At 69.4% G+C, this 57,426-nt stretch carries 51 protein-coding genes and 3 pseudogenes (1 of these 54 only partly in view); 27 read left to right on the top strand and 27 right to left on the bottom strand.

Annotation, left to right across the window (positions count from 1 at the left end; genetic code table 11):
• Positions 1-943, bottom strand: the 5' portion of a protein-coding gene (locus tag AC5L30_RS09855; RefSeq protein WP_494866642.1) for a DUF808 domain-containing protein. It extends 86 nt beyond the left edge of the window; 943 of the gene's 1,029 nt are visible here — the first part of the coding sequence; the start codon lies at positions 941-943; its stop codon lies beyond the left edge, outside the window.
• Between the two features lie 328 nt (positions 944-1,271).
• Between AC5L30_RS09855 and AC5L30_RS09850 the strand changes: the two genes are divergently transcribed.
• Together AC5L30_RS09850 and AC5L30_RS09845 are read left to right on the top strand one after the other, a co-directional pair.
• On the top strand, positions 1,272-1,442 hold the full coding sequence (locus AC5L30_RS09850; protein WP_494866641.1) for a transposase: 171 nt from the start codon (positions 1,272-1,274) through the stop codon (positions 1,440-1,442).
• Positions 1,439-1,795, top strand: coding sequence for an IS3 family transposase (locus AC5L30_RS09845; protein ID WP_494866640.1), 357 nt, complete (start codon positions 1,439-1,441; stop codon positions 1,793-1,795). The genes AC5L30_RS09850 and AC5L30_RS09845 overlap by 4 nt, the downstream gene beginning before the upstream one ends.
• Positions 1,796-1,983: 188 nt before the next feature.
• Here the strand turns inward: AC5L30_RS09845 and AC5L30_RS09840 are convergent, their stop codons facing one another.
• Both AC5L30_RS09840 and AC5L30_RS09835 read right to left on the bottom strand, forming a co-directional pair.
• Complete coding sequence (locus tag AC5L30_RS09840) at positions 1,984-2,229, bottom strand: hypothetical protein (protein ID WP_494866638.1); 246 nt, start codon at positions 2,227-2,229, stop codon at positions 1,984-1,986.
• 55 nt (positions 2,230-2,284) lie between these two features.
• On the bottom strand, positions 2,285-2,506 hold the full coding sequence (locus AC5L30_RS09835) for a hypothetical protein (protein WP_494866637.1): 222 nt from the start codon (positions 2,504-2,506) through the stop codon (positions 2,285-2,287).
• 271 nt (positions 2,507-2,777) lie between these two features.
• Between AC5L30_RS09835 and AC5L30_RS09830 the strand changes: the two genes are divergently transcribed.
• The 5 genes from AC5L30_RS09830 to AC5L30_RS09810 are packed head-to-tail and all read left to right on the top strand — an operon-like array spanning position 2,778 to position 13,889.
• Entirely contained in the window at positions 2,778-4,172 is a 1,395-nt protein-coding gene (locus tag AC5L30_RS09830) for an acyltransferase domain-containing protein (RefSeq protein WP_494866636.1), read from the top strand.
• Complete coding sequence (locus tag AC5L30_RS09825; RefSeq protein WP_494866635.1) at positions 4,169-7,258, top strand: SDR family oxidoreductase; 3,090 nt, start codon at positions 4,169-4,171, stop codon at positions 7,256-7,258. Before AC5L30_RS09830 ends, AC5L30_RS09825 begins: the two co-directional genes overlap by 4 nt.
• Positions 7,255-10,074 carry an SDR family NAD(P)-dependent oxidoreductase gene (locus tag AC5L30_RS09820; protein ID WP_494866634.1) on the top strand — a complete coding sequence of 940 codons (2,820 nt, stop codon included), beginning with the start codon at positions 7,255-7,257 and terminating at the stop codon, positions 10,072-10,074. The genes AC5L30_RS09825 and AC5L30_RS09820 overlap by 4 nt, the downstream gene beginning before the upstream one ends.
• 27 nt (positions 10,075-10,101) lie before the next feature.
• Positions 10,102-11,499: a cytochrome P450 gene (locus AC5L30_RS09815; protein WP_494866633.1), complete on the top strand. Its 1,398-nt coding sequence runs from the start codon at positions 10,102-10,104 to the stop codon at positions 11,497-11,499.
• Positions 11,496-13,889, top strand: coding sequence for an SDR family NAD(P)-dependent oxidoreductase (locus AC5L30_RS09810; protein ID WP_494866632.1), 2,394 nt, complete (start codon positions 11,496-11,498; stop codon positions 13,887-13,889). Before AC5L30_RS09815 ends, AC5L30_RS09810 begins: the two co-directional genes overlap by 4 nt.
• A gap of 110 nt (positions 13,890-13,999) precedes the next feature.
• On the opposite strand, the pseudogene AC5L30_RS09805 reads toward AC5L30_RS09810, so the two are convergent.
• From AC5L30_RS09805 to AC5L30_RS09785, 5 genes and pseudogenes are all read right to left on the bottom strand, one after another.
• A pseudogene (locus AC5L30_RS09805) lies at positions 14,000-14,164 on the bottom strand (PadR family transcriptional regulator); the annotation flags it as partial.
• A gap of 72 nt (positions 14,165-14,236) precedes the next feature.
• Positions 14,237-14,635 carry a hypothetical protein gene (locus AC5L30_RS09800; RefSeq protein WP_494866631.1) on the bottom strand — a complete coding sequence of 133 codons (399 nt, stop codon included), beginning with the start codon at positions 14,633-14,635 and terminating at the stop codon, positions 14,237-14,239.
• Positions 14,636-15,179: 544 nt separating this feature from the next.
• Positions 15,180-15,752 (bottom strand): sigma-70 family RNA polymerase sigma factor, encoded by a 573-nt coding sequence (locus AC5L30_RS09795; protein WP_494866630.1) that lies wholly within the window; start codon positions 15,750-15,752, stop codon positions 15,180-15,182.
• A gap of 458 nt (positions 15,753-16,210) precedes the next feature.
• Positions 16,211-16,993 (bottom strand): alpha/beta fold hydrolase, encoded by a 783-nt coding sequence (locus AC5L30_RS09790; RefSeq protein WP_494866629.1) that lies wholly within the window; start codon positions 16,991-16,993, stop codon positions 16,211-16,213.
• Positions 16,990-19,230 (bottom strand): AAA family ATPase, encoded by a 2,241-nt coding sequence (locus tag AC5L30_RS09785; protein ID WP_494866628.1) that lies wholly within the window; start codon positions 19,228-19,230, stop codon positions 16,990-16,992. Before AC5L30_RS09785 ends, AC5L30_RS09790 begins: the two co-directional genes overlap by 4 nt.
• 159 nt (positions 19,231-19,389) lie before the next feature.
• On the opposite strand from AC5L30_RS09785, the gene AC5L30_RS09780 reads away from it, so the two are divergent.
• The 3 genes from AC5L30_RS09780 to AC5L30_RS09770 all read left to right on the top strand — a co-directional run bounded on the left by AC5L30_RS09780 (position 19,390) and on the right by AC5L30_RS09770 (position 21,849).
• Positions 19,390-20,247 (top strand): GntR family transcriptional regulator, encoded by an 858-nt coding sequence (locus AC5L30_RS09780; RefSeq protein WP_494866627.1) that lies wholly within the window; start codon positions 19,390-19,392, stop codon positions 20,245-20,247.
• A 363-nt stretch (positions 20,248-20,610) separates the two neighbouring features.
• Complete coding sequence (locus tag AC5L30_RS09775; RefSeq protein WP_494866626.1) at positions 20,611-20,820, top strand: hypothetical protein; 210 nt, start codon at positions 20,611-20,613, stop codon at positions 20,818-20,820.
• Positions 20,821-20,886: 66 nt separating this feature from the next.
• The gene (locus AC5L30_RS09770) at positions 20,887-21,849 is read left to right on the top strand and encodes a DUF1996 domain-containing protein (RefSeq protein WP_494866624.1); all 963 of its coding nucleotides are present in this window, start codon (positions 20,887-20,889) and stop codon (positions 21,847-21,849) included.
• Positions 21,850-21,873: 24 nt separating this feature from the next.
• Here the strand turns inward: AC5L30_RS09770 and AC5L30_RS09765 are convergent, their stop codons facing one another.
• Both AC5L30_RS09765 and AC5L30_RS09760 read right to left on the bottom strand, forming a co-directional pair.
• Positions 21,874-22,173 (bottom strand): DUF4333 domain-containing protein, encoded by a 300-nt coding sequence (locus tag AC5L30_RS09765; protein WP_494866622.1) that lies wholly within the window; start codon positions 22,171-22,173, stop codon positions 21,874-21,876.
• Positions 22,174-22,333: 160 nt separating this feature from the next.
• The gene (locus AC5L30_RS09760) at positions 22,334-23,053 is read right to left on the bottom strand and encodes a COG4315 family predicted lipoprotein (RefSeq protein WP_494866620.1); all 720 of its coding nucleotides are present in this window, start codon (positions 23,051-23,053) and stop codon (positions 22,334-22,336) included.
• Between the two features lie 236 nt (positions 23,054-23,289).
• Here AC5L30_RS09760 and AC5L30_RS09755 point away from each other — a divergent pair, with 236 nt between their 5' ends.
• On the top strand, positions 23,290-23,586 hold the full coding sequence (locus tag AC5L30_RS09755) for a WXG100 family type VII secretion target (protein WP_281580755.1): 297 nt from the start codon (positions 23,290-23,292) through the stop codon (positions 23,584-23,586).
• Positions 23,587-23,677: 91 nt separating this feature from the next.
• Positions 23,678-28,054 (top strand): FtsK/SpoIIIE domain-containing protein, encoded by a 4,377-nt coding sequence (locus tag AC5L30_RS09750; RefSeq protein ID WP_494866618.1) that lies wholly within the window; start codon positions 23,678-23,680, stop codon positions 28,052-28,054.
• 148 nt (positions 28,055-28,202) lie between these two features.
• Here the strand turns inward: AC5L30_RS09750 and AC5L30_RS09745 are convergent, their stop codons facing one another.
• Complete coding sequence (locus tag AC5L30_RS09745) at positions 28,203-28,856, bottom strand: hypothetical protein (RefSeq protein WP_494866617.1); 654 nt, start codon at positions 28,854-28,856, stop codon at positions 28,203-28,205.
• 20 nt (positions 28,857-28,876) lie between these two features.
• Positions 28,877-29,176: a hypothetical protein gene (locus tag AC5L30_RS09740; RefSeq protein ID WP_494866616.1), complete on the bottom strand. Its 300-nt coding sequence runs from the start codon at positions 29,174-29,176 to the stop codon at positions 28,877-28,879.
• A 196-nt stretch (positions 29,177-29,372) separates the two neighbouring features.
• Here AC5L30_RS09740 and AC5L30_RS09735 point away from each other — a divergent pair, with 196 nt between their 5' ends.
• From AC5L30_RS09735 to AC5L30_RS09710, 6 genes are all read left to right on the top strand, one after another.
• Positions 29,373-31,226: a hypothetical protein gene (locus AC5L30_RS09735; protein WP_494866614.1), complete on the top strand. Its 1,854-nt coding sequence runs from the start codon at positions 29,373-29,375 to the stop codon at positions 31,224-31,226.
• A gap of 15 nt (positions 31,227-31,241) precedes the next feature.
• A complete protein-coding gene (locus AC5L30_RS09730) occupies positions 31,242-31,793 on the top strand; it encodes a type VII secretion system-associated protein (protein WP_494866613.1) in 552 nt (183 codons plus the stop codon).
• A 1-nt stretch (position 31,794) separates the two neighbouring features.
• Positions 31,795-33,147, top strand: a complete 1,353-nt coding sequence (locus tag AC5L30_RS09725) for a LysM peptidoglycan-binding domain-containing protein (protein ID WP_494866612.1) — start codon at positions 31,795-31,797, stop codon at positions 33,145-33,147.
• A 42-nt stretch (positions 33,148-33,189) separates the two neighbouring features.
• Positions 33,190-33,792 (top strand): COG4315 family predicted lipoprotein, encoded by a 603-nt coding sequence (locus AC5L30_RS09720; RefSeq protein WP_494866611.1) that lies wholly within the window; start codon positions 33,190-33,192, stop codon positions 33,790-33,792.
• 103 nt (positions 33,793-33,895) lie between these two features.
• Positions 33,896-34,426: a sigma-70 family RNA polymerase sigma factor gene (locus AC5L30_RS09715; RefSeq protein ID WP_494866610.1), complete on the top strand. Its 531-nt coding sequence runs from the start codon at positions 33,896-33,898 to the stop codon at positions 34,424-34,426.
• A gap of 23 nt (positions 34,427-34,449) precedes the next feature.
• Positions 34,450-35,175: an anti-sigma factor gene (locus AC5L30_RS09710; RefSeq protein ID WP_494866609.1), complete on the top strand. Its 726-nt coding sequence runs from the start codon at positions 34,450-34,452 to the stop codon at positions 35,173-35,175.
• Between the two features lie 70 nt (positions 35,176-35,245).
• Here the strand turns inward: AC5L30_RS09710 and AC5L30_RS09705 are convergent, their stop codons facing one another.
• From AC5L30_RS09705 to AC5L30_RS09685, 5 genes and pseudogenes are all read right to left on the bottom strand, one after another.
• The gene (locus AC5L30_RS09705) at positions 35,246-36,706 is read right to left on the bottom strand and encodes a neutral zinc metallopeptidase (RefSeq protein ID WP_494866607.1); all 1,461 of its coding nucleotides are present in this window, start codon (positions 36,704-36,706) and stop codon (positions 35,246-35,248) included.
• Between the two features lie 157 nt (positions 36,707-36,863).
• A complete protein-coding gene (locus AC5L30_RS09700) occupies positions 36,864-37,760 on the bottom strand; it encodes a hypothetical protein (protein ID WP_494866606.1) in 897 nt (298 codons plus the stop codon).
• A 188-nt stretch (positions 37,761-37,948) separates the two neighbouring features.
• Positions 37,949-38,251 (bottom strand): annotated as a pseudogene (locus tag AC5L30_RS09695) (MarR family winged helix-turn-helix transcriptional regulator); the annotation flags it as partial.
• A gap of 120 nt (positions 38,252-38,371) precedes the next feature.
• Positions 38,372-38,989, bottom strand: a complete 618-nt coding sequence (locus AC5L30_RS09690; protein ID WP_494866604.1) for a DUF1345 domain-containing protein — start codon at positions 38,987-38,989, stop codon at positions 38,372-38,374.
• Between the two features lie 159 nt (positions 38,990-39,148).
• On the bottom strand, positions 39,149-39,988 hold the full coding sequence (locus AC5L30_RS09685) for an alpha/beta fold hydrolase (protein ID WP_494866603.1): 840 nt from the start codon (positions 39,986-39,988) through the stop codon (positions 39,149-39,151).
• A 580-nt stretch (positions 39,989-40,568) separates the two neighbouring features.
• On the opposite strand from AC5L30_RS09685, the gene AC5L30_RS09680 reads away from it, so the two are divergent.
• Both AC5L30_RS09680 and AC5L30_RS09675 read left to right on the top strand, forming a co-directional pair.
• Positions 40,569-42,002, top strand: coding sequence for an alpha/beta hydrolase (locus AC5L30_RS09680; protein WP_494866602.1), 1,434 nt, complete (start codon positions 40,569-40,571; stop codon positions 42,000-42,002).
• A 534-nt stretch (positions 42,003-42,536) separates the two neighbouring features.
• Complete coding sequence (locus tag AC5L30_RS09675; protein ID WP_494866600.1) at positions 42,537-43,043, top strand: sigma-70 family RNA polymerase sigma factor; 507 nt, start codon at positions 42,537-42,539, stop codon at positions 43,041-43,043.
• 1,234 nt (positions 43,044-44,277) lie between these two features.
• Here AC5L30_RS09675 and poxB read toward each other — a convergent pair.
• Both poxB and AC5L30_RS09665 read right to left on the bottom strand, forming a co-directional pair.
• On the bottom strand, positions 44,278-46,008 hold the full coding sequence (poxB, locus tag AC5L30_RS09670; RefSeq protein WP_494866599.1) for a ubiquinone-dependent pyruvate dehydrogenase: 1,731 nt from the start codon (positions 46,006-46,008) through the stop codon (positions 44,278-44,280).
• Positions 46,009-46,081: 73 nt separating this feature from the next.
• Positions 46,082-46,996 carry an acetoacetate decarboxylase family protein gene (locus AC5L30_RS09665; RefSeq protein WP_494866598.1) on the bottom strand — a complete coding sequence of 305 codons (915 nt, stop codon included), beginning with the start codon at positions 46,994-46,996 and terminating at the stop codon, positions 46,082-46,084.
• 270 nt (positions 46,997-47,266) lie between these two features.
• On the opposite strand from AC5L30_RS09665, the gene AC5L30_RS09660 reads away from it, so the two are divergent.
• A complete protein-coding gene (locus AC5L30_RS09660) occupies positions 47,267-47,605 on the top strand; it encodes a hypothetical protein (protein WP_494866597.1) in 339 nt (112 codons plus the stop codon).
• A 271-nt stretch (positions 47,606-47,876) separates the two neighbouring features.
• A complete protein-coding gene (locus AC5L30_RS09655) occupies positions 47,877-48,146 on the top strand; it encodes a ricin-type beta-trefoil lectin domain protein (RefSeq protein WP_494866596.1) in 270 nt (89 codons plus the stop codon).
• 5 nt (positions 48,147-48,151) lie between these two features.
• Here the strand turns inward: AC5L30_RS09655 and AC5L30_RS09650 are convergent, their stop codons facing one another.
• Positions 48,152-49,042, bottom strand: a complete 891-nt coding sequence (locus AC5L30_RS09650) for a pirin family protein (protein WP_494866594.1) — start codon at positions 49,040-49,042, stop codon at positions 48,152-48,154.
• Between the two features lie 86 nt (positions 49,043-49,128).
• Here AC5L30_RS09650 and AC5L30_RS09645 point away from each other — a divergent pair, with 86 nt between their 5' ends.
• Positions 49,129-49,476, top strand: a complete 348-nt coding sequence (locus AC5L30_RS09645) for a winged helix-turn-helix transcriptional regulator (RefSeq protein WP_494866593.1) — start codon at positions 49,129-49,131, stop codon at positions 49,474-49,476.
• Here AC5L30_RS09645 and AC5L30_RS09640 read toward each other — a convergent pair.
• Complete coding sequence (locus AC5L30_RS09640) at positions 49,449-49,703, bottom strand: hypothetical protein (protein ID WP_494866592.1); 255 nt, start codon at positions 49,701-49,703, stop codon at positions 49,449-49,451. The genes AC5L30_RS09645 and AC5L30_RS09640 overlap by 28 nt on opposite strands.
• A gap of 168 nt (positions 49,704-49,871) precedes the next feature.
• On the opposite strand from AC5L30_RS09640, the gene AC5L30_RS09635 reads away from it, so the two are divergent.
• The 4 genes from AC5L30_RS09635 (at position 49,872) to AC5L30_RS09620 (ending at position 52,244) form a co-directional block, all read left to right on the top strand.
• Positions 49,872-50,750: a threonine/serine exporter family protein gene (locus AC5L30_RS09635; protein WP_494866591.1), complete on the top strand. Its 879-nt coding sequence runs from the start codon at positions 49,872-49,874 to the stop codon at positions 50,748-50,750.
• A 167-nt stretch (positions 50,751-50,917) separates the two neighbouring features.
• Positions 50,918-51,328, top strand: coding sequence for an SDR family NAD(P)-dependent oxidoreductase (locus tag AC5L30_RS09630; protein ID WP_494867179.1), 411 nt, complete (start codon positions 50,918-50,920; stop codon positions 51,326-51,328).
• Between the two features lies 1 nt (position 51,329).
• A complete protein-coding gene (locus AC5L30_RS09625; protein ID WP_494866590.1) occupies positions 51,330-51,479 on the top strand; it encodes a hypothetical protein in 150 nt (49 codons plus the stop codon).
• Between the two features lie 255 nt (positions 51,480-51,734).
• Positions 51,735-52,244: a cupin domain-containing protein gene (locus AC5L30_RS09620; RefSeq protein ID WP_494866588.1), complete on the top strand. Its 510-nt coding sequence runs from the start codon at positions 51,735-51,737 to the stop codon at positions 52,242-52,244.
• Positions 52,245-52,526: 282 nt separating this feature from the next.
• Here the strand turns inward: AC5L30_RS09620 and AC5L30_RS09615 are convergent, their stop codons facing one another.
• The 6 genes and pseudogenes from AC5L30_RS09615 to AC5L30_RS09590 all read right to left on the bottom strand — a co-directional run bounded on the left by AC5L30_RS09615 (position 52,527) and on the right by AC5L30_RS09590 (position 56,688).
• Positions 52,527-53,222: a trimeric intracellular cation channel family protein gene (locus tag AC5L30_RS09615; protein ID WP_494866587.1), complete on the bottom strand. Its 696-nt coding sequence runs from the start codon at positions 53,220-53,222 to the stop codon at positions 52,527-52,529.
• A 75-nt stretch (positions 53,223-53,297) separates the two neighbouring features.
• On the bottom strand, positions 53,298-54,008 hold the full coding sequence (locus tag AC5L30_RS09610; RefSeq protein ID WP_494866586.1) for an alpha/beta fold hydrolase: 711 nt from the start codon (positions 54,006-54,008) through the stop codon (positions 53,298-53,300).
• Between the two features lie 137 nt (positions 54,009-54,145).
• Entirely contained in the window at positions 54,146-54,319 is a 174-nt protein-coding gene (locus tag AC5L30_RS09605; RefSeq protein WP_494867211.1) for a hypothetical protein, read from the bottom strand.
• Positions 54,320-54,333: 14 nt separating this feature from the next.
• A pseudogene (locus AC5L30_RS09600) lies at positions 54,334-54,867 on the bottom strand (IS5 family transposase); the annotation flags it as partial.
• 233 nt (positions 54,868-55,100) lie between these two features.
• Entirely contained in the window at positions 55,101-55,493 is a 393-nt protein-coding gene (locus tag AC5L30_RS09595) for a hypothetical protein (RefSeq protein ID WP_494866585.1), read from the bottom strand.
• Positions 55,494-55,938: 445 nt separating this feature from the next.
• Positions 55,939-56,688 carry an SDR family NAD(P)-dependent oxidoreductase gene (locus tag AC5L30_RS09590; RefSeq protein ID WP_494866584.1) on the bottom strand — a complete coding sequence of 250 codons (750 nt, stop codon included), beginning with the start codon at positions 56,686-56,688 and terminating at the stop codon, positions 55,939-55,941.
• Between the last annotated feature and the right edge of the window lie 738 nt (positions 56,689-57,426).

Below are 57,426 nucleotides of genomic sequence, written 5' to 3'. Positions count from 1 at the left end.
TGCCCGCCGTAGCGACAGCCTTGGACTTGCGACGGTGGAGGGTGAAAGTCAAGGCCAGTACGACCAGCGCACCGACGATCAACCCGAGGATCGCGCTGGCCACCGTGTTGACGAGCCAGCCGACAAGCCCGCCGAGGACACCAGAGGCGTCGTGCGCGGCTTCCTCCACGTGGTGCACGGCCTGGTACAGAAGGTGCAGGCCCAGCTCGTCCGCGCCCACCAGCAGGATGTGTCCGCCCACCCACAGCATCGCGGCGGTGCCGACCACCGTCAGCACGGTGAGAACCACCGGCATCGCCCTCACCAGACCGCGACCGAACGTCGCGACGGCGCCGGAACGTTGCGACAGGCGCAGCCCGGCGTCGTCCATCTTTACGATCAGGGCCACCACGCCGTACACCAGGACGGTTATGACGACGGCGACGACAGCCAGAATCGCCAGGCGGGACCAGAACGCCTCATCGATCACCTCATTAAGGGTGATGACCATGATCTCCGCCGAGAGGATCAAATCGGTTCGTACCGCCCCGGACACCAGTGTCGTCTCGTCCTGCACCGTTTCCTCGCCCGCGCCGGAGGCATCGTGATGGGCGAACTTGGCCCACACCTTCTCCGCGCCTTCGTAACAGAGGTAGGCGCCGCCAAGCATGAGGATCGGAGTGAGCAGCCAGGGCACGAACTGACTGAGCAGCAGCACCGCCGGCAGGATGATGAAGAACTTGTTGCGCAGCGACCCCACGGCAATGCGCTTGATAATCGGCAACTCGCGCTCTGCCGCCAGGCTCCGCACGTACTGCGGCGTGACGGCAGCATCGTCGACGACGACGCCCGCAGCCTTGGCGCCGGCCTTCGCGGCGGCCGCCCCGATGTCATCGACCGACGCTGCAGCGGCACGGGCCAGCACCGCCACGTCATCCAGCAGGGCTACGAGTCCACCGGCCAAGGGAGGGTCCTTCCAGGGTTGCGCAGAGTTCGAACTGGCCCATTCTCGCTCAGGTCCCTGCGCGCGGCACGCCACCGCCCGGCCGTATATCGGGCGAGAGCTCGAGGTGAGCGACTATCGCGCTCGGCCGACGACCCGCCACCACCGCGCCCGGGTCATCACCTGGCGCCAGCTCAGGCCGAACCCGTCCGCCGCAGTCACGGAAGAAGCGGCCGCGGCCTCGGCGTTCGTTCACGCCGGAATTCAAGGCCAAGATCGTCGAGTTGTGTCAGCGCGGTGACCATACGCTTCGGCAGGTCAGCCGGGATTCGACCTGACCGAGACCGCGGTGCGTGACTGGGTCAAGCAGGCCGATCTCGACGCTGGCACCCGCACCGACGGGCTGACCAGTAGTGAACGAGACGAGCTCGCGCAGTTGGGGCGGGAGAACCGCCGGTTGCGCGAGGACGTGGACATCCTCAAGCGGGCGACGGCTTTCTTCGCGAAGGAGACCCGGTGAACGTGCATCCGTTCATCGAGGCGGAGCAAGCCGGCAAGCACAATGTCAAGCGTGCGTGTGAGCTGCTCGAGGTCTCCAGGTCCGCCTACTACCAGCGCAAATCCGGTGTCCAGTCCGTCCGCTGGCGCGTTGATGCCCAGCTCACCGAGAAGATCATCCAGGTTAATGCGGTGTCGAAGGGCACCTACGGGGCGCCGCGGATCCACGCCGACCTCGCCGACGCCGGTATGCGGCACGGCCGTAAACGCGTGGCCCGGCTGATGCGCGGCGCTAGCGGTGACAGCGCGGCTCGGCCTCGTCGACAAGCCGGACGCCACCACGGCAGCCTGGCCCTCTCGGCCAGCCGGCCGTGACATGGCCGACCCACTCGTCATGCTCGACCTCTACGCGTTCGCCCTGGCGTACCACGCCCACCCGGAGCTGGCGTGACGCGCAGGCCCCATGGCTCCAGCGGCCTCACGCGGATCAAGGGCGCTGGACCTGATCACGTCCGCCGGACCTGCGGCTCGACGGAATGCGCCGAAGGCCGTCGACGCCCTCGCTAGTCGCCGGCCAGCGGGTGAGGTTGACCAGTGAGGGCAGCCAGCGCGGCGGCGACGGCGTGCAGGTCGGCCTTGATGTAGGTGGTGGTAGCGGGTCCGCGGCGATCGGTGTGCCCGGCGTAGGCGCGGGCCACACCGTAGCCGAAGTGCCGTTCGACCCAGGTGAGGGTGGTGTGGCGCAGCCAATGGGTGGAGATGCCTTGGACGGCGACCCACGGCAACTGTCGGCCGATGCGTCTCCACATCAGGTCGTAGCGCCGATAGGTGGCGGGTTGGCCGTTGCGGTAGCGCAGCAGCGCATCAGTCGGTGCGACGGCGCCGCGGGCTCGGGCGTGGTCGTTCAGTCGCCCGGCGAACCGGGAACTCGGTCAGACATCGGTACATCAGCCCGCCGGTCGGCTGCGGGACGGCGGGGTGCAGCAACGTCCGGGCGTGCACGATGGTGGCGTTGATCGGCACCGGGTGCGTCGGCGCCGAGTACGGCTCGTGCAGGGCGAGAAAGTACACGTCCGGGGTGGGCACTCGACTCCTTCGTAGTTGGGCTACGGCCGCTGGCGAGAGGTCGCGGACCTGATGTATCCCAGTCGATGACCTAACGTGCATCCCAGTCGATGACCTAACGTGCATCCCACGGGCCGACCGTCCCTTGTGTATTGACCAAGGGGTCGGGAGCGGGCCTCGGCACGGCCGAGGAGCGGTGGACAGGAGGACAAGGCCGGCTCGCCAGACCTCCGGCCGGTGGCGGCGCTTCAGCGTCGGCGACACCACACGAGGGGATAGCGGAGGAGATCTGATGTTCGATCAACCAGAGATTGCTGTCGGTGTTTTCCCCGGACAGGGTGCCTACTTCCCCGGCTGCCTGGACTTCATCGGTGCCGACCGGGAACTGGAAAAGCTCGTCGAGCAGGTCGATCGGGTCAGCGCGGCCATGCTCGGCCACCATCCGATCGCCGGCCTACGCGCTGGTGAGCCGCCGAGCACCCAACAGTTGTTCGCCGACTCGCCCGACACCATGCAGCTCGCGATCTTCACCACCACCGTCGCGACACACGACGCGCTACGCCGCCGTGGCGGCGCGTTCGGCGCGCTGATCGGCCACAGCATGGGCGAGATCGCCGCGCTGGTGGCCGGAGGTGCCCTCAGCGTCGAGCAGGGCGCGTCCGTGCTCTGCCACCGGATCGCCGTACTGCGGGAGCACGCCACGGCCGAAGGCGGGCTCGTCGCTGTCGGTTGCGGCCGGAACCGGATGGACGCCGTGCTCGCGCTACTCGACCACGCCGGCCCGGTGATCGCGTCCGACAACGGGCCGGGACAGGTGGTGGTCTCCGGGTCCGCCGACGCGCTGCGCCGGGTCAAGGCGATCGCCGCCGCGATCGGAGTGCCGGCCACACCGCTGCTCTCGGCGTACCCGTTTCATCACACCATGTTGACGACCGCCCGACAGGCGCTCGCGGAGCGGCTCACGGGGCTGCGTGCCGCGCCCATGCACACCCCGGTCTTCTCCCCGATCCTGGGCCGGTTCTATCGGGCGGACGACGACCTGGCCGCGATGCTCTCCGCGCAGCTTGTGCTGCCCGTGGACCTTGCCGGCACCGTTGGCCGGCTGTACCGGGCGGGCGCTCGGGTCTGGGTGGAACTCGGCGCGGGTCGGGCGCTGACCAACGTGGTCCGTTCGCTCCACCCCGACGTCACGGTGTTGACGCCGGTGACCGAGACCGCGACGACCATCGCGGAGGCCGCTGCCTTCCTCGTACCGTCGTCGACCGTCGCCGTCCCGCCGGCCGCCACCGTGCGCGCTACGCCCGTCCCGCCGAACCTGACGCCCGCTCCGCCGACCGCGACGCCCACTGCGCCGCCCGCTCCGCCAGCCCCCACGCCTGCCGCGGCGACCCCGGAGGTACGGGAAGCGGCCGGTCGGTCGGCGCTACCCCGGTCCGAGATCGCCGCGCAACTGCGCGCCATGTACGCCCAGGCTCTCGAATACCCGGAGGAGGTCTTCGAGGACGCCGCGCAACTGGAGGCGGACCTCGGTGTGGACTCGGTCAAGCAGACCGAACTGCTCAACCGCATCGGCCAGACGTTCGCGCTGGGTATGCGCCCCGAGGGGATGCGCATCGGCGAGTACCGCACCTTCGGCAACGTGGTCGACCTCGTGCACGGGAACCTCGCGAGCGGGCAGGTCCGATGACGGGCGGACGGGTGGTCCTGGTCACCGGCGGGGCCGGCAGCGTCGGCCGGGAGATCGTCCGAGGTTTCGCGGCGACCGGTGCCACCGTCCTGATCAATTGCTTCCATTCCTGGCCAGCGGCGAAGGAACTGGCCGCTGAGGTGGTCGCAGCGGGCGGACGGGCGAAGCCGCTGCGCGCATCAGTGGCCCGACCGGCGCAGCTCGAGCAGATGTTCGACCAGGTGCGCGACGAGTACGGCCGGCTCGACGTGCTGGTGAACAATGCCGCCACCGGGACCTTCGCCACGATCGACGACATCACCGACGAGCACCTGGACCGCGCTTTCGACATCAACGTCAAGGGACCGCTGTGGTGCTCACGCACCGCCCGCCCGCTACTTGCCGCCACCCCGGGGGCATGCATCGTCAACGTCTCGTCCATGGGCGCCACGCACGCCCCGGCCAACTATCTGTCCGTCGGGGTATCCAAGGCGGCCCTGGAGAGCCTGACGCGGTATCTGGCGGCCGAGTTCGCGGCGGACGACATCCGGGTGAACACCGCCTCGGCCGGCCTGATCGAAAACGACGTCGGCCGCCGCTTTCCCGGCTTTCCCTCGCTGCGGGACAATCTGGTGGACGCCACGCCGATGCGGCGACTCGCCACGCCAGAGGATCTGGCCGGCGTGGTCCTGCTGCTCGCGTCGCCCGAGGCCGGCTGGATCACCGGGCAGACGGTGTTGGCCGACGGCGGGCTGAGCCTGCATTATCGGGCGCTGTCACCCGACGCGGCCCCGCCGGCCCCCGCCCCGTCGACCGCTGTCACGCCCCCCGAGGAAGCGGCTGTCGCACTGTCCGAGGAGGCGGCTGTCACGCTTCTCGAGGAAGCGGCTGTCGCACCACCCGAGGCGACGAGCGATGCCACCCCCGCACCAACCGGTCACGACGCCACGTACGACCCGGTGGTCGTCGTCGGGATGGGGATCGCGGTGCCCGGCGCGTCCGACCCCGACGGGTTCTGGTCGCTGCTCAACGAGGGTGCCGAACTGTTCGTCGAGGTGCCTCCGGAGCGCTGGTGGATGGACGGCTTCCACCACCCGGACCCGACCGCGCCGGACAAGACCTACCAGCGCAGGTCGGGGTTCATCACCGACCTGCGACCACACCCGGGGATGGCCGGCGAGCCGATCGTCGACGACGACACCACGGACTTCACGATCCGGTGGCTGCGGCACTGCGTCCACCAGGCTCTCGACGGCGTCAACCGGCGCCCCGGCGACCGGTACGGCGTCTGGGTCGGGTACACGCCGGACGGCAGCCAGCACCTGTTTGAGGCGCTGGCGAGCCAGGAGTTTCTCGCGATGGCTGGAACCGCGGCGGACGAGCCCGGGGTACGCGACGACCTGCGCACCCTGCTCGACCGGGTGCTGCCGCACCAGTCCCCGGACCGGCCGGTGGCCCTGCCGCACCAGGTCGGGCGCGCCGCGGTGGCCGGAATCCTGCCGGACGACGCTCGGGTGACGATGGTGGACACCGCCTGCTCGTCCTCGCTGTACTCGATCGATCTGGGTATACGCGACCTGCTCACGGGGGATGCGGACATCGCGCTCTGCGGCGGCTCGTTCGCGCTCATGCCGAGTGGTTCGGTGCTCTTCGCCAAGCTCGGTGGCCTGTCCAAGGCCGGCGCGGTACGCGCGCTCGACCGTGCCGCCGACGGGGTGCTCTTCTCCGACGGTGCCGGTGTGGTGGCGCTCAAGCGGCTCTCCCGGGCGCTCGCCGACGGCGACCAGATCCACGGCATCCTGGCCGGCTCCGGGCTTTCCGCCGACGGTAAGGGTAAGGCGATCTACGCGCCGTCCAGTAGCGGGCAGGAGCTGGCGGTGAACCGCGCGCTGACCCGTTCGACGGTCCGCCCCGGCGACGTGGGCATGGTCATCGCGCACGCGACGGGCACCCCGGCCGGCGACGAAGCGGAGTTCCTCTCCCTGCGGGCCGCCTACGCGGGCGACGCGCCGATCCAGGTGACGTCAAACAAGTCGCTGATCGGGCACACCGGTTGGGCAGCCGGCGTGGTGTCGGTCATCCACGCGCTGCTGGCCCTGCGGCACGAGGTGATACCCGCCCAGTACCGGTTCACCGGCACCCCCGAGTCGTTCGGAGCGGATACCTCCAACCTCGCCGTACCCAGCGAGCCGGTCGCCTGGCCGCCCCTGCCGGACCGGTGCCGCACCGCGGCGGTCTCCGCTTTCGGATTCGGCGGCACCAACGCCCATCTGCTGGTCAGCGAGTACCGCCCGGACGTGAACGGCGCCTACGGCTACGGCGAGCCGCACACCGATCCGCTGGTGCTGGTCGGCTGGTCGGGACACCTGCCCGGAGTGGACGACACCGAAGCGGTCGCGGACTGCTCCGTCGGCCGTGCCGGTGCCCCGCACACCTTCGGTCCGGTCTATCCCCATCCGCCGTTCCCGAAGCTCCAGATGCCGCCGCCGGCGGCGAGGGCCACCGACCGGACCCAACTGATGCTGGTCGAGTGCATGCAGCGCCTCGACGGGCAGGTACGCCAGGCCTGCGAGCGTCGCCGCGAGCGGACCGGAGTGGTGGTCGCGCACGCGGGTCCGACCCGCAACGCGGTCCTGCTCGCGCTGCGCTGCTACCTCGACGAGCTGGACCGCGTCGGTACGGAGGCCCGCGATCCGGAGGCGCTGGCCCGGCTGCTCAAGCAGCTCCGGCAGGACGTCACCGGGCGGATCGCCGCGCCGACCGAGGACTCCTTCCCGGGCGAGATGCCCAACGTCATCGCGGCCCGGCTCTGCAACTACTTCGATCTGCGCGGCCTCAACATCACCGTGGACGGCGGCGGTGCCTCGCTGGCGGACGCGTTCGAGGTCGCCGCCCACTACCTGCGCTTCGGCGACCTCGACCTGGCGCTGGTCGCCGGGGTGAACGGCAACACCCTGGCATCGTGGCGGGCCGTGTTCGCCTCGGAGGGCGAACTGGCCGAGGGCGCGTTCCTGTTCGCGTTGACCCGGCGGTCGGTGGCCGAGGCCGAAGGGCTGCCCATCCTCGCCGAGTTGGACCAGTTGTCCGTAGCGGAGGTGACCCGATGAGCGGGCTCGGCACGAAACTGGCCGGGGCGAGCGGCGCCGCCGGGCTCGCCGCGATGCTGTCTGGCCGCGTCGAGTACGGCACCGTGGCGGTACGCGCCGATGCCGCCGGCTCGGTACGGGGTATGCGGCTGCGCCGGCCCGGTCCGGCCGCGACCGACGCACCGACCGAACAGCTGCTGCGCCGGCACGTCCTGGAACTGGCCGAGCTGCCCTACCGGGCGATACGGCCGGTGCCGGAACTGCTGCCGGCGGGTGTGCTGGTGCTGACCAACACGACCGCCGCCGCCGCGGAATTCTCGCTGCCGGCCGACGGTACCGTCCTGGTCGTCTCGGACGACACGATCGAGGTACGCACGTCCGGCGGAGTGCGCCACCTGTCACCGGCGGACTGGCCCGAGGCGCGGGCACCACGGGAGGTGCCACCCCGGCACGTACGGGTGATCGTGGACACCCGGGACCCGGAGCTGCACGTGGCGGGCTGGTCGACCCGGTCCGGGGATCTGCTCCGGCTGCACGAGTGGGCGTTCCTGGCAGCGCAGGAGAGCGCCGACCGGCTGGTCGACGGCGGCAGCTATCTGGTCACCGTACTCGACGGGATCACCGCCGACGGCACGCCGCGGCCGTTCACCGGGCTGTTCACCGGGCTGACGAAGAGCCTGGCGCTGGACTGTCCCGGTGCGCTGGTGGTCGCCACCGTCCACGCAGCCGGGCCGGTACCGGCCACGCTCGCCACCTCGGTGGCAGAGCTCGGTGCCGAGCAGCTGTTGCCGTGCGTGTACCACGTCGACGGCCGTCGGACGACCCCGCGAGCCCGTCCGGAGCAGGTGGACGAGCCCGATGCGGCGCCGCCACCGCTGGACGGTTCGTCGCTGGTGGTGGCGGCGGGTGGTGCGCGAGGAATCGGCGCGCCGATCCTGCTCGCCCTGGCCCGGCGCTACGCGCCACGGATCGTGCTCCTCGGCAGCTCCGCGCCGCCGGCAGACGACGATCCGGTGCTGGATTTCGACGACCCGCAGCAGCGCAGCCGGTACATCCGGGAACAGGTCACCGGCCCGGACCGGGTATCGGTCGCGGCGGCCAACGCGCGGTTCGACCGGCTACGCGACGCGGCCCACATGCGCCGTACGCTGACCGAACTCGCCTTGCACTGCGGACCCGGCCGGGTCCAGTACCTGCGCTGCGACCTGCGCGACACCGCCGCGGTGCGGGAGACCATCGGTGCGGTCCTAGCCGAACAGGGCGACATCGACCTGCTGATCAACATCGCCGGCATCAACCGCGCCTCCGACCTACGCTCCAAGAGCCTGGCCGACTTCCGCACGGTGCGTGACCTGAAGGTCCGCGCCTACCTCAACCTGGCCGACGCCCTGCGGGAGCGGCCACCGGCCCGGTGGTGCAACTTCGGATCGTTCGTGGGCTTCAGCGGTACCCGGGGCGAGACCGACTACGCCTCCGCCAACGACTTCCTCAACACGGCAGCCGCCGCCCGTGACGACGGCTCGACCGAGCACACCATCGGCTGGACGCTGTGGCGCGACACCGGCCTGGGCGCCAGCACCGTGATGCAGGAGTTCCTCAGTCGGACCGGCTGGTTCACGGCCACCCCGACCGAGGAGGGCGTGGCGCACTTCCTGGCCGAACTCGCGTGTCCGAGGCCGCCGGCCGCGACCGTCCTGTTCGGTGACCGCGAGGCGGGCGCGCTCTCCACGGTGCTCCCCGGTCTGCTCGACTTCTGCGCCGCGGCACCACCCGAGCCCACGACACGGCAGGTGCCCGCCGCACCACCCCGTTCCGCCATACCACCGCAGCCCGCGGTGCCGCTGGCGGGACCGGCACCCCGGGCCGAGCGGCGGCTACCGTTCATCGACGATGTCGTGCACCGGGACGCGACGTCGCTGACCGCCGTACGCACCTTCGATCTCGATCGCGACGGCTACCTGGAGCACCACCAGGTGTTCGAATTCCCCACCCTGCCCGGCACGTTCGTACCAGAACTGGCCGCCGAGGTGGCCGTGATGCTGGTGCCCGACCGAGTGCCGGTCGTCTTCGAGGATCTCCGGTTGGAGTCCTTCCTGCGGGTCTACCGGGACGGCCGAAGCAGGACGAAGCGGCTGACCGCGCGACTGTTGAGCAGCGACGACACCGAGTCGGTGGTGCAGGTGCGGATCTCCGGCGACGTGCTCGGGCCGGGCGGACGGGTCCTGGTACGCGACCGGCTGCACTTCTCCGTCGTGGTGCGGCTACGCGACCGGCCGACGCCGGGGCCTCGCTGGACACACTGGGACGAACACGGCAGCGAGGCGTTGATCGACCCCTACCACGCGTCGGGCTCACCGGTGCTGCTGCGCGAGGTGTTCCGCTCCACGACGGACACCCGGGTGCACCCGCTGGGTCGCCGCGGACGGCTGGCCCTGGACACCGCCGGCATCCACCGCTGGTTCCCCGACCTGCTGGTGCCGTCCGTCCTGCTCGACGGGCTGGTCCGAGTGGCCGTGTTGGAACGTGCGCACGGCCGTTGGACGCCTGTGGCGATCCCCCGGTACGTCCGGCGCATCGACCTGTACGGCGGTCACACGGACGCCAGCCTGGCTACCCGCGGCGAAGACGTGGAGTTGTACGTGACTCCGGTCGATCTCGATCTCGAAGACCCGAACCCCGACAATCGCGCCATCGCGGTGTCCCGCGACGGTGAGGTGCTACTCCAGGTCAAGGACATCATCGGCGCGATCGTCGGCTACCTCGACCAGTCCACCGGCGAGATCGTCGACCGCAAGACGTTCGACGAGATGTTGCCCGCCCCAGCGACTCGGCCCTGATCACGGCACAAGGACAGGAGCAGGCCAATGTCCATCGAACAGCAGTCGGAGAATACGACCAGCCCACCGGCGGCGTGCCCGGTCAGCGGGCAGCGGGGCAACGCGTGCCCGGTGCCGCACGGCCCGAAGGGGCTGCCTTTCATCGGCGACGCGGGGCCCTACTTCCGCGATCCGCTCGGGTACACGCTCGACGCCCAGCGGCGGTACGGCCCGATGGTGGGCGTCAAGCTGCCGGTGCCGTTCATCCAGGTCACCGAGCCCGACGCCATCGAGCGGGTGCTGCGTACCAACCCCGACAACTACGTACGGGGCAAGCTGTACCGGGGATTCGCCCCGTACATGGGTCGTGGCCTGCTCACCCTCGACACCGCCGAGTGGAAGACGCACCGACGGGTCGTCCAGCCGGCGTTCACCCCGCAGCGGACCCGCGACGACGCCGTCGAGACGATCACCGCGACCAGCGCCGTGCTGGACCGCTGGGCCGAGCTGGCCCACCGAGGGGAACCGGTCGACATCGCGGACGACGTCATGAGCATCTCGGCCCGGGTGATCGGCGCGGCCGTGGTCGGTCGGGATCTCTCGAAGCCGGAGACGGGCTACTCCGAGGCCGCCGCGATCGCGTCCAAGGTGATGTACACGAAGACGGTCTTCGGGATCAACGAGCTTCTGCCCAAGGCGCTGCCGACCCGATACCACCGGGAGCGCCGGTGGGCCCATCAGAAGATCGACGCGATCGTGCGGGACGCCGTCACGTCACGGGGACGCACCGGTGACACCGGCGACGACCTCGCCGGTCGACTGCTCGGATCCGACCTGTCCGACCAGGGCGTCGCCGACAGTCTGCGGACGCTGCTCCTGGCCGGCTCGGACACCACCGGGCAGGCGATGATCTGGACCCTGTACGAGTTGGCCAGACATCCCGGCGAGCGCCGGGTCGTCGAGGAAGAGGTAGACCGGGTGCTGGCCGGTAACCCACCGACCATCGACGACGTGGACCGGCTGCCCGCCGTCGCCGCCGCCGTCGACGAAGCGCTCCGGCTCTACCCGCCGGTGTGGCAGTTCCCCCGCGACTCGATAGCCGACGACACGGTCGCGGGGCGGTTCGTGCCGGGCGGCACCACGCTCCTGATGAGCGTTTACGGCACCCATCGCTCCGCCGAGCTCTGGACCGATCCGAACGCCTTCGACCCCGCCCGGTTCCGCACCGCCGCCACGAGACGACACCGGTACGCGTACCTCCCGTTCGGTGGCGGACGACGGATGTGTATCGGCAAGGCTCTGGCACTGGCGACCTGCGTCCTCGCGGTGGCGATGATCAGTCAACGGTTCCGGCTCCGCCTGGTGCGTCACGACATCCGGCCGGGCACGTACATCACCCTGTTCCCGACCGGCGGAGTGCCGGCGTACCTCGAGGAGCGGTCGTGACCGTTGCCACGGTGTCCCCAGCGGGTGCTCCCGCCCTCCGGCCGCACCTGGTCTCGTTCACCACCGAATCGTTCGTCCGGCCCGTCGATCGGTTCGTGTGGACACCGGTCCCGGCGGCTCGGCCGGTCACCGCCCGGGTAGCCGACGTGGGACCGCTGCTGGTCGTCGGAAACGACGTGGCGCTGGCGGAGGGCGTCGCCGCACGGTTACGGGCGCGAGGTCTCGCAGTCGACGTGGCCGCTCGCGGTGTCGAGCCGGCCCCGGCGGCCTGGGGCGGCGTCGTCGACCTCAACGTGGCTGGCGCCCGGTACTCCCCCGGTGACGGCGACTGGCGCTCCGCGCTGGACCGCAGCGTCCGGATGCTCGCGCACCGCTATCCGGACTGGGCGGCCCAGCCGTTGGCCAACGGCTGCTGGTACCTCGTGGTCACCGTCATGGGCGGCAAGATGGGGTACGACGACGCTCCGATCGAACAACCGTTGGGCGGCATCTGGGCGGGGCTCGCCAAGGGCCTGGTCCGGGAGCTGCCCAACCTGGCGATCAAGGTGGTGGACCTCGACCGGCCGGAAGCGGTCCGCATCGCGGACGTGGTGCACGCCGAACTCGGCTCGTGGGACCAGTTCGAGGTCGGCTACGCCGGCGACGAGCGTTACGTGCTGGAGGCACGCCGGCAGGACGCACCCGAACCCCGGCTCGACCTCGGCGCCGACGACCTGGTCCTGATCTCCGGCGGCGCACGGGGCGTGGGTTTCGCGCTCGCCGAGCATCTGGCCAGGGAGTTCGGTTGCCACGTGGTGGTCACCGGACGCAGTGCCATGTCCGTCGAGGAGCCCTGGCTCGCCCTCGACGACGCCGCCTTCGAGGAATACCGGCGCGCCGAGGTCGCGGCGGCGACCTCGGCGACGCGACTGCGCGAGGTGCGCGAGGTGCTGCGGCGACAGGCGGAGCTGCGCGCGGTGCACCACAATGTCACCGCCGCCCGCGACGCCGGTCTCCGGATCACCTACCAGGCGTGCGACTGCGCCGACGAGGCCCAGGTCGCGGCCCTGTTCGACACCGTCGGCGCGCCGACGGTGATCGTCCACAACGCGGGCATCGACCTGCCCAAAAGGCTGGCCGAGAAACGGCCGGAAGAGGTCGTCGACACCGTCGACGTCAAGGTCACCGGCTTCGCCAACCTGGTCAACCAGGTGCTCGCCGACGACCGCCGGCGCGCGACGCTGAAGATGTTCTGCAACGTCGGGTCACTCGCCGGGCGGCTGGGCGGCATGGTCGGACAGATCGACTACGCCGCGGGTAACGAAGCCCTCGCCCGGCTGGGCTTCTGGGCGCACCGCACCCACGGCCTACCGGCACAGACGCTGTGCTGGCCGACCTGGGAACGGCTGGGGGTGATCACCAACTACGACAACGCTGTCCGGTACGTCTCCACCATCGCGCCGGACGACGGCGTCCGGCGCTGGACCGACGAGATGCGGGCGGGTACGACCAGCGAGGTGATGTTCATCGGTCGGATCGGGGTCGCCCTGGTCCCCTCGATGTTGCGCGGATTCTGGCGGTTCACCGGTCACCCTGACCTGCCACGCCTGCACTCGCTGGCCCACTTCCTGGGTGAGGTCGAACTGTTCGAGCCGTTCGCCCAGCTCCGCAGCGCGGTCACCCACCGGGCCGGGGACCAACCGTGTCTGGCCGGCGAGTTCACTGTGGACGGTGTCCCCGCCCTGCCGGTCAGCGTGTTGATCGAGCAGATGTGCTCGGTGGCCGACTGGGTGGCCCCGCCGGGCTGGCCCCGCCGCCACCTGGTCGAACTGAGCGACGTGTCCGTGCAGTTCGACGCGCTGCGGCTACGGCAGGAGGGAACCCGCTTCGTCAACCACGCGGTCGGCGCGGACACCCCGAACGGCTGGACGGTGACCGTGGCGGTGCTCGGCGACGGTGGCGAACCGGCGGCCACGGCCACCCTGCGGTACGCCGAGGATCCGCCCGAGCCCTCGGCGCTGGCGGCGACCTTCCCGCCAGCCGCTGACGCTCCACCCCGCTCCGGTGGACCTCGGCTGCGCTGGTCCGGCCTGGCGATCGGCCGTCCGCGGTGGCGGGTCGGGCACGACGGCGGGCACTCGGCCGACCTGTCGGCCGGGACGGCCGCCGACCTGTGGACGATGCCGTTTCCACCGACCGCCGCGATCTGCCCGACCGCCCTTGAGGCCGCCGTGGCGACCGCCGCCGCCGCTGGCACCGGACGCCGCGTGAGCGTGCAGCGGATCGTCGCCCGCCCGGGGGCGCAGCGCGTCGACCGGCTCTTCGGCTCGTCCGACGGACGTCACTGGACCGGGTTGGCGGCTGACGAGCCCGTCCTGCAGCTGACCGGTCTCTGCGTGACGGGCGGCTGAGCAGGCCGACCAAACTGCTTGACGCCGACGGTCGGGCCGATCCGGCCGGCCCGACCGCCGGCTCTCGTCGGCCAGCCGGGACCGACCCGCCGATGACACCGACAGCAGGGTCAGTCCGACAGCGCCGCCCGGGCGCGCAGCAGCGCCGCGACCTGCTCGCACCACTCACGGTTCTCCTGCTCGAACCGGCGGCCGCGCAGACACGTCAGGTACGGCCCGATGCGCTCACCCTCGCGCAGGAACGTCTCCTCGTCCCGTTCGCCACGCAGCCGCCGCGCCGGCAGCCAGCGCGGCCGCGGCGATGTAGGTGAGTGTGCGCATGGCGCCTCCCTTCGATGGTTTCGCGGTCATGCGACGCGGCGGATGCGGCGAACGGCGAGGTAGAGCAGCAGGGCGGCGACGGCGACGAAGATGCCGAACTCGATGCCCTGGAATAGCCAGTACCGGGTTCCGGACTGGTAGAGCTGCCAGTTGTAGGCGCCCGAGGTGATGCCGAGGTCGGCGCCGCACGCGGCTCCCGGTCCGGTGGCGTCGGGGGCGCAGGCGATCTGCGCGTTGGCCGTGAGCATCTTGCCGGAGGCGTCGCGAATGCCGTAGGAGAGGATCCAGTCGGCGGCGGCCGGGTTGGTCTGCTCGGTGGCGTCCTTGATAGGGAAGGTCAGGACGCGAGCGGGCAGGTAGTGCGGCCGGGCGAGCGTCGTGAGGGCGATGCGCAGCCCGAGGAACCCGACGAGGGTGGCGGACATCGCCGGCAGCACCTTGGGCCAGATGAACTTGACCAGTGCCCAGCGTCCCTACCGCGAGCTACGGCTCGCCCTCACCTACAACCCCACTGAAAACAAAATCAGCGTCGAGGCTAAGCCTGACGCTGATTACTGTGGGGTAACTGTACGTGTCCGAGGGGGGACACGGCCCATTGCCCCACCGCCGTTGACGCTGAGCGCAACTCTGAAGCTCGTGCAAGTCTAGCTATGGTGGTGACCTCTTCGAGCACGCCGAGGAGGTCACCACAGAGGACGCGCCGGTCGCGCGCCGCTACTGGGGTTGGCGTTTCAGGCAACGGGACTAGCTACCGGTCCGGCACGGCGGGACTGTGCGCCCGGACGTCGATGTAGGGCAGACTGCGGCCCGATCAGGTGAACGCTGAGCCGAGCGCGGATCATCGGTGGCGCCGGAACGGCTGCGCGACCTCGATTAAGCGGTTCCCCGCCAGCCGCGTCTTGAGGGCCGCGATGAGGTCGCCGGGAGGCTGCCGGCGAGGTTCAGGATGAGCCGGCCGATGAGTGGGGCTCAATCGTTGATTAATGCGTTGCGCAGGGATCGCGCGGCGTAGTGGGCGCGGGATTTGACCGTGCCGGCTGGGACGCCGAGCCGAGCCGCGGCCTCATCGACGGTGTGTCCCCTCACGTACAACTCCAGGAGCGCCGACCTGTGGGCAGTGCTGAGTCGGCCGATGGCGTGTCGCATTGTGATCTGCGCGATCGCCGTCTCGGCTGCCTCGCTCCCGGAGCCTGCGGGTTCGGTGTCAACGAGGCTCACCTCCACAGGCCGCGACTGCCGCTTACGGTACGCATCGATGGCCAGCCGGCGGGCCACCGCGAACAGCCAGCGCCGCTGCGACTCGGGCTCGGTCGGCACCGCGTCGAGTCTCCGCCAGGCACGCAGCATGGTCTCCTGAAGTAGATCCTCGGCGGTATGGCCGACGCCCGGGGAGACCAGGCTGCGCAGGAAATAGAGCAACGCGCCGCCGTTGTTTCGATGAATTTCGAGCATACGAGACTCGGCACGGCAGTCCGGACGTTCAGTGTCAGACGCATCGGGCGCAAAAAGGTCGGGCCCGACAGCGCTGGTCGCTATGGTCATAGTTAATCCCCGTAGAAATCCGGCAGGTTGACGAGAGCGTATGGGGAGCCCAGTGAAAATCCACATCATTGATAGTTACATCGATGTGAAGGAGTTATGCTCGGCAATCGCCAGCCACTATCACCTTGGTAAGCGGCGGATGCGCAGGTAGATTCTTGCTGGGCCTGAAGAATGGATTAACGCCGCCTTTTCGGCTTCGGTTGCTGTTCCGGCTACTGCGCCGATAGGGAATAGCGTCGCAGCCTTCTACGCAGACCACAGGAAAACCACCGATTCGTGGCAGCTCTGACAGCCCTTAAAGGCCAAATCTCAATCAAGTTGGGCCCAGGCCGGTGCCGAGGGTGTCACGAGTGGCGGCCGCTAAGCGACGAGAACCGCAGCCACTCAATGCGGCGCAGAAGGGGCGTGAATTGCTCGACCACCGTGCGCAAAGCCACGCTGGCGGAACCCCTCCATGGTCAGTCGTCCATGGAAAGCAGCCGGGCGACCTGGGCAGGGTGTTCCAGGTGAGGCAGGTGACTACCGGCCAGCACCGTGATGACGGTCGTCGGCAGGGCCGCCCTCAGCCACTCGACATAGGGCGTCGGCGGGTCCGCGCTGGTCACCCACCGATAACTGATGCCCCGTTCACCAATCGCCCGCAGATCCGCCTCCCGATCAGCTGCGATCTGCCCGTCGTTACCGTGCAGGATCTCGGCCCAGTACCCCAGCAGCAGATCGCGTCGTGGAGCAGTGGCGGTTTCCGCGAGGTGTCGCGCCTCGCCCCGCAGCGACTCGATCCCCATCCCGGCCACCATGCGCTCCCAGACGGCGCGCCAGCCGGGGCCACGAAGCTCCGGCTCCGCCGCCCGCACGATGGCCCCGAAGGGACCCGGCAGCAAGAACTGGTCCAGGTTGACGACCGCGCGTGTGGGATAGCGAACGGCGTAGATCGTAGCGATCACCCCGCCCACGGAGTGACCCACCACGGTCGGCGGCTCAGTCAGGGCCGCCGCCGTGATCTGGCCGTGGATGACCTCGGCCACCTCGCCCAGGTCGTACGACGCCCGGGGCGGATCCTCGCCATGGCCCGGCAGGTCCAGGGCGAGGACCTTACGATCCGGCTCCAAGACCGCGAGTTCGCGCCGCAATGGGTCCCAGTGCCGCCGATCGAAGGTGAGTCCGTGGAGCAGGACAATTGGAGATGACATACCCCGTAGGCGTAACCAGGCGTTGAACGAGGCGTTCGTGGCCTCGGTCACAGCTGCCAGCGTGCCGGTCCACCGGCTGCCGGCTGATAGCGAAAGTAGCCACCGGTGTGCATCGACGCATGCAGGTGCGCCGCGACGATGGGAGCGATCGGCTCCAGCCTGGTGAGCACCGCCCGCAGGGCGCGCGTCGCGTTGACCCGAGCCCGTTCCGCTTCGGCGCTGTGCGAACGAGTCCGACCCCCCAGGCCCGCGGCCCGCCGCAGTTCAGCCAGCAACGCGCTTCGCTCGGCCGCGACCTTCGCGGCGAGTTCGACGTCGCCAGTGCGGTCTGCCGCGTCCATCTGGCGCGCGAGGTCGTCGAGCCGCTTGCGGTACGCCGCACGGGCCGCGGTGTCGAGCACTGGCTCGGGCGGGGGCGTCACGAGGCCAGCGCCACCCGCGACAAGATCCAGAGCGGCGATCTCCTGGCCGGGTGCGGCCAATAGGGTACGCAGGTAGTGCAGCCCCCGAACGTCGCGGAGGCGGGCATGCTCCGTGCCTGCGTCGATGACCCAGTCGTCGCCGTCGCGCCCCAATTTCCAGACGTCAGCGCTTGGTCGACCGTCTGTTGCCGGCGGGCCATCCGCAGCCTTCGAGGACTCGGCCCCCTCGGAGATTCCCGGAAATTCACCGGGTACCGGCAGGCCGAGCCCTTCTGCGATCGATGCGGCCTGCGCCCGATCCCCACGGGCCGCGAGGGTGGCCGACAGCCAAGGCAGCGCGCCGAGCCGCTTTTCCTGTGCGACAGCCCTGTCAAAATGCGCGAGCGCTTCGTCGGACCACCCCAGCCCAGCGGCGAGACGGCCCAGATAGTCGTCGACCGGTCCGGTGATCGTGTTCGCCCCGCCCCAGACGACCAGGCGACCGGCGTAGGGATGAAGAGCATCGTAAAGGGCCTGAACGGCAGTTGGGGAGGCGCCGAGCGAGGCGACGAAGGCCAGGTCGGCCACCGCGCCGAGCCAACGGGGACCCGCGCCGGCCAGAACCGACGGCAGCAGGCGATCCACTTCTAGCAAAGCCTCGGCAACCTGGCCGGACTCTGCCAGAGCGCGGGCCGCGGTCACCTCGAAGAAGTGCCCGGGCAGTCGCCGTGCGAGTGCGCGCAGCGGCTCGACCTGGCTTGCCGCATCGCCGCGCATCGACGCGATCCGGCCCCGCAGCGACGCGGTCAGCCGGTCGGTATCCGCTAGGCCGATCCGTCGTCCTGCCTCGGCCACCTCGGCAGCGAGCACCTCCGCAAGCCCCAAACGGCCCCGAACCAGCGCCAACACGGCTTGCCGGGAGGCGGCGACGACCGCCGCCTCGGGGTCGCTGTCCCGCTCCCCCGCCCGGGCGTACGCGACCAGGGCCGCTTCGGCCGCGTCCAAGTCGCCGAGTTCGGCCAGAGCGGTGAATCGCCAGAACAGTCCCCGCCGCTCGAGGATCGCATCCCCGGCCCGACGGGCTAGATCGACGATCCGGCCCGCCGTGGACGAACGTTCTCCGGCGGCAGCCGGATCCCACAAAGCGTGCAGCCGCCCATCCAGCACCTCGGCGAGGGTCCTCGGATCATTGGAGGCGCTGGCGAGCCGGACAGCCTCATCGACGAGTTCCCGTCGCCGGGCCGAGGCGGACGGGTCACCCAGCAGTTCTCTGGCCAGTCGTACCAGCACGCGGGCTCGGGTGGCCGGCGGCAGCACGTTCGACGCGGCGTCCTCCAGCAGCCGGATCAGCGCCATGTCGAGGTCGAGGAATTGGCTTCGCGAGGGCGACGTAAGGGCCCATTCGACGACAGCGTCGACGCCGGCTGCGGGCGGCACGGCCGCCGCGAGGTCGAGGGCCGGTCCGGGCCAGCCGGCGGTGAGCAGCCACACCGCGTGCACCGTCCCGACCGGCGTCCCCGGCAGGAGGGCGGCCAGTTCGGCCTCGGTCAGCGGGGCGAGATACAGGTGCTGGCCGGACTGCCTTGCCTCGGTCGTGGCGACCAGGACCGCCGCGCCGGCGAGCACCAGCTGATCGAGGTCAGCCGCCGCCCCGGCCTGGTCGAGGTCGAGGTCGTCCAGAATCACCAGCCGGGCGCCCGTACCATCAGCCGTCGCCGTGCGGTCCACCGGCAGGCCACGCTGCCTGGCGAGGTCTGCTGCCGCGTCACCGAGCGCGGTTTTTCCAGACCCGGGAGGTCCGACGACGATTAGGCACCCGCCGGCACCGGCGACAGCACGGTCCAGCAGTCGTTGGACGGCGGCAAGCTCGCGACGTCGTCCGATCATGCCTCGAGCGTAGTTGCTATCACTGCGCTCCCCCGTCGACTCGTTCCGCGCAGGTGACGGGGGCCGTCGGCCGAGGTAAGGCGGAAGACCAGCCAACCGAGCGCGGTCCGCGACCGCTCGGGTTGTCCGGTGTCACGGGGACCAACCGAGGTATGTCTGGTGGACCGCGCGAAAACGACCGAGCATGCTATTTATAGGCACGATCCGGACAGGACGGCGGCTGGTGAGCACGGCATGCTCGCCGTCGATGCGGCGAGTGCCGCTGGATCGACCGCTGTTTTCGCAGTGACGTCCGACTCGTTGACGATTGGCCGGATGCAGTGTGGAATATGTTGCATGCCGATTCCCGAGCGTGAGGGTGTGATTCCGCGGGCCCTGCTGCGGGAGAACGCGTACCGGTCGATCCGGGACGCAATTGTCGACGGCACTTTGGCGCCGGGAGAACGACTCAACGATGCGGATCTGGCCCAGTGGCTGGGTGTGAGCCGGACCCCGGTGCGCGAGGCGCTGGCCCGGCTTGAGGAGGCCGGTCTTGTCCAGACCAAGCCCGGCCGCTACACGATGGTCACTCCACTGGACGTCCAGGCCGCGAGGGCAGCGCAGTCGGTCACCGCGGCGATGCACGAGCTTGCCGTGCGCCAGGCTGTACCCAATCTGTCTGCGGATGAGATCGAGGCCATGCGGGCGGCTAATCGACGGTTCGCGGCAGCTCTCCAGGCAGGTGATATCGATGCCGCGATCGCCTCGGACGACGAGTTCCACGGCGTTGCGGTGACGGCCTCCGCCAATTCGGCGATACGGTCGGTGCTGGAGCAGTTCACACCGATTCTACGGCGGCTCGAACGCCTTCGTTTCTCCTCGCTGAGCGGGCGGGGCTCGGTGGCTCTGCACGAACGCATCATCGCTTTGTGCGAGGCCGGCGACGTGGAGCAAGCCGCGATGGCCGCCCGGAACAACTGGCTGAGCCTGGATCCCCTCTTTGACTTTGGGGCGCCTGACGACGCGCCCGCGCAGTGAGCGCCTCGGGCTCATCGCCCGTCGGACGCTAGGCGGTCGGACTTCGAGGTCTGCCGCACACCTGCACGCTCAGTTTGGCGGATAGGGCTCAGCAGTTGGCCAAGTTGATCGTCCGCCGTTGCTGACCAGGTCAACTCGGGCGGGGACGGGCTCGCCCTGAACAAGCTGACCACGCTTCCCCTTAACAGACGCCGGCCAGTGGCATGCAGTATATTGCATCCTGAGGTCGAGGCGGCGTGACATTCAACTAGTTCACGCAAGCGCTGCGGCAGCTGGGAAGCGCGCCGCGGTTCGCCGGCCAGGGTCTGGCTCGCCTGTCTCGCGCGGCCCCCTGCTCGAGACCACCCCGACGGAGGAATGACCATGCCTCTCGACGCCTTCGATCGTTACCCGCTGCTGTTCGGCCCCAGTCCGCTCCACCTCCTGGACCGGCTCAGTGAACACCTCGGCGGCGCCCGGATCTGGGCGAAGCGGGAGGACTGCAACAGTGGTCTGGCCTTCGGTGGCAAGATCCGCAAGCTGGAGTACCCGCTGCCGAACGCGCTGAAGCACGGCTGGCTACACCTGACCTAGGTTCATAACGTGGGGCGACGGGAGTGTGCGGACGTGCCGCATGACGTTCGAGCGGCGGGCGGGTGTGTGACGGCGCAGCGCCGGGCCATCACCGTGACGCTGGCAGTGGAGCTGTTGCTCGTCATCCTCGCCTGCGGCCTGGCGTGGCAGGGCGATGCCGGGGGCGAGACACAACCGACAACGGCGACCGACTCCCCCGGCACCGACTTCGTCGACATCAACTTCGTTCCGTCCGGCCCGGCCGCGCCCGGCGCGGCGACCGGCACCTACACCTGGGACTGCGGCCGCAACGAGAACGGCCACCGCAACACCGCCAACATCGTGATGGCGCCCGACTATCCCGGACAGCCGCATCACGTGCACGACTACGTCGGCAACGTCTCCACGGCCGTCGGCTCGACGCCGCAGACTCTCGCGGCCGCCGGGTCGACCTGTCACAACGGTGACCGCTCGACGTACTTCTGGCCGGTGCTCCGCACGGTCGAGCCCGGCGACGCCACGGGCCACGCCGGCCAGATCCAGGTGCCGGTCGAGGTGACGCTCACCTTTTCCGGCAACCTTCGGGGGAACGTCGTGCCGATGCCGCAGCAGCTCGCGGGCACGGTCGGAGACGCCGTGGCCCTTACCAACGGTGGCCAGAACGCGGCGGCGACCTGGACCTGCTCAAGCACACCGCAGCGCCGTACCACGGCGTACCCCCAATGCCCGGCCGGCGACCAGGTGCAGCGGGTGTACGACTTCCCGAGTTGTTGGGACGGCCGGCGGGTGGACAGCGAGAGTCACCGTGCGCACCTGCTCTTCCCCTCCCAGAACGGCTCGTGCCCCCGCAACACCTTTCCGGTGCCACGGCTTCGGCTGACCCTCGCGTACGAACTCCCGCCGGCTGCCGGCTACCACATCGACGCCTTCGACGGCCAACGCAACAGCCCGCTGACCGATCACGCGTTCTTCGTCAACCTGATGCCGGAGCCCCTGATGGCGAAGGTCGTGGACTGCCTCAACAGCGGGCAGACCTGTCAGGACCGCTGATCTGGACGGCCGGAGGGTTGTACCTCACTGCGGACGACCGACTTCAAACCGGCCGTCGGAAGAAACCACCGTGACGGTGATCGTCTTCGGCACGCCCGAGACCTGCGCGGAGCAGGAGAAGCGGCTGCCCACCGTGACCGACTGCCCCGACGGGCAGGCGACAAGGTCCGCGTCGAGCTGATAGTCGTCGCGCAGCACCGACAGCACCCCCTGCTGTAGCGCCGCCGTGTCGAAGACCTTCTTGTTGAAGAATCCGGGCCAGGCCAGTCCGAGTACGGCCACCAGCGTCGCCAGCGCCACGACCGGGCCGGCCACGGCGATCACGAGTTTCCGGGAGACGCGCCGCCTACGCTCGACGGGTGTGCCCGGCACAGTGGAGGCCGGTCCCCACTGCGCCGGTGGTGCCGGTGCCCAACGAGGGGCGGGCGTCGGGGAGCCGCCGTCGGCTCCCCGGTACGGGTTGGTCATCGTCGTCCCCTCAGGCTCAGCGGGCGGTGGCCGTGGTGGGCGTGCTGGCCACATCGGGCAGGGACCTGGTGCGTTCACCGGTCGGGCTGATCGCGAACCAGGTGCCACCGACCCCCTGACCGTTGATGTCGCCCGGCTCGGTGTCCTTGGAGAACAGGTAGACGGGCCAGCCGCCGATGGTCACCTGGCAAGTGCCGTCGGCCCGCTCCACGTAACCGACCAACTTCGAGTTGACTCCACTCGGGTAGATCTGACCGGGTGACTTGACGAGCAGCGGCGGCCACGTCTTCGCGCACGCACCGTTGCAGTTCGACTTCGACGGCTTGGCCGTGTCCTTGTCGAACCGGTACAGCGTCCGGCCCTGCCCGTCGGCGACGTACGTCCCGATCTCGGCGGACGCGGTCCCGTTCAGCTGGATGATGTTGCTGCCCCGCCCCGTGTCGGGCGCGGGTGAGAGTGGGACGTCGGACGGGCCGCTGTAGATCCGTACCCGACCCTGGGTTTTCGCCACCGTCGGCTCTGCGAGCGGGGTCGCCGGAGCCTCGATCACCTCCGGTGGCGTGCCGGCCTCGGCGGTCGAACTCGGCGTCGCCTGCGCCGCCGTGGGGGCCGCTACCGTGGGGACCGCTGCCGTGGCCGGCGCCGCCGGCCCGGTCGCCTCGTCACCACACGCGGCTAGGGCCGCCACGCTGGCCACTGCGATCGCGGTCCGCGCGACCCGGCTGTGCAAAAGCATCTCTGCTCCACCTCGTGTTCGGGGAGGACCGCGCCCATCCGCGTGATCCGGCACCCACACGGCGCGGTCGGCGAAGTGGTTCACCGTCGAGGTCGGACGAGGCCCTCGTCACGAACCCGAACCTCCCGCTGAACCGTTCCGGACCACCGTCCGTGTGGGTGGCGGCAACGATGGAAGGCGGCCCAGGAGCGACCGCCTCACGGTGCCGCTGAACCGACGACACAAAGGAGCGGAACGTGGCCACTTACCACATCGTCAGCGAGGACATGCAGGAGTCCGCGACCTGGCTGAAGCAGAACATGCAGACGCTGCTGGACGGGATGAACCAGGCCAAGAGCAAGATCGACACCCTGATCCAGGGTGGCTACAACACCCCGGCCGCCCAGCAGAAGTTCGGCCCGTACTTCGACGAGTACAAGGGCAGCGTCGACCAGACCCTGAACGGCATGGAGGGCATCAGCCAGTACCTTTCGCAGGTCAGCGACGCGTTCTCCGAGACGGACAACCAGACCGGGGCCAGCCTCGGCCGTTGAACGACCGGACGGACCCGGGGCCGCGTGGTGAGCGAATCACCACGCGGCCCCGACCGTCTTTCCCGCCGGATCATCCGACCAGGAGACCCTCGTGCGCCTGCAGCTCACCGTTGCGGATCCGTCCACCGCCGTCATCGAATATCAGGTTGAGGCGGCCCCCGACACTACTGTCGGGGAACTCGCCGAGGCGCTCGCCGCGCGTCGGCCGGACCCCGCTGGCACACCACCGGCGATCTTCGTCGCCGGGGCGCCACTGGACCCACGGCTCACTCTCGCCGAAGCCCCGTTGCGCCAGGGCACGGTGCTCGGCTTGGACCGCCCCGTGCCCGAGGCCCCGGCGCAACCGCCGGGGCTGGTGCAGGTGCGGGTGGTCAGCGGCACTGACGCCGGTGCCGCCTATCCGCTCGACCTCGGTGAGCACACCATCGGTACCGCGAGTATCAGCCGGGTCCGCCTCACCGACCCCTCGCTCGCCCCCGTCGTAGCGTCGGTCCGGGTCACCCCGGACGGAGCGTGTCGTGTGCGAGCGGCCCGACCCGGCCTCCTGCTCGACCGGGTCGAGCTCGACGGTGAACAGGCGTGGGCCCCCGGCGGACAGCTCGCCGTTGGCTCGTCCCTGTTGGAGCTGCGCATTCCGGTCAAGGCAGAGGCCGCACTGCAGATCTCCGAGGACCGCACCGGCCTGGACTACAATCGTCCGCCACGGTTGCTGCCAGAGGTCCGACCGACCCAGTTCACTCTTCCGTCGCCGCCGTCGCCTCCGGAACGGCGACCGCTCGTGCTGATCACGGTGCTGGCGCCGCTGGTGGTCTCCGGAGCCGCGTACCTCATCACCCGCAACCCGCTGACCCTGCTCTTCGCCATCCTGTCGCCAGTGGCGCTGATCGCCGGTCAGATCAGCGCCCGACGCCAGGGAAAGGTCACCCACCGTACCCGGCTCGCCGAATACGAGGCGAAGAGGGCGCGGATCAGTGCCGAGGCGCAGGCGGCGCTGACCGCCGAGCGGCTGGCCCGGCGGGACAACTATCCCGACCCCGCCGCGGTACGACTGATCGCTGTGGGGCCGGAGCGCCGCCTCTGGGAACGGCGCCGCACCGACCCCGACTTCCTCGAACTGCGGGCCGGTAGCGCCGACCTCCCGTCCGAGGTGGTGCTGCGGGATCCGAGCCAGGACGAGCACCGCCGGGAGGTTCGATGGAGCGCCCTGGACGTGCCGGCGACCGTGCCGGTTCGCAAGCACGGTGTGGTCGGCATCGCCGGTGACGCCGTCGCCCGGGTCACGGCCCGATGGATGGTCGCGCAGGCCGCCACCCTGCACAGCCCCGAGGACCTCCAGATCTACCTACTCGCCGGCGCGGGCGACGAGGAGGGTTGGTCGTGGGTCGGCTGGCTGCCGCACGCGGCGCCGCGCGACGGCCAGGACACCCTCGCCACCGTCGGTACCGACACCCAGACCATGGCCCGACGCGTGGCCGAACTGGGCGCCGTGATCTCGGCCCGCGCCGCCGAGCGGACCGACGGCGCGTTCCGCGACATCCTCGTGGTGCTCGACGGGGCGCGCCGGCTGCGCTCCCTGCCCGGGGTGACGCAGATCCTGCGGGAAGGGCCCGCAGTCGGGGTGTACGCGATCTGCGTCGACGCCGAGGAGAAGCTGCTGCCGGAGGAGTGTCAGGCCGTCGTCGCCGAACAGACCGACGGGTCGCTTCTGGTGACTCGGACGCTCGCCGCGCCGATCCCCGGGGTGCACCCGGACCTGCTCTCGACGGAGTGGCTGTACACGGTGGCCCGCGCGCTCGCGCCGCTGCGCGACACCGGCGGCGCGGACGACGGTGCCGCCCTGCCGGACGCGAGTCGGCTGCTCGACGTGCTCGGCATGGAACCGCCGGAGCCGGACGCGGTGGCGGCCAGGTGGACCACCGGAGGCCGGACCACCGAGGCGGTGCTCGGCGTCTCGCTGGACGGGCCGTTCGCTCTGGACCTCAAGCGGGACGGACCGCACGCCCTGGTCGCCGGCACCACCGGCTCCGGCAAGTCGGAGCTGTTGCAGACCCTGGTCGCCTCACTCGCCGTGGCCAACCGGCCGGACGCGATGACCTTCGTGCTGGTGGACTACAAGGGTGGCAGCGCGTTCAAGGACTGCGTCCGGCTACCGCACACCGTCGGCATGGTCACCGACCTCGACACGCACCTGGTGAGTCGGGCGCTGACCTCGCTCACGGCGGAGCTGCGGCGGCGGGAGCACATCCTCGCCGAGGCGGGGGCGAAGGACATCGACGACTACGTCGAGCTGCTGCGCCGCGAGCCGACACGGACGTCGATGCCACGACTGTTGATCGTGATCGACGAGTTCGCGTCGATGATCCGCGACCTGCCGGACTTCGTGACCGGTCTGGTGAACATCGCGCAGCGGGGGCGGTCGCTCGGTATTCACCTGGTGCTGGCCACCCAGCGTCCGGGCGGGGTGGTGTCACCTGAGATCCGGGCGAACACCAACCTGCGGATCGCGCTGCGGGTAACCGACACCAGCGAGAGCCAGGACGTGCTGAACGCCCCCGACGCCGCCTCGATTTTGAAGTCGACGCCGGGGCGGGCCTTCGTACGCCTCGCCCAGTCGTCGCTGGTGCCGTTCCAGGCCGGGCGGGTTGGCGGTTTCCGCCCGGGGGCCCGCACCAGCGTCCGGCAGGCGCCCTGGCTCGTGCCCGTCTCCTGGAAGGACCTGGGTTTACCGATGCCCAGCCGCCCCGGCGTGAAGGCCGAACCATCCGCCGAGCTCACCGACCTCGCCGTGCTGGTGGAGGCCGTCCGGGGCGCGAGCGAGCAGCTCGCCATCGAGCCGCCGCGCAGCCCGTGGCTGCCGGCGCTACCGGACACGCTGACCGTCGAGACGCTCCCCGCGCCTCGCGGCAGCGGCTACCACCTGGCCTCGGTGGCGTACGGCCTGGTCGACCTGCCGGCTCAGCAGGAGCAGGCGCCGCTGGAGCTGGACCTGGGGACGCTGGGGCACCTGCACGTCATCGGTTCTTCGCGCAGCGGCCGTTCGCAGGCGTTGCGGACGATCGCCGGCACCGTGGCCCGCGTCCACTCGACCGCCGACGTCCATCTCTACGGCGTCGACTGCGGCAACGGGGCCCTGCTCGCCCTCACTGAGCTGCCGCACTGCGGTGCGGTGGTGCAGCGTACGGAGGCCGAGCGGCTCGGTCGCCTCTTCACCCGCCTTGTCGCGGAGCTGGGACGCCGCCAGCAGCTGCTCGCCTCCACCGGCTCGGCCGGGATGGTGGAGTACCGGGCCGGGGCGGCCGAGGCCGACCGTCCGCCCCACATCCTTCTACTGCTCGACCGGTTCGAGGTCTTCGACAAGACGTTCGCCGACTACGACAACGGTAACGTGATGGCGGCCCTCATGACCCTGTTGCGCGAGGGCGCCGGGGCCGGGATCCACGTCGTGATGGCTGGCGACCGGAGCATGTTCACCACCCGGATCTCGTCGACGACGGACGACAAACTGGTGCTCCGACTGACCGAACGCAGCGACTACAGCCTGATCGGCATCAACTACCGGCAGCTGCCGGACGAGATCGGAACAGGCCGGGCGATCCGAGCGGTGGACAGCGCGGAGGCGCAGATCGCTCTGCTCACCCAGGACAGCTCCGGCCAGGGTCAGGCCCGTGCGATCGCCGCCATCGGCGAGGCGGCGCGGCTGCGGGACGCCGAGGTCGGCGACGCCGCTCGCCCGTTCCGGATCGACGTGCTGCCGGACGAGCTGACCCTGGCGGAGGCGAGCGGCCTCGCACGGCCGACCGGTCCGCTCTGGACGATGCTGGGTGTCGGCGGGGACGAGTTGTCAGCCATCGGCCCGGATCTCGGGACGAACCCCTCCTTCATCCTGGCGGGACCGCCACGCTCGGGGCGGAGCACCGCTCTGCTGACGATGGTCGCCGGTCTGCTGGAGAGGGGGACGCCCGTGGTGATCGCGGCACCCCGCCGTTCGCCGCTGCGGGAGTTGGCCGGGCTGCCCGGGGTACTCGACCTCGTGACGAACGAGAATTTCACCTCCGCCGGGCTCGCGGCTGCCCTCGACGGGCGCGACGGACCCGCCGTGGTCGTCCTGGACGACGCCGAGCAGTTGCTCAAGTGCGACGCCGGCAGCGATCTCGGTGAGATCGCCCGGGTCGGGACGGAGAAGGGCCTCGGGTTGATCATGGCGGGTTCGATCGACGGTCTTACCGGCGGGTTCGGCGGCTGGCACGTCGACGCCCGCCGGAACCGGCAGGGCGCGCTGCTCAGCCCGCAGGGCCTCGGCGACGGTGAGCTGATCGGTGTGAAGCTGTCCCGCAGCCAGCTCGGCGGCGGTCGGATGGGCCGCGTGTTCGCTCACTTCGGCGATGGCAAGCTGCATCTGGTGCAGGTGCCGCGGACCGAACCGGCCACGCTGCGGGAACTGCTGTCCGCGGCCGGCGGCACCGAGTAGAAGCGACCCGTGACGTCGTCCGGCCCGGCCCGGCTCGGGCCGGACTCGACCGTGCCGGGCCGGCACCGCCAGCGAAGCCCGGGTATGGAAATGACGTCGGGGGGACACCCCCCCAAGGTGTCCCCCCGACGCGGGTCGGCAGTTACCCCTAGCTGCCGACCTCCCCAGGGGAGACCGCAGGCGGCGTGAACGCGGCGGCCTCGCCCTCATAGGAGAAGGTCAGTGTCGCGGTGATCGTGGCGAAGAGCTCGAAGATTTCCTCCGCCTCCGCGAGATTCGGGCTCGCACCGGTGACCACCAGCACGTTCGCGGTTCCCGGCAGTGGTACGACCGTGTGCATCACGGCGGAGCGCATGGTGGCGCCGTCCTGGGTGACGTTCTGGATGCCGTGCACTCGGCCGACGGTGCCGATCGCGGGGATCTGGGCGGTGCTCACCCGACGCCAGGTCCCGTCGGTGTAGGCGGGCTGCGCGACCGCGGTCAACGCGCCGATGATGTCGCCGGTCGCGGGCGGGGTGACCACCGAGACCAGCACAGTGGCGATGAGCGCGCCGTCCTCGTACACCTGGAACGTGCCGGCGGCGTGCACGGCCCCCGCGTTGCGGGCCTGCCGCACCGACCGGCGTAGCTGCTCGGCGTACTGTCCCGCCTGCTCCTCGGTGAACCCACCCTCGCGGGCCCGCGTCCACACCTCGTCCGCCACCCGGTTCTCGCTCGCCTCGTCGGCGACCGAGAAGTCGACCCAGTCCTCCGGCGTACGCAGCTCGAATCCGATCGGGACAGTGTTCGCCGCACCGGTCATCGACGTGACTCCTCCGCTGGTCAACTTGTGGTCCCGTCCGACTCCAGCGCGGCAGCGGTCTGCTCGTCCGTCTCCCGGAACGCGTCGGCCACCGCCTTCGCGGCGTCACGGACCCCTTCGAGGTCCTTGGCGATGACGTACCGTCCGTCACCCCAACGCTTCTCGAACTCGCGTGCGGCGCCCTCCAACTCGCGCTGCCCGAGCGTGTCGACGACCGGACCCATCGACCTGATCGATGAGCTGTCCATCAGCTCCTTGGTGCGCTGCAACAGGTCGTGCACCCGCTCCAGTTCCGCGCCGGGTACGTGGATCACGCTCATGCCGCCACCTCGGCGCCGAGCCTGCCTCGCTTGCCCATCCCCGCTCTCCTCCCTGGTCCGGTCACTGACTCCGCGCCGTACACGGACGGCCGATCGGATCGGTTCAGCCCGGCTGAACCGATTCCGAATCCGCTACGTGTGCGAGTCGGCTCTGGGCGTTGGCCGGAGCGGGAGACCGATCGGTGTGATGGGGAGGGTGGTCATGGCGCGTCCGGGAGACGCCGAGTGGTCGGTGTTGCAGCTCGGTTCCGATCCGGTACCCGGTGATCCGGAGTCCTTTGACGAGATCACTCGGGCCTACCAGGAGCTGTCCAGGACCACCCGGGAGGCGCACGATCTGCTCGCCTCGGGTGGCCAGGTCGAGCTTGGCCAGGGCAAGGCGATGGAGGCATTCCGTGACCTGATCGGCAAACTGCCCGGTCGGCTGGATCGGATGGCGAACTCCTACGCCGCAGCGGCCGACGCGTACCTGCGGTACCTGCCGTCGCTGGAGGAGGCGCAGACGATGTCGCTGCGGGCCCTCGACCAGGCCAGGCAGGCCTCCGGTGACCAGGTCGCGGCGCAGGCGGCGCTCGTCTCGGCGCAGGCGGCGCTCGCCGCGCTGGGTGGCGACCCGGCGACTGCGCAGGCCGAGGACAAGGCCACGGAGGACAAGGCCGCCGAGGACAAGGCCAGTGACGACGCCGCCGCCGCACAGAACCGCGCCGCCGACGCCCAGCAGGCGCTCGACCAGGCGAAGGCGTTGCTGGGCCAGGCGACCGCGCTGCGCGACCAGGCCGCCCGCACTGCCGCCGCAACGCTGCGGGGGTTGGCGAAGGACGCTCCGCAACGGTCGCTGTGGGAAAAAATCGTGGAGGCATTCCAGGCGTTCATCGAGTTCCTCCGCAGCACCGTCATCGAGTGGATCACCACGATTCTGGACGTGCTCTCGGCGATCGCCTCGTTCATCTTCCCCCCGCTCGGCCAGGCGATCGGCATGCTCTCCGGTGCGATCGACCTCGCGGCGGCGGTGGTCACCGGGGACCCCGCCGCGATCGGCTTGGCCGCCGGAGGTCTGGCGCTCGGTCTGGTGCCGGGCGGGCGGCTCGTCGGTCGGATCATCAAGATCGCCGGCAAGGGCGCCAACGCTCGGCCCGGTACCGTCTCGGACGGGATCAAGAACAGCACCAAGGGGCTCGGCGGCGAAACGGGCGCCCGTGGCGTGGACAAGGCCGGGACGCCAGGGGCCGGCATCGTCGCCATCTCCACCCCGGTTGGCATCGGCAAGACCATCAAGGGCATGTTCTCGTCGATTGGTCAGAAGATCGACGATCTGCGCTTCGATCGCGACCTCAAGATCGCGAACAGGAAGCGCGACCTGGATCCCACGCTCCTGATCGGGCAGTCCGACAAGGGCCGTGTGACGACCTTCCACGCCGAAGACGTTGGTTCTGTCCCTCTGCGTGACAGTAGCGGCAGACAGATCGGTGTCATCTTCCCCAGCAGGCCGACGGACGTCGACACCTTCACGGACTTTGGGCAGCAGCAGGCCAACCTGGCCTTGGGTAGAAACCTAGGCGGCACAATGGACGTTGGGGGCCTGAAGATCATCCGGAGCCTGCCCGGCGAGGTGTCCAGCTTCCAGGGCAACACGTTCCAGCCGGCTCCCTGGAGCAACCTGAGGAGCGACCCGATCCTCGTCTTCGCCCACGGCAGCCCGGACAGCGCTGCCGTGACCTTGACGAACGGCAAGGTGGTGAACGTCAACGGCGCCAGCATGGCCAAGATCTTGCACAACGACGCCGCCTTCAGGGCGGCCACGGGCGCCAACCCGAAGGGCTCGATCGCCATGATCTCCTGCAACTTCGCCAACCCCACGGGCAGCGCCGGTCAGGACTTCGCGAACGTCATGCGCGACCTCGGCAACAAGCGGCCGATCTTCGCAGCGACCGAGGTCGTGCAGGCGACCCGAGGCGTGGATGAAGACGGACTGCTCACCGATCCCGGTCGGACCATCGCGACCCTGGCAGTGCAGAACAGGGGCGAATTCAAGCGGATCAAGCCGAACTGACGAGGGGACGGACCGATGAACGAGCATGAAGAGGCCGACGTCCAGCGCAACTGGATGCTGCTGTTGGATAGCGATGGGGACCGGACCGACGACGAGGATCCGGACGCCGGGGGAATCCCTCCGGTGGAGACGATCGTCGGCGGCTGGTTGGTCGAGGACGACGGGACCGTCGGGCGGTTCGAGGCCAATCCGCTGTACTGGCCGCGGAACGCCGACTCGCCCACGAGTCCCGTGGACGCGGCGGCGAAGCTCGTCGCCACCGACCGGGCCGACGTCGACCTGGTGCTGCTGGCCCTGCGGGACAGTCTGGTGGCGGTGGCGCTCGACGAAGCGGGCGAGGTGGCCGTGGCATCCGCCCCGGACGGCGTTCCCTGCGTGGTGGTCGCCTCCGGCGCCCTCGACCAGGCGCGGGTCGACGCGCCACAGTGGCGGCGGGTCGATCTGACCGAGCTGCTGCGGCTGCTCCCGGCCGGCTTCGACGTGCTGGTCAATCCCGGCGGGCCACGGTCCATGCGCTTCCTGGCGGACGCACTGCGCGACTCGGTCGGCTCCAGCGGAGATGAGTGAGATGCCCTCGACCAGGGCGCACGCCGGACGCCGCATGACCGGCGTCGGAATGGTGCTGGCCGCGGTGGCCGCACTCCTCCTGTCAACCCCCACCGGGGCGGACGCCGTCGAGCCGTCGGTGCCGTACTGGGTGGTGCCCGGGGAACCTGGCGCGGAGAGCGACTTGACGCTGCCCGGGGTCGCCGACCGGACGCTCGGCGACAGCCGGCGCTGGCCGGAGATCTTCGAGCTCAACCAGGGGCGTACGCAGCCGGACGGCCGCGCACTCACCGATCCGGCGCAGTCGATACGCGCAGGCTGGGTCTTCGTCCTCCCCGAGGGCGCGACCTCCGGTGAGATCCGAATCGGTCCGCCGCCGACGGCCACGCCGAACGTGAACCAGCAGTCGGGGGCTCCGCCGGTCGACCGACCGCAGGAGGAAGCGCCGGCTGCGGTGCCCCCGGCTCCACCGGCCGACGGCGGTGAGACGCTCGTCCTGGGGCTCCGACCGATCACGGCGACGCTGGTCGGTATCGGCACGGTGCTGCTGGCGGTCGTCGTACCGGTGCTGGTCCTGTTGGCGCGGCGTCGCCGCGCGGCCGGGCCGGCGCGACCGGCCCCGGCGCCGGGCTCACGGCAGGTGTTGGACCGCGCCTTGCGGCAGCTCGCTGCGCAGGCCGCCCAAGCCCAGGTGTACGCGGCGCTGATCGGTCCGGACCGGGTATCGCTGCGGCTGGCACCGGCGCTACCGGACGCCCCGCCTCCGTGGCGGGCGCGGCAGCAGGGTGCGATCTGGGAGGCACCGAGCTGGCAGCTCGATGACGGCGCCGAGGGTGGCGACGGGATGCCGCTGCTCGCCACCGTCGGGACGGTCGGGGATGAGCTGGCCGTCGTCAACCTTGGACGCGCGCCGGGAATCGTCGCGCTCACCGGGGACCCCGTGGCCGCCATGCGCGTCGCCCGCGCCTTTCTCGACGAGATCGGCCGGCGCGACGGGGCAGCGTCCGTCACGATCAGCGTGGTCGGTCCACCGCCCCCCTCGTGGCCGGCCCCGGAGCAGGTCCGGGTCGTCACCGATGCGCGGGCGGTCCTGACGCCGTACGGCGACGGCCTGGGCATGGTCCACGAGTCCGACGTACTGCACAACCACCTGGTGCTGGTCACCACCGCGATCCCGCCGACCGAGCTGGAACGCCTCGGCGCGTTGGCGGCCGCCCCGGGCGGCACAGCGGCGGTCCTGGTCGTCGGCGACGCACCGAACGCCGCCTGGCGGTTCGAGGTCGATGCCGACGGAACGCTCGACGTCGGTGTGCTCGGGCTCGACCTCGACCGTCCGACGCCGCGCGGTCGGCGCCTCCCGAATCGGCACCGCTGACCCGGCTCTCCTGTCCGAACCCATCGATCGATTGGTGTGGCGATGAAGGCACGCATTCCCCGTACCCTGCTCGGTTCCCTCGCGCTGGCCGCCGTGCTCCTCGCGTCCGGATGCACCACCACGGTCACCGACCCGGTCGCCCTACCTCAGCCGGACGTCGGCGGGCCGCGGCCGCAATCCGGAGCCGCGCAGAACCAGCAGGCGTCCGGCGCGCCGAACAACCTGGGGCAGCGCAGCCCGGACGGGGGTTACTGGCCGGCGTCGGTGCAGCTCGGAGAACACCCGGAACTCGGCCCGGTGGTCCTCGACGGGCAGGGCTTCACCCTCTACCGGTTCGACCGGGACAGCGCCGCACCCCCCCAGTCGAACTGCACCGGAAGTTGCCTTGCCGCGTGGCTGCCGGTGCTGGTGAACGAGAAAGTGAAGTTCAAGGATCTTGATCCCTCCCGGCTCGGCGCAGCCGCCCGCCCCGACGGAACCCAGCAGGTGACCGTGGGCGGGCGACCGGTCTACCGCTTCGTGGACGACAGGGTGCCCGGCCATGCCTCCGGGCAGGGCACCGACGGGCTCTGGTTCGTGGTCGCTCCGGATGGGGGTAAGGCCGCAGCGCCGATCGGCCGAATACCTGAAAGTTCACCCACGTGAGCATAGAAACACATTCGTTCCTGATTGCCGGTATTCGGAAGTACGACAGGCATCCTGGTTACCCGGTGCACCGGTGGCGACGCCGGCGCGGGGTCAACAGAGGATGGTAGGTATGGCGGGGTTGCGGCCCGATCGTCGGCAGGAAGTAGCAGACGAGGCCCTGATCCGATCCCTGTACGAGGAACACGGCCGTGCGATGCTCGCGTACGCGACACAACTGACCCGGGACCGGGCCATCGCGGAGGACATCGTCCAGGAGGCATTGGTGCGCGCCTGGCGCCACCCGGACAGCCTGGTCAACGGCAAGGGATCGGTACGGGGGTGGCTGCTCACCGTTGTACGTAATCTCATCACCGACGCGGTGCGCGCCCGAAAGGCGCGACCGCCCGAGGTCCCGGAGAGCCCGACGGACGTCGCGATGGAGCGAGATCACGCCGACCAGGTGGTCAATTCGATGGTAGTGGTGGACGCCCTCAACCGCCTCTCGCAGGAGCACCGCGAGGTCCTCGAGCAAATTTATTTACTCGGGAGTACAGTCGCGGAAGCCGCGAAGGCCCTGGGTATCCCGCCGGGAACGGTCAAGTCACGCTCCTACTACGCACTCCGTGCGCTACGCGACACCGCGGGGCGCTGAAACCGGGTGGAACGGTCTGCCTCATGAAATCGGACAGCTTGACGCCGGCCGGTGACCACGTGGACATCGGCGGCTATCTGATGGGCGAGCTCGACAAGGAGCAGCTCCGGCAGGCGGAGGAGCACCTGGCGGGCTGTGCGGAGTGCCGCACCGAGGTCGATTCGCTCCAGGAGTGGAAGGACGCCCTCGAGGCCGTACCCGAGGCGATGCTGCTCGACGGCCCACCGGAGGGCGGAGACCTGCTGCTGCAGCGCACTCTGCGCCAGGTTCGCAGCGAATCGTCCGGGCGTCGCCAGCGCCGTCGCGTAGTCCTGAGCGCTGCCGCGGCGGCAGCTCTCGCCGCTGCGACGTCCGGTGGCGTCCTGCTGGGTCGTACGACCGGCGACGCACCCGACACGCGTGCCCTACCCACCCCGCCGACCTCGGTGATCACCGCCAACCCCGCTACACGCAACGCCAGCACGACCGACCCCGCCACGGGTGCCCGGCTCACCGTCGCGTTGACCCCGGCAGCAGGCTGGGTGCGGGTCAACGCGGCAGTGTCCGGGATCCCTCAGGGGGAGCGCTGCCGTCTGCTGGTCGTCGGCAAGGACGGCAGCACGGTACTGGGGGGCAGCTGGCTGGTGTCCGAAGACGGTGCGACCGACGGCACCACGCTCGACGGCAGTGCCCTGATCGACCCCGCCGAGGTCGACGGTGTCCGGGTGGAGAACACCGACGGCAAGGTGTACGCAACCGTGAAGCTGTAGCCGGGCGGGCCTCGCCGGACCAACCGTCTCGTTCGGTTCGGCGGGGCCCGCCCGGTCCGCGGGCGGGCTGCTAGCGGTACTTCTCCAGGCAGGGCGCCAGCCTGCCGGCGGTGAAGCCGTCCCGGAACGCTTCGACGCGCGCGAACCCGGAGGGAATACCGGCACCGTTGACGTCGGCGGCGATCAGGCTCCGTGGTGCCAACATCTCGGCGATGGCCTCGTCCAGATCGCCGGGAGAGAGCTGTAGGACGGCGCCCCGCCCTGCCACGACCATCGCCGCCCAGGCTCCGGTGAGGCACGCCGTACGCTGCGCCGTGGCCAGCCCGGTGAGCGGAAAGCCGTCCGCGTGTTGCATCGCGAGCGCGTACCGGGAGGCGATCTCCGCGAAAGCCCCGAAGTCCCCGATCCCGCCCTGTCCCTGGTCCGGCGACGTCCCGAGGCGGGCTAGCTCAGCCAGGTCGAGCCCAACCGTGTTGGTAGCCGGGCAGTAGGCGGCGGGGACGGTGGCGGTCGCCTCCGGGCACGCCGATAGGGACAGGCTGATCGCCGGCCGCGTGGCCGTGGCGCCTCCCCGGTCAAAGGCCGCTCGCAGTGTCTCCTCAAGCGCGAGCAGGGAGTCCCGGTCGTCCACCGGCAGGTTGTCGGCCGCCTCTCCGGTTGTCGCCGGCTGGCCGCCGGCCGGCTGCGTGATCCGCTGCCGCACCTCGGCCTCGTCGATGCGGGCGCACCGGGCGGGGCCGTCGCCGAAGCCGAACTGGAACGCGGACACCCGATCAAACGCGTTGCCGTGCGCCCCTTCCGCCTCGAAGCCGGTCTCCGCGCCGTCGCGGATAAAAAACAGCGTGGCGAGGATCTGGTTGAGGCCGGCGCCGGTGGAGAGCTGGAAGTGCGGGGCGTTGCCCTCAGCCACCCACCGGATGAAGTTGCCCGCAAAGCAGTCGGCCTGCTGCTCCTTGACGATCGAGCTGGTGCGTCCGTCGACCGTGTTGAGGCGGAACTGTACGGCGTGCCCCAACTCGTGGGCGAGGACGGCCACCACCGCCATCGGTCCGAACGAGTCGTTGAGCATGGGAAGCAATTGCCCCCGGTCCCAGGCGACTGTGTCGTCGGCCGGGCAGTAGAAGGCATTCACCGCGCCCTCCGTGCTGCTGCCGCAGACGGTGACGCCCGGGCCGGTGGAGTCGTACGAGATGAGCCGCGCAACCGGCTCGAACCGCCGACCGAAGGTGGCCGGCAGCTCCTCCGACCAGTACCTCTGCACGTCGTCAACGGCGTTGCGGGCGAGCCGGTCCGCCTCGCCGCGGTCGCTGCCGACGACGACGAGGCCCGAGTCGGGCACCTCTGGCCGGGGACCACTCGTCCCCGTGGTGATCTCCAGACCGGCGACCCTGGTGGCGCTCCAGCGCTCGGCGACGCCGATACCCTCCACGGGCCGGGCGCAGCCGGCGAGCAGTGCCGCCACCCCGAGGGTCATCACGCCGAGGGCCAGCGCCCGTCCGGGCGGCGCCGCCCGCCTGTTGTCAATCATCATTTTCCATCACCTTCTCGGCGTCGACGCGCGGGCACGGAACCTCGATCGGCGCAGGCCGACAGAGAGCGTGTTGGGCCACGGCTCGGCCGATACGAAGACGGGTGTGCCGGCCCGGCGCAGAGCCGGACCGGCACACCCGTTGGTCGGGATCGGACGGTCAGTTGAAGCGGACCGAGACGACGGCGTTGTCGAAGCCGATCGTCGCCAGATCGGCGACGTCACCGTTGATGACCTTCGATTGGCCGGTGCAGTTGGGGCCCATCCAGATCTTCAGCGAGCCGGGGGCCGCGACGGAGGAGGCGGCACCCGGGCGGGGCAGGTTCTGGCACCCGTTGCCGGCCACGCCCTGGGAGGCACCGTTGTCGCTGAAGTTCGCCTCGTCGAAGAAGACGGCACTGGTGGCGGGCGGAGCGGTCGCGTCACCGGTGTCGGGTGTGTCCTGGCCGCCCTCCGGCGCGCCGGCCTTGCCGCCGGTCGGGGTCACACCGAACCACGTGCCTCCGACGCCCTGGCCGAGGGTGTCACCCCGCTTGGTGTCCTTGGCGAACCGGTAAACCGGCCAGCCGCCGATGGTGACCTGGACGGTGCCGTCGGCGCGCTTGACCGTACCGACCGCCGCCTTCTTGACCCCCGCGATGAAGACCTTGCCGCGCGGCGCGACCGTGACTGGCGGCCAGGTCTGCGCGCAGTCCCCGTTGCAGGTCGAGGTGGGCGGGTTGTTGCTGTCCTTGTCGAAGCGGTAGAGCGTCAGCCCCGCACCGTTCACGACCACAGGGTCGAGGTCGCCGGCCCTGCTGGCGGTCAACTGGACCCACCGCTGCGACGACTGACGGGCCGCCCCCGCCGCGACGCCGCCGTTCGGCACCGCCCAGTCGCCGGTGTTGGCTTCCGACTTGTTCGACTTCGCGGTGCCGGAGAGCAGCGCGAGGTCGCCGCCCGCTGCACCATCCGCGGGCGCTGTGGCCTCGCCACCGGCCGAGGCGGAGGCCCTCGCCGGCGCGGGTGCCTCGGGGGTCGAACTGCACGCGGTCAGCGCCATCGCGCTGGCAGTCATGAGGGCAACAAAGGGCGCTAGGTGCTTGCGCATCATCTCGGGGTCTCCCAGTTTCTACCCGGCCCCCGTACGTCGGGAAGCCGTTCGGCATCCACACGGACCCCGCTCGGAAACGGTTCAGCCGAAGGCCAGCGGCTCGACTGCCGACGGTGGTGGAACGTACCGAAGTGGTCGGCGCGCAGCGGCTCCTATGCCGTCGCCGCAGGCCGGGCGGCGGCGAGCAGGTGCTCCATGTCCTCGATCGGCATCCCCAGCTGGTCGCGTACGGCCATGGGAATAGACGCGGTGCGGGCACGCAGAACGTCGCCCTGGGCGGTGACGATGACGCTGCGCTCGTCGGCCGTGTTGGGTGCACGGTGTACGTGTCCGAGAGCTTCGAGTCGTTTGAGCAGGGGCGACAGCGTGCCCGAGTCGAGCTGCAGGAGGTGGCCGAGGCTGCGGACGGGCAGGGGGCCGTGCTGCCACAGCGCGAGCATGACCAGGTATTGCGGATGGGTGAGGCGCGGCCGAGGTCATCCCCAGCTACGGTTGCCGCCTGCAGGCAGGCGCGCATCATCGCGCCCTAGTCAACCGTGGGCCGAGCGCCGCAGCGGCCCTCGGCCCACGGTGGCTCATCCGGAGATGACGCTGACCGCGATACCGATGCTCACGGTGTTGTAGACGAAGGCCAGAACCGAATGTGAGAGAATCTGCAGACGAATGCCGGGGGTCTGCGTCTCCACGTCGGACACCGAGAACGTCGTGCCCAGCGTGAACGAGAAGTAGGTGAAATCGACGAACGTCGGCTTGTCAGTGTTCGGAAAGACGAGCACCGGCTCGGGCAGGGCGGCGTAATAGGTCTTGGAGTACCGCTCGGCGTACCCGAAGTGCAGAATGGCCCAGGCGAACAGAACCGCCGGAATGCCGACAGCCGAAGCGGCCGTTTTGTCGAGGCCGTCCCCGCTCGTGACGATGGACAGTCCCGCACCGATCCCCACCACGCTGGTGAAGATGGTGAAGATCAGTCCGGCGCGTCCGCCGAGACCGTGAGCGAGCCAGCCGGTCGTCGTGCTGTTCCGCGCACGGCGCAGACGACCGATGCGAATCACCAGGTAGGCGATGGCCAGGGCATCCCAGAAGAAGAGGATGAGGTTGGTGCGGGCACCGGTGGTGAACAACACCACGATTCCGAGAACGATGAGAGCTGCCTCGATGAAGCGGGACGCGATGAGCGCCACCTTGCTTGCCATGAACCTTCCTTAAAGATCGACAGCATTGCCTTCCGCTACGACGTGCGCGCAGGACGACTGTTCATCAGCCTTCGTCAGCGGTGGCGAAACGGCAGGTGGCGCCCGGCATGACACGGCTGCTCATGGTGAGCCGGCATGCCGGGCATCCGTCCCGGTCGATCAGCGCACGGTGTTCCGGGCGGCTTCGACGATCAGGTCGGCCACCGCGTCCGGCTCGGAGACCGTGACCGCATGCGAGGCGTTGATCTCGACCGTGCGCGACTCGGCCCGCTCGGCCATGAACCGCATCGAGTCGACCGGGATCGCCAGGTCCTGCTTGGTGATCAGGAACCAGGAGCGAACCGACTTCCACGCCGTCTTCGTAGCCTTCTCGTCCAGCGCCGCGCTCGTGATGGGCCGCTGCGTCGCCGCCATCAGAGCCGTCTCGCTGCGCGGCACATCGGCCGCGAACACGCGCCGGAACTGGTCCTGCTTGATGTACAGGTCCGTGCCCGCGCCCGCACCCGGAACCGTCACCGGCACCTGATTCAGCGCCTCTCCCAGCTGGCCGCCCGGGAACTTCGCCGCAAGGCCAGAGGTGCTCTCCCCCTTGTCCGGGGCGAAGCTGGCGATGTACACCACCGCCTTCACGTCCTTGTCGCCGTCGGCGGCCTCACTCATCACCGAACCGCCGTACGAATGCCCGGCCAGCACGATCGGTCCCTGGACCCCGGCCAGGACGCTGCGCAGGTACTGCGCATCCGAGTGCAGACCCCGCAGCGGGTTCGCCGCCGCCACCACCGGATAACCGTCGCGCAGCAGCTCCTTGACCACGCCGTTCCAGCTCGACGAGTCGGCGAACGCGCCGTGCACCAGCACTACGGTCGGCTTCTTCGCCGACGGCCGTGACTGCGCCACCGCACCGGCCGACCCGGCCACGAGCGCAGCCACTGCCACGCCCACGGTCATGGCGGTCCGGAGAGCCACCCGCTTCGGCGTACGGCAGAGATCACGCTTCATGGAAGTTGTCCTTTCAGGTGGAACCGGTCGGAGGGGCTTCAGATGGTGGCGGCGGCCCGGAGGATGAAGTCGGCCACCGCCTGCGGCTGCGACACCGGCAGGGCATGCGATGCGCCGGTAATCTCGACCGACTCCCGAGCGTTGGCGCGCTCGGCCATGAGACGGAATGTCTCCAGCGCGATGGGAGGTCGCGTTCCGGCAAGATGAACCAGGACGGGATGGTCTTCCACGCCGGCTCGCCAGAGGCTCCCGGCCCTTACGCCGAATCAGTCATTCGCCCACCGCCGGCGCGCGTCCGGCACGACACGGTCAGGTCATCAGTCCGGATAGCCGGTTTTCGTCCGCTCAGTGCCGGCGATCGCGGGCCGGTGCCCCGGACTACGGCGCCCGCGCTGCCGTGAGTCACCGCACTGATCGGTTAGGTCATTCGACAGATACCTGGTGTCCGGTGCGATCCATGGGTTCCGGTGAACCGGCCCGACCCGCGTGCGTTGTGTCGCAGTGTCCCCCCATTGCCGTCGCAAGGCGATCACCGTCCTACGGAGGACCGATGCGAAAGACATTCCCTGCCGCGCTGCGCGTGCTGATCGCTGGCGTGCTGAGCCTGGGAGGCACAGCGATCACCAGCACCAGCTCGGCCTCGACCTCGACCGGCGGAACCGGCCGCATAGCCTGGCATCCCTGCGCGGAGCACGAGGCCGATCAGCGCTTGCAGTGCGGGTCGATCACCGTTCCCGTCGACTGGGCCCGGCCGGACGGCCCCACCTTCGAGCTGGCTCTGGCCAGACGCCCGGCCTCGGACCCCGCAGCCCGGATCGGCACCCTCACCTTCCATCCGGGTGGGCCAGGCCTGTCCGGCATCGACGCGGTGTTCGACGATCGCTACTTCAATCAGGAGGTCCTTCGCCGCTTCGACGTCGTCGGCTTCGACCCGCGTGGTGTCGGCCGAAGCAACCCCGTCGTGTGTTCGGCCGAGCTTCTGGCGAAGCGGCCGCAGCCGGTGCCGGCGAACAAGCACGCCTACAACGCCCTGGTCACGTTCAACCGAGCGCTGTACGAGGACTGCCGCCAGCGCACGGGACCGTTGACCGACCATCTCGACTCAGTGAGCGTCGCCCATGACGTGGACGCGATCCGGGCCGCGCTGGGAGAGAAGGCAATCACCTTCTACGGAGTTTCCTACGGCACACTGACCGGCCAGGCGTACGCCGAGAACTACCCACACCGCCTCCGCGCGATGGTGCTCGACAGCCCGATGGACCACAGCCAGTCCGGGCAGTCGTTCTTCGTCACCCACACCGCGGCGGCCGAGAACATGCTCACCCAGTTCGCGTCCTACTGCGACCGGACGACGACGTGCGCTCTGCACGGCCGCGATATCAAGGCGCTGTTCGCCTCGTTGTCGGCGCGAGCGGACAACGGCGACCTCAGCGGCTATACCCGATACGGCCTGAGCGCGGAGTTCCAGTTCACGACCTGGCTGCCCGCCAACTGGCCCGCGCTGGCGGACCGGCTCGCCGCGTTGGACAGTGGACAGGCAACGTTCTCCACCGCAGCCGCCTCCATGGCAGAGGTGCAACCCCTGGCGGATCTCGCGTTCTGCCAGGACTGGCGGACCGGTGTCCGGAGCTTCACGGACTTCTCACGCATCGCCGAGGAGGCCGCATCGGTGGCGCCTCACCTGCGGGTCGGCGCGGCAGCCGCAGAGTCCTTCGGCTTCTGCCTCGGTTACCGCGGCAATGTCACCAATCCGCAGCATCCCGTGGACGTCGACACTCGCCGTCCCGTCCTCGTGGTCGCCGCCCAGCACGATCCGGCCACTCCGCGCCGCTGGGCGGCCACGGTGGCCGAGCAGATCGGCCCGAACGCACGACTGTTCACCTACCAGGGGTGGGGTCACGGGGTCTACCGCCAGCATCTGCCGTGCCCCGATGCGGTCGTCGACCGCTATCTGATCGGCGGGCGGCTGCCCGCACCGGGCGCGAGATGCGCAGCGGTGGAACCACGCCCCTGAGCCGAGTTGAGCGGAGCCGCGTCGCTGTCGGGCTGCCGGGTGAGAATCCACCGGCAGCCGACAGCGGTAGCACTACAGTGGCGGCTACGGCTCGATCACGAGCCGGGTGATGGAATCGCCGTCGAGGGTGAATCGGTAGTGCAGATCGACCGGTGGCACCGGCAAATTCGGTGGTGTACGAATATTCGCCGGACGATTTGTCCACCCAGCCCAGGATCTGGTCCCGGCCGTCATAGGTGCGCCCGTCATCGGTCACGACAGCGCCAACGGCGAAGGTGTTGATTGCGGTTTTGTTGTCGTAAGCCTCGTGCGCGGGCAGATACGTGGTGATGGTGGCCGGCAACTCGTCTCACGAGAGGGCGGTGCCGCTGCCTGATGTCTTGTCCATGCCACTACGGTCGGCTCTCCCCCGGGGAGAAGGTCAACACCGTCCGCTCATGTCACTCCGGCATCACAAATTATTCAGCTCACCCTCCCTAAGTTCGGTGGCGGCCGCTGTCACAGCTCTCCACCACCGAGGGGATGCACTGTTCCATGTCTCGTCCGGATCACTCGTCCGATGCCGACGACCGCATGCGTCAACTGGTGTCCCGGCACTGCTTGCCGGTGACCCGCTACGTCTCGGACATGACCTCCGATCAGGGCACCGAGGACCTGGTCCAGGAGACGATGCTGCGAGCGTGGCGGAACCTGAGCGCCCTCCCGGCCGGCGAGCAGGCCGGCCGCCGATGGTTGCTCACGGTCGCTCGCCATGTGGTCATCGACGAATGCCGCCGGAAGCGGGCACGTCCGGTCGAGGTGGAACCGCCGGCCGAACACGATGCGCTCGAGGATCTGACGGCCTCGGTGGCCATCGCCAATGTGACGCTGCGGGAGGCTGTGGCCGGTTTGAGCCAGGCCCACCGTGACGTGCTGATCGCGATCCTCATCGAGAACCGCTCACCGTTCGAGGTGGCCGAGTGCCTCGGCATACCGCTGGGAACGGTGCGGTCGCGCCTGCACTATGCCCTGGAGGCCCTCCGAAATGGGGTCATCCGCTGAGCGGGCGTACGAAGCCCTCGCCTCAGCTTCCTTCGAAAGCAGCCGGGCGAGCTCGGCTGGTCGCTCCAGGTGCGGCAGGTGACCTCCGGGCAGCACCATAACGGCAGTGGCCGCAGTCAGCCAACCGACGTAGGGTGCCGGCGGTTTCGCCGCGGTGACCCATCGATAGCTGATGCCCCGTGCGGCGATCGAGTACCGCATCCCCGGCCCGCCGAGCCAGGTCGACGATCTGGACGCGGTGGCCAGCCGCACCAGCAACCGGATCAGCGCCATGTCGAGAACGAGGAACTCTCCCCGCGACAGCGAGGTGAGGGCCAGCTCGACAACCGCGTCTTGGCCCGAGTCCAGCGACACGACCGCCGCGAGATCCAGAGCCGGACCCGGCTAGCCCACGGTGAGCAACCACACCGCCTGCACCGTTTTTACAGGCCGCCCGGGCAGCAGGGCGGCCAGTTCCGCCTCGGAAACGGGGCCAGATAGTGGTGCTGGCCGGACCTCGTGGCCGCGGTGGTGGTGGCCAGCATCGCGGCGCCGCCGAGAACCAGCCGGCCGAGATCCGCCGGGCCCGTGGCCGGGCCGAGATCATCGAGGATCACCAGCCGAGCGCCCGGACGCCGGCCACCGGCGCCCGACTCACCGGCATCCGGCGCTGTCGGGCCAACTCCGCCGCGACCTCGGCGAGCACCGTCTTCCCGGGTCCGCCAGGCCCACCACAGTCAGCCGCCCGCCCGCCCGCGCCGGGGACGGCCCGGTCCAGCAGCCGTTACACGACGGCGAGCTCACGACGGCGAGCTCACGACGGCGTCTGATCATGGCGTTCAGCGTGGGCGTCGCCGCCGGGTGCGTGTGGCGGTCGTCAGGCGGGGGTCAGCCGGAAGACCGGCCAGCCGATCTCGGTACGCCATCGCCCGGCGTCGGCGGTGTCATGGCGCCGAGACTGCCTCGGCACCCGGGACAGCGAGCAGCGACGCCAGCCCGCCGGCCGCCGAAACCAGCGCCAGCGACTGCCTTCGTGGACGGAACGCGAACCTCATGTACCACGCCTACTGTGATGGAGAATGGGCCGGCGTCCGCCGAGTGATGGGCAGTCCGGCCGCTTCACACGAACTGAGCGGATGACGGCCTTCCGCTGGAGACGTCGGAAGACCGTCATCGCTCTCTGTTCGACGGGGTTCCTGCCACGGTTTTCAGCCCCATGCGTAGACCGGCGTGGTGGACCTCACGCCAGCGCGTCCTACTCGAGCCGGAGCTGGCGCAAATTGGCCGAGGCGACGTGGAGCACGTCGTTCCCCGAGCCGTTGAGGATCGAGCGGGTGGCCCAGAGGGTGAAGCCCTTCGCCTGCTCGAAGCTGACCTTGGGCGGGAGCGCGAGCTCCTCGCGTTCGGTCACGACGTCGACGAGCGCGGGGCCGGGGTGCGCGAAGGCGTCCTTCAGCGCGCTCTCCAGGTCACTCGGCCGCTCCACGCGTCGCCCGTACAGGCCGATCGCCTGCGCCACGTCGGCGAAGCTGGGATTGGTCAGGTCGGTGCCGTAGTTGAGCACCCCGGCCGCTTTCATCTCGAGCTCGACGAATCCCAGGGCCGCGTTGTTCAGCACGACGACCTTGACCGGCAGCTGTTGCTGGCGCAGCGTGAGCAGCTCGCCGAGCAGCATGGCCAGGCCGCCGTCACCTGACAGCGACACCACCTGCCGCGACGGATACGCCGACTGCGCGCCGATAGCCTGCGGCAGCGCGTTCGCCATCGACCCGTGGGTGAACGAGCCGATCAGCCGCCGCCGCCCGTTCATGCTCAGGTAGCGCGCCGCCCACAACGTTGGAGTGCCGACGTCCGGTGTGAAGACGGCGTCCTCGGCGGCGAGCCGGTCGATGGCGGCGACCACCGTCTGCGGGTGGATGGGGCCACGACCGCCTCTTGCGGTGGCAAGCGAGTCGAACCGGGCCCGCGTACGCCGATAGTGGCTGATCATCAGGCGCAGATGCTCGCTGCCGTGGTCCGTCAGACGCGGGAGCAGCGCGGTGAGCGTCTCTTTGACCCCGCCGACGAGGGGCACGTCGACCGCGACCCGCCGCCCGATCCGCTCGCCGCGGATGTCGACCTGCACGACCTTCACGCCGTCCGGATAGAAGGGCCGGTACGGGAAATCGGTGCCGAGCATGAGCAGGGTGTCGCAGTGCTCCATCGCGCGGTAACCCGACGGAAAGCCGAGAAGCCCGGTCATGCCGACGTCGTACGGGTTGCCGTACTCGACGAACTCCTTTCCCCGCAAGGCGTGCACGATCGGAGCCTGTAGTCGTTCAGCGGTCGCCAGCAATTCGGCGTGCGCTCCTTCGCAGCCCGCGCCGGCGAGGATCGTGACCCGCTGCGCCGCGTTGAGCACCTCGGCCGCGGCCGCCAGGTCGTCCTCGCCGGGCACCGTGACCGAGGTGGTCGCCTGCACCGCTCTGACTCGCGTATCGGACGGCACCCGGCCCTGAAACACCTCACCTGGTACGACCAGTACGGCGACGCCGCGCCGCTCGATCGCGGTACGCATCGCGATCCGCAGCATGCGCGGCAGCTGTTCGGCCGTGCTGACCAGTTCGGCGTAGACGCTGCACTCGCGGAACAGGTCCTGCGGGCGGGTCTCCTGGAAGTAGCCGGTGCCGATCTCAGCCAACGGGATCTGCGCCGCGATGGCCAGCACCGGCACGCCGCTGCGCTGCGCGTCGAACAGGCCGTTGATGAGATGCAGGTTGCCGGGTCCGCAACTGGCCGCGCAGACGGCCAGTTCCCCGGTGACGGCGGCCTCCCCGGCCGCGGCGAAAGCCGCGGCTTCCTCGTGCCGTACGTGCTGCCACGCGATGTCGTCCTCGCGGCGGATAGCGTCGGTCAACCCGTTGAGCGAGTCACCGGGCAGACCATAGATGCGGCGAATGCCCGACGCCTTGAGGGTGGCCACCAGATGCTCGGCGGCTGATGTCATCGTTCCTCCGTGCGATAGCTGCAATGGTCGCCGCGGGGCGGGCCGCGAACCGCGACCCGCCGCGGCGCGCCGGTCAGGCGAGGATGGTCAGGTCTTTCACCGTGTACGACAGCGATCCGCGGAAGCCGACGCCGACGCGCTGGATGGCCAGGTCGGCGATCTCCTCGCGCGGCGACGGCAGGAACCGCAGGTCACCCGAGCCGATCCAGGCGTTGTCGACCATGAGGCTGGTCAGCACCGACTGGGTCAGCTCGTGGACCGCGGGGTGATCGTGCTGCCCGGCGGTGAGCCGCGGAAAGTGCCGCAGGTTCACCAGCGGCCGGGTCAGCGCCGGCAACCCAGTGGTGGGCTCCTTCAGCGTGACGTCCAGCTCCGCGATCCGGCGGCCGCCGGCCGACAGGCTGCCGCCGAACCGGCCGCCGGGGCCGAGCACCGGCGCCGCCTGACTCGCCACCGCATACGCCCGGGTCTGCCGGATCTGGCCGAGCTTTTTCGGGAATCCCTGCACCCACCCGCGGGCCAGCGAATTGTCGTTGTCCACATAGATGAAGGGACACCAGGTGACCGGCCTGCCCTGGTAGCTTGCGTCCAGGAAGACCAGGAACTCCGAGTACTGGCTGTAGGTCGGGTCGAGCCAGTCGGCCGGCGTCGCTGCGAACTGCCACTCGACGCACATCGCGAAACCGTGGCCGGGCTGAGCAGGATCCGGGTCGAGGCCGGTCGGCAAGGCGGCCGCCGCGGCGGCGGGCGTGGTCCAGAACTCGACCCCGAGAGCGTCGGCGACGTAGTGCCACGGCGGCTTGGGGGCCAGGTTGGCTACGCCGCGGGCGCTGAGCGGAACGGTGTAGCCCTTCAGCCTTTCCGGCGTGGTTGCCGCGGAAGGCGCGGCCTGGGCCGGCCGGGCCGGGCCGATCACTCCGGTCGCGGCCACTGCGGTGACCCCGAGCCCACTCAGGACGGTGCGCCGGTCGACGTCTCTCTCCGTCATATCTCTCCCTCGGTGCGAAGTGGCAGCGGCCGGGCGACCGCTCCCGCACTCATCGAGACGGACCTAGTCGGCCGATGTTCATCGGGCCAGGAGTCATTGGCGCGCTCGGACGGCGTTACGAATCCCAGGGGCCAGAATTCAATGCATCGGTCCGTTTTTCTTGTCTACAAAGTCATGTGTCAATTAGTTGCCGACGCAAGGGACCTACGAAAGGCTGGTGGTAGCGCGCGCGGTCGGCTTGACAAGAGAATCGATCCAGGAGGACTCAGCATGGGCAAGAAGATTCGTACTGTCGCGGGCTTGACCGCAGCCGGCGTCATGGCGCTGGTCGGCCTGCAAGCTCAACCCGCACAGGCCGCCGTCGACGTCCCGGAGTCGGGCCTGAGCATCTTCGAGGGCACCTTCGCCAAGATCCTGCTGTACGTCGCCGAGCCCGACGGCACCTGCCTGGCCATGCCCCCGAGCGCGGCCTCGCTCACCGGGGAGCGCATCGTCGAACAGGTAAGCGCCTTCACCGGCCCGAACTGCACCGGAGGCCAGCAGAACCTCGGCACGTTCCGCACCTTCACGGCCGGCAAGTACCAGTCGTTCCGGGCGTACTCGTTCTGATCAGCTCGGCGCTTGCCACCGCCGCCTTGCGAGCCCGAGCACGCAAGGCGGCGGCCGTGCCGACGCCCGCCGGCACGGCACCGGGCCTGGTGTCGCCCGCATCACCAGCCGGCAAGGTCGGTCGTCCACGCTCGGTGACGTCACCATCACCGCCGTCGCCACCCAGCACCTGTCCCGCTTCGACCTCGACTTCGCCGGTCGGGGTCCGGCCGGCGTCGAGGTCAACGGCAAACCGGCCCACTTCTTCCACAAGGGCGAGGAACTGGTTGTCGTGCCCTGGTCCGCGTTCCACGTCCCGGGCGACGTGACGCTTCGAGTTCTCGGCCAGTGTGTGGAACTCGGGTCGACCGCGAGCGGCGCCCGAATGCGTGCCACCACCTGCTCCGGGCCGGCGCGGCAGCAGGTCACCCTTAACGCCGCCCGCGACCTGGTGAGGGCTTCGGCCGGCATGTGCGTGGACGTGCCCGACTGGAACAGTGGCAATGGCGTGCCGGCGCAGATCTGGACCTGCGCCGGCAGCGACAATCAGAAGTGGAACTGAGCCGCTCAGGCACCGGCGGGCAAGCGGGTGTGCTGCGGGATGCTGCCGAACTTGCCGGAGTGAAAGTCGCGGTACGCCTGCTCGATCTCGTCGCGCGAGTTCATCACGAACGGGCCGCTGGCGTACACAGACTCACCGATGGGGCTCCCGGCCACGAGCAACACCTTGGTCTGCTCGTCCCCGTCGCCGGTGGCCAGCGCCAGCGTGGTCGGGTCGCCCGGCCGCGTGACCGGATCGGACCAGGCGATCTGCCCGGCCCGCACAGTGCGGCCGCCCGCCATGAGCCGACCGGAGATCACGTACGCGAACGCACGCTGGTCGCCGTCGAGCAGCTGCCGATACTCCGTCTTCGGGTCCAACGTGATCAGCATTCCGAGGATCGGCCACTGGTTGACCGCCGGCCCGTGCATCGTCGCGGTCTCACCCGAGATCAGCTGGACCAGCACACCGGGCTCGGTGTGCACGGCGTGCATGCCGGCCCGCAGGTCCTGATAGCGGGTAGGCACCATTTTCTGGTCGGACGGCAGGTTGACCCACAGCTGCAGGATGTGCGCATGCTCCGACCGGGCGGCGACCTCACGGTGGATGATGCCGCGACCCGCGGTCATCCACTGCACGTCCCCGGGCCCGAGTACTCCGGCGCGGCCCATGCTGTCGCCGTGCTCGAGTGCTCCGTCCAGGATCAGGGTCACGGTCTCCATGCCGCGGTGCGGATGCCAGTCGAACCCGGGCTGGTTGACCAGCTCCTCCCCCATCACCAAAAACGGATCGGTCCGGGCGTTCTGGCCCGGGGCGATGATCAGCGAGCTGTGCGCCGACATGGGGGTCGGACCGAGTTCGACCTTGTCGAGCACGCGCTGCACTTTGCGGGCCATCGGTGCGTTGTGCGGGGACATGATGCCCTCTTTCTCTTCGCTTGATGGAAGCGTCCTGCCGCTCGACCGGGTTGGCAAACGCCTCGAAAGCTACTTACTCTGGAGAAGTGAACAAGCCGCACAACACTCGGGTCGACGAGGAAAGCTGCCTGCGCATCCTGCGCGCGATCGACATCATCGGCACCCGCTGGACCGGACCCATCCTGCTCGCCGGGGCTCGCGGCGCCCGGCGCTTCAAGGAGTATCGCGCGATGGTCCCGGGCATCTCGGATCCGCAGCTCACGCTGCGCCTCAAGCAGCTGCAGGAGCGCCACCTCGTCGAGCGCTCCGTCATCCCCAGCACACCGGTCCAGATCACCTACGCCCTCACACCGGAGGCCGAGGAGCTGATCGCCTCGCTGCAGCCGTTGTCGCGCTGGAGTGAGCGCTATTTCCCGCCCCCTGGTGATGCGTGACCACAGCGTGCGGGCATTCCGGCCGGAGACCGCCGCCCACCGGCCGCCCCCGCGGCCTCCTTGTCGCTCTTCGGGGTATAGACGACGACCCCGTCGTGCTCAACAGGCGGATCCGCGTCGATATCGGGATTTATGAAGAGGTTGGCCGCATAGGCGGCACCCCGGTAGTACATGAGCAGCCGGTCCGCGGCCGCGTCGCGCTCCACCTCGGGGTCGGAGTCGAGCATCAGCTCAGGCGCGTACGCGGCGATCAGATCGTGGGCGCCGTAGCGACCGGGCCGGCGCTCTAACCAGCCTGCTGCCTACCAGCTCGCCGAACACCGCGCGGGCATTACGCACGGACAGGCCACGAAGGCTCGCCACCGCCGGAAGCGTGACGTCCGGGCCCGGATGCAGTGCCAGCAGACGGGACAGGCGCGCTCGGCGGTTCGACGGTGATCGCTCTGACCGCGTTCGTTGTGACCGCGCTCATTGACCGCCTCGGGTGGGTTCTGCGCGGCCGGGACGTCGCGCCGTTCTTCTTGCAGGTCACTGGTGCCCTGATGGCGACCGTCACCACGCTCGGCCTGCTGGCCGCCGGCGCGCTGCCCACCGACACCCAGCCATCGCTGATCATCGCGGCCGGTCTCACCGCTTTGCTGTCGGGATTGACGGTGGTGGGAACCGTCCAAGACGCCATCTCTGGCTTCTATGTCACGGCGGCCGGCCGTGCGGCGGAGATCGCGTTGCTGTCGGCCGGACTGCTGGCGGGCGTCATCCTCGGCCTCAAACTGGGCCTCGTGCTCGACCTCGATCTCAACCCGGCCGAGCCCCTGCCGGCCGAAATGGCCGGCTTCGGCCTCACCACGGTGGCCGCGGCCATGTCGGCGGCCATGTTCGCGCTGGCCACCGATGCACCGCTGCGCTCGCTACCGGCCGCCTTCGTCATCGGGGGAACGGCTTGGGCCGCCTACGCCGCCGTCACCATGCTCACGGATTTCGGCTTGGTGGCCGCCAGCGGTGTCGCGGCCATCGTGGTCGGACTGGCGACGGGTCTGTCCCGGCGCGGCTCCGGCCAGCTCACGCAGGCCATCCTGTTGTCCGGGGTCATCCCGCTCCTCCCGGGCCTTACCGCCTACCGGGGCTTCTATCAGCTGGCCACCCAGGACGTGGTGAGCGGCCTGGTCACCCTCATTCTCGCGCTCGCCATCGGGCTGGCCATCGCCGCGGGTGTGGCGTTCGGAGACCTCATTGCATGCCCCGCCGCCGCCCGCCGATCCGTCAAACACCGGTGATAACGCCTCGTCAAGCAGCTGCTCGAACGAGGTGACAACGTCGCGGCGACAACTCGTTCGGGCCGGCGCCTCGGTCGGGCCCTCGGACCCGTTCCCCCGCGAACGGCTGCTGTCGCGCGAGCTCGACCTCACCGACGAGTCGGCGGTGGCTACGGCGGTCGCCGCAGCTGAGGACCGTCTCGGCGCGGCCTCGACGTGGTCGCCAACAATGCCGGCTACGACTTCCTCGGCGCAGTCGAGGAGACCAGCAACGCCGAAGTCCAGCGGATGTTACAGGTGCAGATCTTCGTGCCTGGGATCTGCTGCGCGCGGTTCTGCCGGGCATACGCACCGCCAGCCGCGGTCACATCATCAACGTCTCGTCTGTCCTGGGCCTTCGGCCTTTCCGGGCTGGGCCCTCTACTGCTCCGCCAAGTACGCCCTCAAGGGGCCTGTCGGATGCGCTCGCGGGCGAGGTCGCCGGATTCGGCATCGAGGTCAACGCCATCGAGCCGGGCTACACGCGGACCCGACTCCCTGCGTCCGCCGGCGCTCAGCCTGCCGGAACGCCAAGCGGAGGGATACGGGGCGATCCGTGAGATGACTGATGCCCAGCTGGCAACGCCGGGCACTCAGCTCGGCGATCCGGTCAAGGTCGCGGCCGCGATCATCGAGGTCGGGGTGTCCGGCAAGGCGCCGCTGCACCAGCTGCTTGGTTCGGACTCCTACGGCTCGCCCGAGGGCGGGTGAAAGCCTTGGCTGAGGACTTCGAGGCGGGCCGGGACTTGCCAATCACCACCGACATCACGTCGGCCTGAAGGGCCACTCGATGCGTTGCGTGCCGCGAGCGGCTTGAGGAACTCGCCCACTGAACACGGACTTCCGTCTCCCAATGAACAATCCGGCCAGAGCAGCGTCAAGTAGTTCGATGGTGCCCTTCCGTGCTCCACGGGAGGCCACCATCGCAGGTGGACAGACGACGCAGCCCTCACCTAGGGAGCCCTTGTGAGCATTTTTATTCCCGGAGCCGACATGGATGCACGCGACGCCGCCGGGGGCGGCCTTCACGTGGCCGCCGGTCAGGGGGTGACCAAATGGTTCTCCGGTGACGTCTACACCGTTCGCCTTCAGGCGGCCCAGACCGGCGGCTCCGTCGGAATCGTGGAGGCCAGCGTGCCTCCCGGTGGCGGTCCCGTGCCGCATACTCACGCCGAGCAGGAGGAGACCTTTTATCTGCTCTCGGGTGAACTCGAGTTTCTGGACGGTCAGCGGACCTTCACCGCGTCTACCGGCGATATCGTCCACATTCCCCGGATGGTTCGTCACCGTTTCAAAAACGTCGGTCTGCACACGACGAGGTTGCTTTTCATCTACACGCCGGCTGGTGCCGAAGGTCTGTTCGTGGAGGGTGGCGACGAACCTGAGCCGGGTGTGCAGGTCGACAACTGGGGACCCGAACGTTTCGACGAGAGCATGCTGAGCTTGTTCCGCAAATACGGCGTGGAGGCTGTGTAGCCTGTCCGGGAGTCGGAACCGACGTTGAATCACCGACCCCGTACTGTCCTCGCCCGTCGACTTCTCGCCCTGTCCGCCACCGTGCTCGTCATTGTCGCGAGCGCGGTGGCGGCTCCGAGCCTCACTACGGCCACCAGGGCCGCGGCGCCCCGCCGGACGTTTCGCTCAAGTCGCATGGGACGCTCCTCCCCCGGTCAACGGGTTCGCCTGACACAGGCATCGGCCGGGGCACGACTTCCCGTGCCTTCACCGGCCGGCTTCGCCCATCGTGCCGATCGGCAGTCACTTAAAAGTGGACCTGAGGTTGAGCCTCAAGCGCGGCCGGCGCCTCCGTCGGGTCCGAAAGCTCACCGCCCGCTGCTCGGGGACGGTCCAGCCGAAGCGAATGGCGGCCAAACGCATGAATGTGGTCACCACCACGCAGACGATGCCGGCTACCGGCATCGGTGTGCCGAACTCAACGAGCAGGATGAGTGCACCGGCCCCGGCTCCAGCGGCGACGGCATAAAGGCTGCCGATGTGCAGGAAGGAGATCGGCCGGCTCATGATGATGTCGCGTAACATGCCGCCTCCGATGGCTCCGATGACACCGACGACCAGTGCCCCGGTTTCGCCGACGCCGAGAGACAGCGCCTTCGAGGCCCCGACCGCACCGAACAGTCCCATGACGATCGCGTCAAGCACGGTGATCAGCCAGTCCGCTCGGGCGAACACCGGCTGCAGCACCATGCCGAAAATCGCTGAGGCGCCGGCCACCAGCAGGTACCAGTTCATCCAGATCACGACGGGCGACTGGTTGAGCACAACGTCGCGCAGCAGGCTTCCCCCGACCGAGACGGCGAGCCCGACAACGATGACCCCGAGCACGTCAATGCGGCGGTGTCTCTCCCCGGCTGCAAACAGGGCGCCTTGGAGGCCGCCCAGTCCCGCGGCGAGCAGCTCGATCCAGAGCGCCACCTGGAACGGCGTGGTGGACATGCGGTCACACTCCGACAAGGCTCGGGGCCGGCTCACGTGAGGTGCGAGCCGGCCCGGGGTGAAGTCGTAGGTAGGTCAGTGAGCGCTGCCGCCGGCGTTCTGCGCGGCGGTCACGATGACGTCGGAGACGACGCCGGGCTGGGTAAGGAAGAGAGCATGGCTAGCCGAAACGTTGGTAATCTCGGCGCCGATGCGCTTGGCCATGTGCTGCAGCATCGCCTGGTCGAACGCCCTGTCCTCGGTTGCGATAACCGCCCAGCTCGGCTTGCCGCGCCAGGCGGCGTTCTTCACCGCCGTTGAGAACACCGCCATGTTGATCGGCACCTGCGAGTCGCGCAGGAAGGCGGCATCGGCGTCGCTGGTGTCTGCGGCGAAGCCGGCCTTGAACTTGTCGCCGTTGAGCAAGCCGTATCCGTCCTCGGAGACGTCGATGACGAAGTCGGGCGTCTCGGCGAACCCCTCGTACTGCTGGACGCTGGTCTCGCCCGCGTCGGGGGCCAGGGCCGACACGTAGACGAGTCCGGCGACCTTGGGGTGAACGCCGGCCTCGGTGATGACCGTGCCGCCCCAAGAATGGCCAACCAGAATCGCGGGGCCGTCCTGCAGGTCGAGCGCCCTGGTGGTCGCCGCGACGTCGTCCTCCAGCGAGGTGAGCGGGTTTTGCACGATCGTGACCCGGTAGCCCCGGGCCGTCAGCTTGTCGTACACGCCGCGCCAGCCTGAACCGTCGGCGAACGCGCCGTGCACCAGCACGACGTTCTTGATCTCTTTTCCAGTGGTGCTCATGAGGCTCGTCCTTTCGATGCCGCGCCGTCGCTGCCGGAGCGGGGTCCACGTGGTTCGACTGACCATCCCGTCATGCAATATATTGCATGACGGGTGCCGCGACAAGAGTGAGCGTGCTAACACCGACAGTGCCACGGTCAGGGCGCGGCAGCTCGGCCTTCGCGCAGGTCGAGGTAGGTCTGCAGGGCTGCGGCGCGGTCGCCGAGCACGGCCGGGTCGGCGATGTTACGGCGGAGGCCCCACGAGGCGAGGGTGACGAAGCTGCTCGACCGGCCATGCTGCTGGGGGTGCCGGTCGACGAGCGCGCCCAATTCCGTATCTGGTCCGGTTGTTGCCGCGGTCGGCCTCGGACGCCCTTGATTCTGGGATCTCGTCGACCAGGGGCAGGAGTTGGGTGACATCGTGCCGGTTGCCGCCGGTCAGGCTCGCGAGGGGAATGCCGCCCGCGTCGGTGATGACGTGGTGTTTCGAGCTTGGCTTGCGGCGGTCGACCGGGCTCGGACCGGTTTTGGGCCGCCCTTGAGCGCCCGGATGTGGGAGTCGTCTACCACCGCCCGGGACATGTCGAGTTGGTCGGCGGCCGCGCAGTTTGCCGAGCAGGACCTCGTACAGTCGTTGGCACACGCCGGCGTCATTCCAGCCCGCAACCTACGCCAGCAGGTGACGGCCGACCCAAACCCACGCTCTTGGGGTAGGTATTTCCACGGGGATCGCGGTGTAGAGCACGAACAGTATCCCGCACAACACCTCGCGGTCATCCAGCGGCTTGTTGCCGGGGTAGCGGCTGCCGCCGTGGTGGTCGGGTTGGCAGCAGCGGCGCGATCTCGGCCCACAGGTCGTCCGAGACGATCCACTGCAGCTGCTCACCCCTCCTCACGTTCAGACAGAACGATCCGTTTGCCTAGAGGCTTGCCGCGAACCCGCGAAGGTATGGCAACGCTGACTTCGATCCACACCCGCGAGCAAGCGTTGCTGATCCAATGACAAATCGCTCTTCGGGAAACAAGACCGAACAACAATCGAGGCAAGTCAATGGTGATGGCAGCCGGTGCGGCGGCCGGTTAGCTGAAGACGGCCGCCGCACCGCTTCGATCAAGGGGTGATGTAGGCGGTGTCGAAGTAGTCGCCGTTCCTCATATTGTAGAGCCTGACCTTGCAGTTGCCCTGATTGCCGACCTTGAACACATAGGAATACTGGCGATTCGCCACGGTGCTGAAAGTGCCTCCGTCACCGAACCACCGGTTGTTGGCACAGATCAGATTAAAATCCAGTAGGAGACCGCCGCCATCGCCGTCCGTAGTGATTACCGCCCGGTAGCCGGGGTTCGAGTCAATATTCGCACACAGATTTCCGAAGGAAACATACGGTACGCTGCCGCAGGTACTGGTCGCAGCCTGCGCCGCCGTGGGGGCAGTCAGCAGAGCCAGCCCTGCGACTACCGTCCCCGTGACTGCGGTGGCAGCCATACCGATGGATTTCTTCAACGCTCTCGCTCCTCTCGCACGACCGCTCAGCCTTGCCGGTCGATGACAGATGTGGCCTTCATCCAAAGAGGACGATGGCGAGTGACCCGAGTTCACACGTCACTCCAATAGATGTCGGTGACGTGAGTCACCGGGGCACCCGCAGCGCCCTGGAGTGGTTCACAGCGGTCGAGCCCGACACCGGAATGGCACCTTTCGCCGCCGCGATGGATCTGGCCTGCAGTTGGACGACAAAGGAGCAGCGGGTGTGTCGCCGGTTCTGGGTGGCCGGGCCGGAGTGCCCCGCGGCGACCCGGCCCGTGCGCGCCGTCCTCTCAGGATGGCGAGCACGGACGGATCGGGCTGCAGCGGGGGGTGCCGGCACCGGAGGTGGGCGACGACAACCAACATCTCCCTGGTCGCTGCAGCGACTGAGGGCCGTCGGAGGGGATCCTGGCGGGCCTGCCTACTGCGGTAGGCCTTGGTAGTCAGCCGGGCCGGCGACTTGACCGCCGTCGACCAATACCTCGCTGCCGGTGACGAACTTGGACTCGTCGGATGCGAAGAACAGCACGGCCTGTGCGATGTCCTCGGGTACGCCGACACGACCGAGCGCGATGTTGCTGGTGTCGAAGACGACGCCCTCGGTCATCGGGGTCCTGGTCTGCCCGGGATGCACCGCGTTCACTCGGATGCCGTCTCGACCCAGCTCCAGGGCAGCCGTCTTGGTCAGTCCCCGCAGGCCCCACTTGGAAACCACGTAGCCGAGCATGCGCGGTACGCCCTGGAAGGCTGCCACCGAGCCGATGTTGATAATCGATCCGCCCCCGGCGCGTCGCATGCTTGCGGTGACTGCCTGAAGGCCGTTGAAGGCTCCGATGAGATTGACGTCCAGCGTGTGCTGCAGGCGCGCGACGTCCCAGTCGTCCAGGACGCCGGGGTCGGCGATGCCGGCGTTGTTGACCAGGATGCCGACCGGTCCGAAATCATTCTCGGCGTCCCGAACGACCTCGGCCCAGTCCGCCGGGGACCGGACGTCCAGTCGGCGGGCGACGACGTTCGCACCCAGCCGCGCTGCGAGTTCCTCGGCGCTGTCGGTGTCGACGTCAGCAGCGATCACGTGGGCTCCCTCGGCGGCGAGCAAGCTCACCGTGGCCGCCCCCATCCCTTTCCCCCCGCCGGTGACGATTGCCGTCTTACCCTCTACCCGTCCCATGATCGAACTCCTTTCCCGGCCGTTGCCAGCCACTCCGGTACCGTGCGCCGATGGCGTGCGGAATTACTTCTCGTCGAAGTCGGTGCCACGGGATAGCGACTCCCAGGCTTCCCGCTCCTCTTGCGTCTGCTGGGCCGCCGCGTTGAGGCAGGCATCGATCCGAGCGGAATCGGTCACGTCCAGCTCCCCCGCCTCGGCCCGCCCCGGGTAGGCAGAGGCGAGCTCGGTCGTCCCCTTGATCCGGCGGTCGGCCGCGATGACCCCATTGCCGGCCGCCAGCGCCGCGTGAGATCTCGCGACCGGGCCCCGAGCCCCGAGCCCGCTCCCGTGACAAGCCAAATCCGTGCCATGAGGGTCAGCTTTCTCCATCAGTGATCCGTCACCTACTACGTAGATGATGCACCACCCTTTGAGCCGCGACAAGGCGTGTCAAAAGCGTCACAGTGAGCGCGGGGTGTGGCTGTTGACAGAGCCTTCTACGCCAAAGGCAGGCTCTCTAGCTGCGGATACCCGGTCGAGATCTCGCACGCCCCTCCAGGAAGATCCGTCGGGACAGCATGCCTAGACGAGTGATGAGTCACTCAAATCGATACCGTCTGGCCTGCTGCCTAGACTGGCATGGTGACTGAGGCCGAGCAGTTTGACGACCGTGAGCGACGGACCTGGTACAGCTTCCTGACGATGCAGGAGGACCTGCGTCGGCACATCAACCGTCAGCTTCTCGCCGACTCCGGGCTC

It is taken from the genome of Micromonospora sp. BQ32, assembly GCF_059358895.1.
This window is presented reverse-complemented; position numbering and strand designations above follow the sequence as displayed.

Bases quoted from the DNA above. Each gene is read 5' to 3' on its own strand.
- AC5L30_RS09840 (WP_494866638.1), bottom strand. From the start codon at position 2,229: ATGTGGAGACGCATCGGCCGACAGTTGCCGTGGGTCGCCGTCCAAGGC.
- AC5L30_RS09830 (WP_494866636.1), top strand. From the start codon at position 2,778: ATGTTCGATCAACCAGAGATTGCTGTCGGTGTTTTCCCCGGACAGGGT.
- AC5L30_RS09825 (WP_494866635.1), top strand. From the start codon at position 4,169: ATGACGGGCGGACGGGTGGTCCTGGTCACCGGCGGGGCCGGCAGCGTC.
- AC5L30_RS09820 (WP_494866634.1), top strand. From the start codon at position 7,255: ATGAGCGGGCTCGGCACGAAACTGGCCGGGGCGAGCGGCGCCGCCGGG.
- AC5L30_RS09815 (WP_494866633.1), top strand. From the start codon at position 10,102: ATGTCCATCGAACAGCAGTCGGAGAATACGACCAGCCCACCGGCGGCG.
- AC5L30_RS09800 (WP_494866631.1), bottom strand. From the start codon at position 14,635: ATGTCCGCCACCCTCGTCGGGTTCCTCGGGCTGCGCATCGCCCTCACG.
- AC5L30_RS09795 (WP_494866630.1), bottom strand. From the start codon at position 15,752: ATGACCATAGCGACCAGCGCTGTCGGGCCCGACCTTTTTGCGCCCGAT.
- AC5L30_RS09785 (WP_494866628.1), bottom strand. From the start codon at position 19,230: ATGATCGGACGACGTCGCGAGCTTGCCGCCGTCCAACGACTGCTGGAC.
- AC5L30_RS09775 (WP_494866626.1), top strand. From the start codon at position 20,611: ATGCCTCTCGACGCCTTCGATCGTTACCCGCTGCTGTTCGGCCCCAGT.
- AC5L30_RS09760 (WP_494866620.1), bottom strand. From the start codon at position 23,053: ATGCTTTTGCACAGCCGGGTCGCGCGGACCGCGATCGCAGTGGCCAGC.
- AC5L30_RS09745 (WP_494866617.1), bottom strand. From the start codon at position 28,856: ATGACCGGTGCGGCGAACACTGTCCCGATCGGATTCGAGCTGCGTACG.
- AC5L30_RS09740 (WP_494866616.1), bottom strand. From the start codon at position 29,176: ATGAGCGTGATCCACGTACCCGGCGCGGAACTGGAGCGGGTGCACGAC.
- AC5L30_RS09730 (WP_494866613.1), top strand. From the start codon at position 31,242: ATGAACGAGCATGAAGAGGCCGACGTCCAGCGCAACTGGATGCTGCTG.
- AC5L30_RS09725 (WP_494866612.1), top strand. From the start codon at position 31,795: ATGCCCTCGACCAGGGCGCACGCCGGACGCCGCATGACCGGCGTCGGA.
- AC5L30_RS09720 (WP_494866611.1), top strand. From the start codon at position 33,190: ATGAAGGCACGCATTCCCCGTACCCTGCTCGGTTCCCTCGCGCTGGCC.
- AC5L30_RS09715 (WP_494866610.1), top strand. From the start codon at position 33,896: ATGGTAGGTATGGCGGGGTTGCGGCCCGATCGTCGGCAGGAAGTAGCA.
- AC5L30_RS09710 (WP_494866609.1), top strand. From the start codon at position 34,450: ATGAAATCGGACAGCTTGACGCCGGCCGGTGACCACGTGGACATCGGC.
- AC5L30_RS09705 (WP_494866607.1), bottom strand. From the start codon at position 36,706: ATGATGATTGACAACAGGCGGGCGGCGCCGCCCGGACGGGCGCTGGCC.
- AC5L30_RS09700 (WP_494866606.1), bottom strand. From the start codon at position 37,760: ATGACTGCCAGCGCGATGGCGCTGACCGCGTGCAGTTCGACCCCCGAG.
- AC5L30_RS09690 (WP_494866604.1), bottom strand. From the start codon at position 38,989: ATGGCAAGCAAGGTGGCGCTCATCGCGTCCCGCTTCATCGAGGCAGCT.
- AC5L30_RS09685 (WP_494866603.1), bottom strand. From the start codon at position 39,988: ATGAAGCGTGATCTCTGCCGTACGCCGAAGCGGGTGGCTCTCCGGACC.
- AC5L30_RS09675 (WP_494866600.1), top strand. From the start codon at position 42,537: ATGTCTCGTCCGGATCACTCGTCCGATGCCGACGACCGCATGCGTCAA.
- poxB (WP_494866599.1), bottom strand. From the start codon at position 46,008: ATGACATCAGCCGCCGAGCATCTGGTGGCCACCCTCAAGGCGTCGGGC.
- AC5L30_RS09665 (WP_494866598.1), bottom strand. From the start codon at position 46,996: ATGACGGAGAGAGACGTCGACCGGCGCACCGTCCTGAGTGGGCTCGGG.
- AC5L30_RS09660 (WP_494866597.1), top strand. From the start codon at position 47,267: ATGGGCAAGAAGATTCGTACTGTCGCGGGCTTGACCGCAGCCGGCGTC.
- AC5L30_RS09650 (WP_494866594.1), bottom strand. From the start codon at position 49,042: ATGTCCCCGCACAACGCACCGATGGCCCGCAAAGTGCAGCGCGTGCTC.
- AC5L30_RS09640 (WP_494866592.1), bottom strand. From the start codon at position 49,703: ATGCTCGACTCCGACCCCGAGGTGGAGCGCGACGCGGCCGCGGACCGG.
- AC5L30_RS09625 (WP_494866590.1), top strand. From the start codon at position 51,330: ATGACTGATGCCCAGCTGGCAACGCCGGGCACTCAGCTCGGCGATCCG.
- AC5L30_RS09615 (WP_494866587.1), bottom strand. From the start codon at position 53,222: ATGTCCACCACGCCGTTCCAGGTGGCGCTCTGGATCGAGCTGCTCGCC.
- AC5L30_RS09610 (WP_494866586.1), bottom strand. From the start codon at position 54,008: ATGAGCACCACTGGAAAAGAGATCAAGAACGTCGTGCTGGTGCACGGC.
- AC5L30_RS09590 (WP_494866584.1), bottom strand. From the start codon at position 56,688: ATGGGACGGGTAGAGGGTAAGACGGCAATCGTCACCGGCGGGGGGAAA.